The 57,671-nt window shown below is 41.7% G+C and carries 57 protein-coding genes and 3 tRNA genes (2 of these 60 running past the window's edge); 35 read left to right on the forward strand and 25 right to left on the reverse strand.

What is annotated here, in order from left to right; translation table 11 throughout:
- The 9 genes from ACFEL9_RS00525 to rpmB form a co-directional block, all read right to left on the reverse strand.
- On the reverse strand, positions 1-671 hold the 5' portion of the coding sequence (locus tag ACFEL9_RS00525) for a Gfo/Idh/MocA family protein (RefSeq protein ID WP_385885161.1). It extends 424 nt beyond the left edge of the window; 671 of the gene's 1,095 nt are visible here — the first part of the coding sequence; its start codon is at positions 669-671; its stop codon lies beyond the left edge, outside the window.
- 41 nt (positions 672-712) lie between these two features.
- A complete protein-coding gene (locus tag ACFEL9_RS00530) occupies positions 713-1,012 on the reverse strand; it encodes a chaperone modulator CbpM (RefSeq protein ID WP_385885162.1) in 300 nt (99 codons plus the stop codon).
- 4 nt (positions 1,013-1,016) lie between these two features.
- A complete protein-coding gene (locus ACFEL9_RS00535) occupies positions 1,017-1,913 on the reverse strand; it encodes a DnaJ C-terminal domain-containing protein (RefSeq protein WP_385885163.1) in 897 nt (298 codons plus the stop codon).
- A 127-nt stretch (positions 1,914-2,040) separates the two neighbouring features.
- Positions 2,041-2,634, reverse strand: a complete 594-nt coding sequence (locus tag ACFEL9_RS00540; protein WP_385885164.1) for a 3-keto-disaccharide hydrolase — start codon at positions 2,632-2,634, stop codon at positions 2,041-2,043.
- A gap of 281 nt (positions 2,635-2,915) precedes the next feature.
- A complete protein-coding gene (gene rimO / locus ACFEL9_RS00545) occupies positions 2,916-4,226 on the reverse strand; it encodes a 30S ribosomal protein S12 methylthiotransferase RimO (RefSeq protein WP_385885166.1) in 1,311 nt (436 codons plus the stop codon).
- Complete coding sequence (ftsY, locus tag ACFEL9_RS00550; protein WP_385885168.1) at positions 4,226-5,197, reverse strand: signal recognition particle-docking protein FtsY; 972 nt, start codon at positions 5,195-5,197, stop codon at positions 4,226-4,228. The genes rimO and ftsY overlap by 1 nt, the downstream gene beginning before the upstream one ends.
- A gap of 161 nt (positions 5,198-5,358) precedes the next feature.
- A complete protein-coding gene (locus ACFEL9_RS00555; protein ID WP_385885169.1) occupies positions 5,359-5,532 on the reverse strand; it encodes a DUF4295 family protein in 174 nt (57 codons plus the stop codon).
- 31 nt (positions 5,533-5,563) lie between these two features.
- The gene (gene rpmG, locus ACFEL9_RS00560) at positions 5,564-5,746 is read right to left on the reverse strand and encodes a 50S ribosomal protein L33 (RefSeq protein WP_276502678.1); all 183 of its coding nucleotides are present in this window, start codon (positions 5,744-5,746) and stop codon (positions 5,564-5,566) included.
- 47 nt (positions 5,747-5,793) lie between these two features.
- Entirely contained in the window at positions 5,794-6,030 is a 237-nt protein-coding gene (rpmB, locus tag ACFEL9_RS00565) for a 50S ribosomal protein L28 (RefSeq protein WP_276502679.1), read from the reverse strand.
- 299 nt (positions 6,031-6,329) lie between these two features.
- On the opposite strand from rpmB, the gene lpdA reads away from it, so the two are divergent.
- Positions 6,330-7,733: a dihydrolipoyl dehydrogenase gene (gene lpdA, locus ACFEL9_RS00570; RefSeq protein WP_385885171.1), complete on the forward strand. Its 1,404-nt coding sequence runs from the start codon at positions 6,330-6,332 to the stop codon at positions 7,731-7,733.
- Between the two features lie 238 nt (positions 7,734-7,971).
- Here the strand turns inward: lpdA and ACFEL9_RS00575 are convergent, their stop codons facing one another.
- The 3 genes from ACFEL9_RS00575 to ACFEL9_RS00585 all read right to left on the reverse strand — a co-directional run bounded on the left by ACFEL9_RS00575 (position 7,972) and on the right by ACFEL9_RS00585 (position 10,806).
- Positions 7,972-8,631, reverse strand: coding sequence for a protein-L-isoaspartate(D-aspartate) O-methyltransferase (locus ACFEL9_RS00575; RefSeq protein ID WP_385885173.1), 660 nt, complete (start codon positions 8,629-8,631; stop codon positions 7,972-7,974).
- 59 nt (positions 8,632-8,690) lie between these two features.
- A complete protein-coding gene (locus tag ACFEL9_RS00580; RefSeq protein ID WP_385885175.1) occupies positions 8,691-8,948 on the reverse strand; it encodes a DUF4884 domain-containing protein in 258 nt (85 codons plus the stop codon).
- A gap of 112 nt (positions 8,949-9,060) precedes the next feature.
- Entirely contained in the window at positions 9,061-10,806 is a 1,746-nt protein-coding gene (locus ACFEL9_RS00585; RefSeq protein WP_385885176.1) for a phospho-sugar mutase, read from the reverse strand.
- 111 nt (positions 10,807-10,917) lie between these two features.
- On the opposite strand from ACFEL9_RS00585, the gene ACFEL9_RS00590 reads away from it, so the two are divergent.
- Positions 10,918-11,958 carry a DUF2279 domain-containing protein gene (locus ACFEL9_RS00590; RefSeq protein WP_385885177.1) on the forward strand — a complete coding sequence of 347 codons (1,041 nt, stop codon included), beginning with the start codon at positions 10,918-10,920 and terminating at the stop codon, positions 11,956-11,958.
- Positions 11,959-11,989: 31 nt separating this feature from the next.
- Here the strand turns inward: ACFEL9_RS00590 and ACFEL9_RS00595 are convergent, their stop codons facing one another.
- Both ACFEL9_RS00595 and ACFEL9_RS00600 read right to left on the reverse strand, forming a co-directional pair.
- On the reverse strand, positions 11,990-12,742 hold the full coding sequence (locus ACFEL9_RS00595; protein WP_385885179.1) for a LytR/AlgR family response regulator transcription factor: 753 nt from the start codon (positions 12,740-12,742) through the stop codon (positions 11,990-11,992).
- 301 nt (positions 12,743-13,043) lie between these two features.
- On the reverse strand, positions 13,044-13,547 hold the full coding sequence (locus ACFEL9_RS00600; RefSeq protein ID WP_385885181.1) for a phosphoribosyltransferase family protein: 504 nt from the start codon (positions 13,545-13,547) through the stop codon (positions 13,044-13,046).
- 59 nt (positions 13,548-13,606) lie between these two features.
- Here ACFEL9_RS00600 and ACFEL9_RS00605 point away from each other — a divergent pair, with 59 nt between their 5' ends.
- Both ACFEL9_RS00605 and ACFEL9_RS00610 read left to right on the forward strand, forming a co-directional pair.
- Positions 13,607-14,929 carry a 4Fe-4S dicluster domain-containing protein gene (locus ACFEL9_RS00605; RefSeq protein ID WP_385885183.1) on the forward strand — a complete coding sequence of 441 codons (1,323 nt, stop codon included), beginning with the start codon at positions 13,607-13,609 and terminating at the stop codon, positions 14,927-14,929.
- A 69-nt stretch (positions 14,930-14,998) separates the two neighbouring features.
- Positions 14,999-15,328, forward strand: a complete 330-nt coding sequence (locus ACFEL9_RS00610; RefSeq protein WP_385885184.1) for a DHCW motif cupin fold protein — start codon at positions 14,999-15,001, stop codon at positions 15,326-15,328.
- 57 nt (positions 15,329-15,385) lie between these two features.
- On the opposite strand, the gene ACFEL9_RS00615 is transcribed toward ACFEL9_RS00610, so the two are convergent.
- The 3 genes from ACFEL9_RS00615 to ACFEL9_RS00625 all read right to left on the reverse strand — a co-directional run bounded on the left by ACFEL9_RS00615 (position 15,386) and on the right by ACFEL9_RS00625 (position 17,835).
- The gene (locus tag ACFEL9_RS00615; RefSeq protein WP_385885186.1) at positions 15,386-15,880 is read right to left on the reverse strand and encodes a DinB family protein; all 495 of its coding nucleotides are present in this window, start codon (positions 15,878-15,880) and stop codon (positions 15,386-15,388) included.
- A 24-nt stretch (positions 15,881-15,904) separates the two neighbouring features.
- Positions 15,905-16,639, reverse strand: a complete 735-nt coding sequence (locus ACFEL9_RS00620) for a LysE family translocator (RefSeq protein ID WP_385885188.1) — start codon at positions 16,637-16,639, stop codon at positions 15,905-15,907.
- A gap of 155 nt (positions 16,640-16,794) precedes the next feature.
- On the reverse strand, positions 16,795-17,835 hold the full coding sequence (locus tag ACFEL9_RS00625) for an ATP-grasp domain-containing protein (protein ID WP_385885190.1): 1,041 nt from the start codon (positions 17,833-17,835) through the stop codon (positions 16,795-16,797).
- Positions 17,836-18,002: 167 nt separating this feature from the next.
- Between ACFEL9_RS00625 and ACFEL9_RS00630 the strand changes: the two genes are divergently transcribed.
- Positions 18,003-18,782 carry a (Fe-S)-binding protein gene (locus ACFEL9_RS00630; protein WP_385885192.1) on the forward strand — a complete coding sequence of 260 codons (780 nt, stop codon included), beginning with the start codon at positions 18,003-18,005 and terminating at the stop codon, positions 18,780-18,782.
- A gap of 15 nt (positions 18,783-18,797) precedes the next feature.
- Here ACFEL9_RS00630 and ACFEL9_RS00635 read toward each other — a convergent pair whose 3' ends face one another.
- Positions 18,798-19,190: a hypothetical protein gene (locus tag ACFEL9_RS00635; protein WP_385885194.1), complete on the reverse strand. Its 393-nt coding sequence runs from the start codon at positions 19,188-19,190 to the stop codon at positions 18,798-18,800.
- Between the two features lie 30 nt (positions 19,191-19,220).
- Between ACFEL9_RS00635 and ACFEL9_RS00640 the strand changes: the two genes are divergently transcribed.
- The 11 genes from ACFEL9_RS00640 to ACFEL9_RS00690 all read left to right on the forward strand — a co-directional run bounded on the left by ACFEL9_RS00640 (position 19,221) and on the right by ACFEL9_RS00690 (position 27,762).
- A complete protein-coding gene (locus ACFEL9_RS00640; RefSeq protein ID WP_385885196.1) occupies positions 19,221-19,736 on the forward strand; it encodes a hypothetical protein in 516 nt (171 codons plus the stop codon).
- Positions 19,737-19,826: 90 nt separating this feature from the next.
- Positions 19,827-19,898, forward strand: a tRNA-Gly gene (locus tag ACFEL9_RS00645).
- A gap of 127 nt (positions 19,899-20,025) precedes the next feature.
- Complete coding sequence (miaB, locus tag ACFEL9_RS00650) at positions 20,026-21,495, forward strand: tRNA (N6-isopentenyl adenosine(37)-C2)-methylthiotransferase MiaB (protein WP_385885198.1); 1,470 nt, start codon at positions 20,026-20,028, stop codon at positions 21,493-21,495.
- A 36-nt stretch (positions 21,496-21,531) separates the two neighbouring features.
- Positions 21,532-22,770, forward strand: coding sequence for a sigma-54 interaction domain-containing protein (locus ACFEL9_RS00655; protein ID WP_385885199.1), 1,239 nt, complete (start codon positions 21,532-21,534; stop codon positions 22,768-22,770).
- Complete coding sequence (gene lptE, locus ACFEL9_RS00660; RefSeq protein WP_385885201.1) at positions 22,763-23,386, forward strand: LPS assembly lipoprotein LptE; 624 nt, start codon at positions 22,763-22,765, stop codon at positions 23,384-23,386. The genes ACFEL9_RS00655 and lptE overlap by 8 nt, the downstream gene beginning before the upstream one ends.
- 107 nt (positions 23,387-23,493) lie before the next feature.
- Positions 23,494-24,324, forward strand: a complete 831-nt coding sequence (locus ACFEL9_RS00665) for a DUF8458 domain-containing protein (protein ID WP_385885203.1) — start codon at positions 23,494-23,496, stop codon at positions 24,322-24,324.
- A 1-nt stretch (position 24,325) separates the two neighbouring features.
- The gene (secG, locus tag ACFEL9_RS00670) at positions 24,326-24,676 is read left to right on the forward strand and encodes a preprotein translocase subunit SecG (protein WP_385885205.1); all 351 of its coding nucleotides are present in this window, start codon (positions 24,326-24,328) and stop codon (positions 24,674-24,676) included.
- A gap of 138 nt (positions 24,677-24,814) precedes the next feature.
- Complete coding sequence (gene mltG / locus ACFEL9_RS00675; RefSeq protein WP_385885207.1) at positions 24,815-25,825, forward strand: endolytic transglycosylase MltG; 1,011 nt, start codon at positions 24,815-24,817, stop codon at positions 25,823-25,825.
- A gap of 9 nt (positions 25,826-25,834) precedes the next feature.
- Positions 25,835-26,800 (forward strand): YihY/virulence factor BrkB family protein, encoded by a 966-nt coding sequence (locus ACFEL9_RS00680; RefSeq protein WP_385885209.1) that lies wholly within the window; start codon positions 25,835-25,837, stop codon positions 26,798-26,800.
- A gap of 39 nt (positions 26,801-26,839) precedes the next feature.
- A complete protein-coding gene (locus ACFEL9_RS00685) occupies positions 26,840-27,445 on the forward strand; it encodes a thioredoxin family protein (RefSeq protein ID WP_385885211.1) in 606 nt (201 codons plus the stop codon).
- A 119-nt stretch (positions 27,446-27,564) separates the two neighbouring features.
- The gene (locus ACFEL9_RS00690; protein ID WP_385885213.1) at positions 27,565-27,762 is read left to right on the forward strand and encodes a hypothetical protein; all 198 of its coding nucleotides are present in this window, start codon (positions 27,565-27,567) and stop codon (positions 27,760-27,762) included.
- A gap of 1 nt (position 27,763) precedes the next feature.
- Here ACFEL9_RS00690 and ACFEL9_RS00695 read toward each other — a convergent pair whose 3' ends face one another.
- Together ACFEL9_RS00695 and ACFEL9_RS00700 are read right to left on the reverse strand one after the other, a co-directional pair.
- A complete protein-coding gene (locus ACFEL9_RS00695; RefSeq protein ID WP_385885214.1) occupies positions 27,764-28,237 on the reverse strand; it encodes a TlpA disulfide reductase family protein in 474 nt (157 codons plus the stop codon).
- Positions 28,238-28,273: 36 nt separating this feature from the next.
- Positions 28,274-28,864 (reverse strand): TrmH family RNA methyltransferase, encoded by a 591-nt coding sequence (locus tag ACFEL9_RS00700; protein ID WP_385885216.1) that lies wholly within the window; start codon positions 28,862-28,864, stop codon positions 28,274-28,276.
- A 195-nt stretch (positions 28,865-29,059) separates the two neighbouring features.
- On the opposite strand from ACFEL9_RS00700, the gene ACFEL9_RS00705 reads away from it, so the two are divergent.
- The 8 genes from ACFEL9_RS00705 to ACFEL9_RS00740 all read left to right on the forward strand — a co-directional run bounded on the left by ACFEL9_RS00705 (position 29,060) and on the right by ACFEL9_RS00740 (position 42,131).
- Positions 29,060-30,517 carry a CoA-acylating methylmalonate-semialdehyde dehydrogenase gene (locus ACFEL9_RS00705; protein WP_385885218.1) on the forward strand — a complete coding sequence of 486 codons (1,458 nt, stop codon included), beginning with the start codon at positions 29,060-29,062 and terminating at the stop codon, positions 30,515-30,517.
- Positions 30,518-30,713: 196 nt separating this feature from the next.
- Positions 30,714-32,054 (forward strand): aminotransferase class III-fold pyridoxal phosphate-dependent enzyme, encoded by a 1,341-nt coding sequence (locus tag ACFEL9_RS00710; protein WP_385885220.1) that lies wholly within the window; start codon positions 30,714-30,716, stop codon positions 32,052-32,054.
- A gap of 137 nt (positions 32,055-32,191) precedes the next feature.
- Positions 32,192-33,706 (forward strand): NCS1 family nucleobase:cation symporter-1, encoded by a 1,515-nt coding sequence (locus tag ACFEL9_RS00715; RefSeq protein ID WP_385885222.1) that lies wholly within the window; start codon positions 32,192-32,194, stop codon positions 33,704-33,706.
- A gap of 54 nt (positions 33,707-33,760) precedes the next feature.
- Positions 33,761-35,143: a dihydropyrimidinase gene (hydA, locus tag ACFEL9_RS00720; RefSeq protein ID WP_385885224.1), complete on the forward strand. Its 1,383-nt coding sequence runs from the start codon at positions 33,761-33,763 to the stop codon at positions 35,141-35,143.
- A gap of 79 nt (positions 35,144-35,222) precedes the next feature.
- Positions 35,223-36,089, forward strand: coding sequence for a nitrilase-related carbon-nitrogen hydrolase (locus tag ACFEL9_RS00725; RefSeq protein WP_385885226.1), 867 nt, complete (start codon positions 35,223-35,225; stop codon positions 36,087-36,089).
- A 110-nt stretch (positions 36,090-36,199) separates the two neighbouring features.
- Positions 36,200-37,543, forward strand: coding sequence for an NAD(P)-dependent oxidoreductase (locus ACFEL9_RS00730; RefSeq protein ID WP_385885228.1), 1,344 nt, complete (start codon positions 36,200-36,202; stop codon positions 37,541-37,543).
- A gap of 178 nt (positions 37,544-37,721) precedes the next feature.
- The gene (gene preA / locus ACFEL9_RS00735; protein ID WP_385885230.1) at positions 37,722-38,990 is read left to right on the forward strand and encodes an NAD-dependent dihydropyrimidine dehydrogenase subunit PreA; all 1,269 of its coding nucleotides are present in this window, start codon (positions 37,722-37,724) and stop codon (positions 38,988-38,990) included.
- 66 nt (positions 38,991-39,056) lie between these two features.
- Positions 39,057-42,131 carry an AsmA-like C-terminal region-containing protein gene (locus ACFEL9_RS00740; RefSeq protein WP_385885232.1) on the forward strand — a complete coding sequence of 1,025 codons (3,075 nt, stop codon included), beginning with the start codon at positions 39,057-39,059 and terminating at the stop codon, positions 42,129-42,131.
- A 221-nt stretch (positions 42,132-42,352) separates the two neighbouring features.
- Here the strand turns inward: ACFEL9_RS00740 and ACFEL9_RS00745 are convergent, their stop codons facing one another.
- From ACFEL9_RS00745 to ACFEL9_RS00760, 4 genes are all read right to left on the reverse strand, one after another.
- Positions 42,353-43,678 carry a multicopper oxidase family protein gene (locus ACFEL9_RS00745; RefSeq protein ID WP_385885234.1) on the reverse strand — a complete coding sequence of 442 codons (1,326 nt, stop codon included), beginning with the start codon at positions 43,676-43,678 and terminating at the stop codon, positions 42,353-42,355.
- Positions 43,679-43,936: 258 nt separating this feature from the next.
- Positions 43,937-44,455, reverse strand: a complete 519-nt coding sequence (locus ACFEL9_RS00750; protein WP_385885236.1) for a helix-turn-helix domain-containing protein — start codon at positions 44,453-44,455, stop codon at positions 43,937-43,939.
- A 424-nt stretch (positions 44,456-44,879) separates the two neighbouring features.
- Positions 44,880-44,953: transfer RNA gene (locus tag ACFEL9_RS00755), tRNA-Pro, on the reverse strand.
- Between the two features lie 63 nt (positions 44,954-45,016).
- Positions 45,017-45,090: transfer RNA gene (locus tag ACFEL9_RS00760), tRNA-Pro, on the reverse strand.
- Between the two features lie 96 nt (positions 45,091-45,186).
- Between ACFEL9_RS00760 and ACFEL9_RS00765 the strand changes: the two genes are divergently transcribed.
- The 9 genes from ACFEL9_RS00765 to ACFEL9_RS00805 all read left to right on the forward strand — a co-directional run bounded on the left by ACFEL9_RS00765 (position 45,187) and on the right by ACFEL9_RS00805 (position 54,025).
- Positions 45,187-46,449: a dihydroorotase gene (locus tag ACFEL9_RS00765; protein ID WP_385885238.1), complete on the forward strand. Its 1,263-nt coding sequence runs from the start codon at positions 45,187-45,189 to the stop codon at positions 46,447-46,449.
- A 14-nt stretch (positions 46,450-46,463) separates the two neighbouring features.
- Positions 46,464-46,946, forward strand: a complete 483-nt coding sequence (locus ACFEL9_RS00770; protein ID WP_385885240.1) for a DUF4199 domain-containing protein — start codon at positions 46,464-46,466, stop codon at positions 46,944-46,946.
- A gap of 3 nt (positions 46,947-46,949) precedes the next feature.
- The gene (locus ACFEL9_RS00775; RefSeq protein WP_385885242.1) at positions 46,950-47,894 is read left to right on the forward strand and encodes a glycosyltransferase family 2 protein; all 945 of its coding nucleotides are present in this window, start codon (positions 46,950-46,952) and stop codon (positions 47,892-47,894) included.
- Positions 47,894-49,027: a glycosyltransferase gene (locus ACFEL9_RS00780; RefSeq protein ID WP_385885243.1), complete on the forward strand. Its 1,134-nt coding sequence runs from the start codon at positions 47,894-47,896 to the stop codon at positions 49,025-49,027. Before ACFEL9_RS00775 ends, ACFEL9_RS00780 begins: the two co-directional genes overlap by 1 nt.
- Before the next feature lie 80 nt (positions 49,028-49,107).
- On the forward strand, positions 49,108-50,130 hold the full coding sequence (locus ACFEL9_RS00785; protein ID WP_385885245.1) for a GHMP family kinase ATP-binding protein: 1,023 nt from the start codon (positions 49,108-49,110) through the stop codon (positions 50,128-50,130).
- 112 nt (positions 50,131-50,242) lie between these two features.
- On the forward strand, positions 50,243-50,860 hold the full coding sequence (locus ACFEL9_RS00790) for a TylF/MycF/NovP-related O-methyltransferase (protein WP_385885247.1): 618 nt from the start codon (positions 50,243-50,245) through the stop codon (positions 50,858-50,860).
- A gap of 3 nt (positions 50,861-50,863) precedes the next feature.
- The gene (gmhA, locus tag ACFEL9_RS00795) at positions 50,864-51,451 is read left to right on the forward strand and encodes a D-sedoheptulose 7-phosphate isomerase (protein ID WP_385885249.1); all 588 of its coding nucleotides are present in this window, start codon (positions 50,864-50,866) and stop codon (positions 51,449-51,451) included.
- Positions 51,452-51,496: 45 nt separating this feature from the next.
- Entirely contained in the window at positions 51,497-52,771 is a 1,275-nt protein-coding gene (locus tag ACFEL9_RS00800) for an HAD-IIIA family hydrolase (protein WP_385885251.1), read from the forward strand.
- A gap of 255 nt (positions 52,772-53,026) precedes the next feature.
- Positions 53,027-54,025 (forward strand): hypothetical protein, encoded by a 999-nt coding sequence (locus ACFEL9_RS00805; protein ID WP_385885253.1) that lies wholly within the window; start codon positions 53,027-53,029, stop codon positions 54,023-54,025.
- Positions 54,026-54,122: 97 nt separating this feature from the next.
- On the opposite strand, the gene lepA is transcribed toward ACFEL9_RS00805, so the two are convergent.
- Positions 54,123-55,916, reverse strand: coding sequence for a translation elongation factor 4 (gene lepA, locus ACFEL9_RS00810; RefSeq protein ID WP_385885255.1), 1,794 nt, complete (start codon positions 55,914-55,916; stop codon positions 54,123-54,125).
- A gap of 601 nt (positions 55,917-56,517) precedes the next feature.
- Here lepA and ACFEL9_RS00815 point away from each other — a divergent pair.
- The gene (locus ACFEL9_RS00815; protein ID WP_385885257.1) at positions 56,518-57,291 is read left to right on the forward strand and encodes a helix-turn-helix domain-containing protein; all 774 of its coding nucleotides are present in this window, start codon (positions 56,518-56,520) and stop codon (positions 57,289-57,291) included.
- Between the two features lie 68 nt (positions 57,292-57,359).
- Positions 57,360-57,671: the beginning of an ester cyclase gene (locus ACFEL9_RS00820; RefSeq protein ID WP_385885259.1), read on the forward strand. The gene runs 543 nt beyond the window's last position; the window shows 312 of its 855 coding nt (coding positions 1-312); the start codon lies at positions 57,360-57,362; its stop codon lies beyond the right edge, outside the window.

Here is a 57,671-nt window from a genome sequence, read left to right on the forward strand (position 1 = left end):
CGTGCTGCATTCAACGGGTACACTCCCATGTCGTACATGGATCCCCCGCCCATTGCTTTTTTTTGCTTCCAGTGATCCGTGCGGGAATCAAAATATCCGGCGGCAACCGAAACATTGGTGATATCGCCATATACTTTGTCTTTTCTAAACTGGATAATTTTCTGCGTGTTTGCTTCATGCTGCATGCGATATCCTATGCTCAGTTTTACCTTATTCTTGCTGCAGGCATTGATCATCTGCCTGCACTCGGCTGCCGTAACTGCCATTGGTTTTTCGCACCATACATGCTTACCGGCATTGGCAGCTTTGACCACATATTCTGCATGCATTGACGGTGGCAATACAATATACACTACATCTATATCCGGATTATTGGCGATGGTTTCAAAGTTTTGGTAGTTATAAGTATTCTTAACCGGAATATTATATCGCTGCTGCCAACGCCTGGCCTTATCGGGTGTGCCGGTTACAATGCCTGTTAATGAACAATACTTTGTCTGCTGAAGCGCCGGCGCCAGCAAATCGGTGCTGTAGTAACCAAGACCGACCAATGCTACGCCCAGTTTCTCTTTTTTTGCGGGAAGAAAAACAGACGGGAATAAATTTTCAGACAAGCCGAGGGCAGCCACTGCTCCGAATGAATTTTTTATGAATATCCTGCGTGTGTTCATGATTGATTATTTAAAAGACAAACAATAATTTCTTGTTATGATCAATCTATCTTCTCATACAGGCCAAGCCGGCTCTTTAGGTTTTGCATTTCCTGCTGCATCTCTTTTATTTGATTCAATAAATGAGAAATGGTTTCCAATCCCTCGAGGTTAATATCCATATCATAATGCCACCGAACCAGCTTCTCCAAATCGGGCAGCTGGTCCTGGCTAATAAACACTGTATTTTCTATGGTAGTCACTTGCAGCAACCCCGAATTGTATAGTGAATGCAAAAAAGATACTTCTATATTGTGCGAGGCGCAAAAAAGATCGGCAGCTATCATTTCTTCGTTGTCCATACGATCAATTTTTTGAAGATAATTTTGCTAATTCAGCAAACAATTCTTTTTCCCTGTCAGTAAGATGAACAGGTATGGCGACGTGAAAGGTTACATACAGGTCGCCAAATTGCTCCGCTGATTTATACACCGGGAAGCCTTTTCCTTTCAGCCTTACTTTGAATCCATTTTGCGTGCCCGGCGCTACCTTTAATTTTACTTTACCATTCAATGTGTCGACTACAGTTTCACCCCCCAAAACGGCGGTGTACAGATTAATATTCGCAGTCGTGTAGATATCATTTCCTGCACGTTTGAACTTCGGATCCTCCGCAATGCTAAATGTAATATAGAGGTCACCAGCGGGCCCGCCATTCGCACCTGCGCCTCCATATCCTTTCAGTTTAATGACCTGGCCATCTTCAACGCCGGCGGGAATAGTGATGCGGATATTCTTACCGTTTACCGTTACTATTTTTTGATGCGTTGCAGATGCTTCCCTCAAATCAAGATGCAAAACTGCCTGGTGATCCTGCCCCCTGAATTTTGTTTGTCGCCCGGCGCCCCTCGCCGACCGTCCAAACAATGACTCAAAGAAATCAGAGAAACCTTCTTCATTAAAATCACCTGAAAACGACTCTCCACCGGTATTCCACGATCGTTGCTGAGACCGGCGTGCCTGTTCAAACTGTTCTGCATGTTGCCAGTCTTTTCCATACTGATCATATTTCTTTCTTTTCTCCGGATCACCCAATACTTCATTCGCCTCATTGATCTGCTGAAATTTTTTATGGGCTTCTTTGTCATTTGGATTCAGATCAGGATGCATTTTCCGGGCCAGTTTGCGGTAAGCTTTTTTTATTTCATCCTGTGTCGCATTCCTGGGAACGTCCAATATTTTATAATAATCTACAAACTCCATAATAAAGTTTTACCCCGGTTTGAGAAATCACTACCTGTTAAGTTAATTATTATTTTATTAGCAACCCCGTTGAAAAACAAAAATGGACAGGCGGTGCCTGTCCATTCATTTATACGATCCTGATTTATCAGGGTAATTCCTTAATTGCTATTTTTTTCCACCTGACTTTAATTCCGCCGCCGTCATGAATTTGCAATGCAATAAACCCTTCTCCTTTTCCAATCTTTTCGTCTTTTAAATAAATCATTTGATGACCATTGAGCCAGGTAGTGATCTCATCGTTCACCACCCGTATTTTTAAATCATTCCATTTATTCGTTTTTAAATATTGTTCATCCTCCGGTTTTGGTTGTATCAGCCAGCCTCTGCCGTATGATTCATAAATGCCGCCGGTATGATGATCTTTCGGTGCTACTTCTACCTGCCATCCATTAATCTTTACGCCTTCAATAGAAGAACGAATAAAAACACCGCTATTTCCATTGGCTTCCTGTTTGAAACGTAATGTCAGTTCAAAATTTTTATAAGAGCTGTTTGTAGATAAGTATCCATAAGCTTTATCTGGTCCGCTTTCGCAAACAAGATCACCTTTTTCAACATACCATTTTTCTGTGCCATGGATGGTCCAGCCGGTAAGGTCTTTTCCGTTAAATAATTTTTGTTGGGCGGAAACAATGCCTGTTACTAAAATAAAAATGAAGCAGAGGATAAAATTTCTCACGTTGAATATTTTGTGATTAAGTTAGTCAAAAATCAACTACCATTTAACTTTGAAAATGCTGAGATAAATTTTAATCAATAAAAGAGCCAATAGCATCAGTTGTCTATTGGTTCTTGAAAAAAATCGGGGCTTATTTGTATTGTCCTGGTAATGCGTTGAAATCCTTTTATATCCTATTCCGACCTCACCCCAACCCCTCTCCTTCGGAGAGGGGCCAGAGCCCTTAACCAGGAAGAGTTTTAAAGAGTTGATGGAATTTTAGTCGAACAACAATATTCTTATTATTCTACCACTTCGCCTTCGAGATCGTAATCGTAGGCTTTCGTAATTTTCACATTCACAAATTCGCCAATGGGCAATTTTTTATTGGAGTGAATCACCACTTCATTGTCTACTTCTACACTATCAAATTCGGTTCGCCCCAGGTAACGGCCGGCTTCTTTTTTATCAATAATTGTCTTAAAAATTTTACCGACTTTCTGCTGGTTCAGTTCATACGATATTTCCTGTTGCGTCTCCATAATATCCTGCGCTCTTCTTTCTTTTTCGTCCTGTGGCACATCATCAACAAGATCATGAGCAGAGGTACCCTCTTCATGCGAATAGGTGAAGATACCGACACGATCAAACCGTTGACGTTCCAAAAATCCTTTTAGTTCTTCTACATCATCCAGCGTTTCACCGGGAAAGCCTGTGATCAATGTTGTACGCAAACAAATACCCGGCACTTTCTCCCGAATGGCTGCTGTGAGCTCTTCCATTTCTTCCCTCGTTATCTGCCGCTTCATAGCTTTGAGCATATTGTTGGCCGCATGTTGCAAAGGCATATCCAGGTAGTTACAGATATTATCCCTTTCCTTCATAGCATCCAAAATCTCCATCGGAAATTTGGAAGGATAAGCATAATGCAACCTGATCCACTCCAGGCCTTTTACATCGGATAAACGACGCAGCAAATCAGGCAACATTCTCTTTTTATAAATATCAAGACCGTAATAGGTAAGTTCCTGGGCAATCAGCATTACTTCTTTCACACCCTTCTTTACCAATCCCTCTGCTTCTTTTACTAATTCATCAATAGGCTTGCTTATATGTTGCCCACGCATCAGGGGAATAGCACAGAAAGAACAAGTACGGTTACAGCCTTCTGAAATTTTCATGTAGGCATAATGCTGCGGCGTTGCCAGCAACCTTTCTCCCACCAGTTCTGTTTTATAATCTGCCTCAAATTGTTTTAGAATCAACGGCAATTCCATGGTTCCGAAATAGGCGTCTACTTCAGGTATCTCAGTTTCCAGGTTGTTTTTATAGCGTTCACTTAAGCAGCCGGTCACATAGACTTTGTCCAGCTTACCGCGACGTTTCAATTCCACCTGGTCAAGAATGGTATTAATGCTCTCTTCCTTCGCCTTATCAATAAAGCCACAGGTGTTTACGACAACAATATTGTGATCGAGTTTTTTATTCTCATGCACTACGTTGATATCATTGGCCTTCAACTGGCCACTCAGCACTTCGCTATCCACCATGTTCTTGCTGCAACCGAGGGTGATGATATTGACTTTGTCTTTTTTTAATGTCTTCGTCTTCATTACGCCTCTTTTCTTTCGAGATTAAATAAACTATCTACAAATTCATGTTTATCGAACACCAACAGATCTTCCATTTTCTCACCTACCCCAATGAACTTCACCGGTATTTTAAACTGATTGGCAATCGCCAGTACCACCCCGCCTTTTGCGGTACCATCGAGTTTGGTGATGGCCAATGCGGTAACATCCGTTGTTGCAGTAAAATGTTTTGCCTGCTCTACTGCATTTTGTCCGGTACTTCCGTCCAATACTAAAAGAACTTCGTGTGGAGCATCAGGTATCGTTTTTTGAATCACTCTTTTGATCTTGTTCAATTCATCCATTAAATGGGCTTTATTGTGCAGGCGACCAGCGGTATCAATTAATACCACATCACTTTTTTTTGCTAACGCACTTTGCACCGTATCAAAAGCCACGGCTGCCGGATCGCTGCCCATATCCTGTTTTACAATCGGCACTCCTGCTCTTTCACTCCAAATGGTCAATTGATCTACCGCTGCGGCACGAAAGGTATCAGCGGCACCCATCAACACAGCCTTGCCTGCTTTTTTAAAATTATAGGCCAGCTTTCCTATTGTTGTGGTCTTACCCACACCGTTCACACCGACCACCAGTATGATATAGGGTTTTGTCGGCAACTCCGAATCAAAGGCATAGCTATTTGAATGCGGTGCATCGACCAGCAGTGCCTCAATCTCCTCCTGCAGCATCTTGTTCAGTTCGCCGGAGCTCATATATTTATCTTTCGAAACCCGCTTCTCTATCCGGTCAATGATCTTTACTGTCGTATCAATACCTACATCGGCACCCACCAACGCCTCTTCCAGGTCATCCAGCACTTCTTCATCTACGGTGCTTTTACCGGCAATGGCCTTAGTTATTTTTGAAAAAAAGCCTTCCTTGGTTTTTTGCAAACCCTGGTCAAGACTTTCTTTTTCCTTTTTGCCAAATAGTTTATTAAAGAATCCCATAGTTATAAGTCATTAAGTCATGTGAGTCATAAAAGTCAATTGAAAATAAGACCGGGACCAAAATATATATTTAGTCTTACGACTATTTTGGTCATTTTGTTAAACAACAAAAGCCATTCGTCGGGGACGAATAGCTTTCAAGTATGTGTCAAAGGCACAAATTATTTCTGAGCTAAAAAGTCTTTTACTTTATCCTTGTGCACAATTTGCTCTTTGAAAGAGTATGCACCGGATTTAGGACTGCGAACAGCTTTGACAACTTTTGTCCAGTTTTTTGCCTCCGCAGATGCCTTAACGTCTTTTACTTTAGCGTTTTTTGAAGTTGCTTTTGCCATGTTATGCTAATTTAAACGTTTTCAATTTGATTTACTTAATCTCTTTGTGAACAGTCACTTTTTTCAGGATGGGGTTGTACTTTTTCAACTCCAGTCTCTCTGGATTGTTCTTTTTGTTTTTTACCGTGATATAACGGCTGGTACCAGGCTGACCACTGTTTTTGTGCTCAGTGCATTCCATAATAACCTGTACACGGTTTCCTTTCTTTGCCATTTTTATTCGCTTTTTTCCCTTTCGTCAAGCTGCTTCAGGGTGGTGTGTTAGATTTTTTCTCCTTTTGCTCTCATTTCCTTTACTACGCTGTAAAGACCATTCTTATTGATAGTACGGATAGCATCCGTAGACAATTTCAGGGTGATCCATTTGTCTTCCTCCACAAGGTAAAACCTTTTTTTCTGCAAATTGGGCAGAAAACGGCGTTTGCTTTTGATATTAGAGTGAGAAACTTTGTGTCCCCCGATTGGTGTTTTACCTGTAACCTGACATACTCTTGCCATGACTATCGAAATTTAGGACGGCAAAGGTAGGGATATCAGGCTAGAAATTAGAAGCTCATGAAAAGTTTTTTTCGAAATTCTTTACAAAAGCCGGAAACGTCCCATTTACCACTCTGATCCGCAAAATTAAGGTTTTGATTGTCCATCCCTTAGCCGAACAGTTGTTAATCTTATTTCGCCGCCTCACTGGCCATTTTTGCCTAATTGCCTGCTTTCAAGTAGTTTCGCCACTCATTTGTATTCAACAGCCCGGTGATTCTTTGCCGGGATAACTTATAAAAAAACAATCAAATTAAGCTATGGCATACGATGTAGTGGTGATCGGTAGCGGGCCCGGCGGTTATGTGGCTGCTATCCGTGCATCTCAATTAGGTCTGAAAACAGCGATCATTGAAAAAGAAAGCCTCGGAGGTATCTGTCTTAACTGGGGATGTATTCCCACTAAGGCGTTGTTGAAAAGTGCCCAGGTATATGAAGATATTAAGCATGCAAAAGACTTCGGAATCGAAGCCAGCGGAACGGTAAATTTTGAAGCCGTTATTAAGCGCAGCCGCGGTGTGGCTGATAAAATGAGCAAAGGTGTTCAGTTCCTGATGCGTAAGAATAAGATTGATGTGTTGATGGGTTTTGGCAAAGTGGTGGCAAAAGGAAAAGTGGAAGTGACCGCTGCCGACGGCAAAAAACAAACCGTCGAAGCCAGGCATATCATCATTGCAACAGGAGGCAGAAGCCGTGAGCTTCCTTCATTGAAACAGGATGGCAAAAAGATCATAGGCTATCGTGAAGCAATGAACCTGCCGACTCAACCCAAATCCATCATTGTCGTAGGAAGCGGCGCTATCGGTGTTGAGTTTGGCTATTTCTATAATAGCATGGGCACCAAAGTGACCATCGTTGAATTCCTGCCAAGAGTTGTTCCTGTAGAGGATGAAGATATTTCAAAAGAACTGGACAAGAACCTGAAAAAGCAAGGCATCGAGATCATGGTGAGCAGCGAAGTAACGTCTGTGGATACTTCCGGTGCCGGTGTGAAAGCTAAAGTAAAAACCGCCGATGGTGAAAAGATCCTCGAAGCAGATATTTTATTAAGCGCTGTAGGCATTGCCGCGAATATTGAGGGCATAGGTTTGGAAGAGATGGGTATCAAAACAGATAAAGGCCGCATACTGGTTGATAAATATTATCAAACAAATGTACCCGGTGTATATGCGATCGGCGATTGTGTTCCCGGCCAGGCTTTAGCTCACGTAGCCAGCAAAGAAGCGATCATTTGCGTAGAAGCCATTGGGTATGCGGAAAAGAAATTCAATCATCAGCCTGAAGCCCTGGATTATAACAATGTGCCAGGTTGCACGTATTGCTATCCCGAAGTTGCTTCTGTCGGTTATACAGAAAAACAAGCGAAGGACGCCGGCTATGAAGTGAAAGTGGGCAAGTTCCCGCTAAGTGCTTCAGGAAAAGCTTCTGCTGCCGGGCATGGTGAAGGTTTTGTAAAAGTGATCTTTGATGCCAAATACGGCGAGTGGCTCGGCACACATATGATCGGCTATAATGTGACAGAGATCATTATTGAAACCGTTGTAGGCCGCAAATTGGAAACTACGCACCACGAAATACTAAACAGCATTCACCCACACCCCACTATTAGTGAGAGTGTGAAAGATGCGATTGAAGTGGCGCTGGGTGAAGCGATACACCTTTAGAACCACGATTTGATAGGATTGAAAGGATTATGAAGGATTATGAGGAAACTTGTAATCCTTTTTTTGCGCCTCCTCCCGACCTCCCCCCAAAGAGGAGGCCATCTATACACAGCCCTTGCCTAAAAAAGAGCCTGCTATACTATCAGACAGTCTGCAATTGTTGGATAAACTTTCTAAATTGGTTAAAGAGGCACATTTGTTTTTCCCAAAAATCATTCAAAATCCTACAATCGTGGTTCTAGCTATTCCTTCCTCCGAGCATAGGCACAAAGGAAAAATTGTCAAAGACTTCTTCCTTTAATGCGCCACTATCCAGTTTGGTGATACGCATCATCCGCTGCACCTCGCCCATGCCCACAGGAATTACCATCATGCCACCAGGCTTTAGCTGGTCAATTAGTTTTTGCGGAATCTCGGGTGCAGCAGCAGTAATGAGCACCCGGTCAAACGGCCCATAAGTAGGCAATCCTTCATAGCCATCACCGTAAAAGAATTTGATCGAATGATATTTCCTCAGGAAATCAAACTTTTTGTTTTCATCAAATAGCTTTTTCTGTCGCTCGATGGTATACACCTGTGCACCCATTTCTGCCAACACCGTAGCCTGGTAAGCACTGCCGGTACCAATTTCTAATACTTTCAGAAAAGGTTTTAATTCCAGCAACTGCGTTTGGTAGGCTACCGTATAAGGTTGTGAAATGGTTTGACCTTCGCCGATAGGAAAAGCCCTGTCTTCGTAGGCCAGTTCATCAAAGGCGGAATCTAAAAAGAAATGACGGGGAATATTATTGATAGCATTGAGCACTTTTTCATCCGTGATACCTTTGTTACGGACAGTATCAACTAATTTCTTGCGCAACCCTTTATGACGGTATGTATCTTCTGTTGGCCTTCTCATAGCAGCCGCAAGATATTTAAAGAAGCGACACTAACTCATGAATCCCTTCGAAAAATCTGTTATTGACCTTTTACTTTTATCGTGTTTCTCACTTCCGTACTGTCCGTTTTTACGATTGTTTCTCCCCTGCAATTAGTAAAGTATACATAATTGCCCCGATCATAAAACCGGTACACTTTACAGCCCTCGTGCTCAAATAAATAATCCACGTTGTATGTCTTATTATTTTGCGATTTCCCTTCACGCAGGGGAATCCGTGTCTGTGTTACGCATCCCGAAGCAAGAAATAATAAAATAACGGGTAGAATTCTGTTCATACTTTTTTTCAGAAAGCTAAGCTGACCTTCATAAAAAAAGAGTGAACGAAACTATAAGATCGCCCACTCTTTTCTATTTTTAAGAATTCACTAAGACAAATTCATTGTAAGGTTACAGCTTCATGTCTGCGATAATTGCCTTTAGTTTATCATCCAGCTGTTTATTCACTTTGTCAAAGTCGGCTGCATTATCCAGTTTTTCCTGTATGCTGAAATAGAATTTGATCTTTGGTTCGGTGCCGCTTGGCCTTGCAGAAATAAGGCTGCCATCCGCTAATACAAACTGCAGCACATTTGATTTGGGCAGGTTGATGGTCCACTCCTCGCCTGTCTGTGGATTTTTGCCCTTGCTTATTTCATAGTCCAGCAACTTAACTACGGCTGATCCATTGATCGTTTTTGGCGGATTGCTCCGATAGCTTTCCATCATGGCAGCTATTTGTTGTTGCCCATCCATTCCCTTTTTAGTAATGGAAATAAGATCTTCTTTGAAAAAACCATATTCAACATACAGGTCAAGTAGTTTTTCAAACAGGCTTCTTCCTTTATTCTTTTCATAGGCTGCCATCTCGCAGAGCAGCGCCACGGCACTTACGGCATCTTTATCCCTGATCTTATCACCGATCATCAGGCCAAAACTTTCTTCACCGCCGATCACATAGTTTTCTTTTCCTTCTTTTTCGCGGATCATTTCAGCGATCCATTTAAATCCTGTCAGTACATTATAGCAGGCCACTTCATTTTTTTCTGCAATGCGGTTGATCATACCCGTAGTGACGATCGTCGTGATCACCATGTCATTTGGCTGAGCAATCCCTTTAGCTCTCCGGGCCTCGATCATATAATTAAAGGCTAACACCGCTGTCTGGTTACCATTCATCAGTACCCACTCGCCATGATTATTTTTAATACCGATACCCACTCTGTCTGCATCCGGATCCGTACCCAGCAAGATGTCTGCATCCATGGCTTTGGCTTTGGCCAGGCCGATACTCATGGTTTCTTTTTCTTCAGGATTAGGGTAACCTACAGTTGGAAAATTTCCATTTGGTTCCATTTGTTCCTCTACAATCGTCACATTGGTAAACCCAAAACGTTTCAGCACATCAGGTACCAGCATAATACCTGTACCATGAATAGGTGTGTACACAATTTTCAAATCATGTTGTTTGGCGATCACATCCGGGTAGACGCTTAAGCCTTTTACCATTTCCATATAGGCATTATCCACCTCTTTGCCAATAATGGTAATGTTGGCATCCCCGCCACCTGCCTGTCCGGTAGGCAGGCTCCACTTCACATCATCTACCGAAGCAATTTTTTCTACTTCCTTGATCACATTTTTATCATGCGGTGGTACCAGTTGCCCGCCATCATTCCAATAAGCTTTATATCCATTGTATTCCTTGGGATTGTGCGAAGCGGTACATACTACACCACCATGACATTTGAAGTAACGGATGGCAAATGATAGTTCCGGCGTTGGCCGCAGTGCTTCAAATAGAAAAACTTTAATACCATTGGCAGCAAAGACATGCGCCGTTGTCTCTGCAAAAAAACGGCTGTTGTTGCGACTGTCATGAGCTATGGCCACACGTACTTCGTCGCCAACTACCATTTGTTTCAGATAGTTAGCGTATCCCTGCGTAGCCATGCCAATAGTGTATTTATTCATACGGTTGGTACCCACACCCATAATGCCACGAAGCCCGCCGGTACCAAACTCCAGGTTGCGATAAAAAGAGTCGGCCAATTCATTCGGGTTCTCCTTTTGCAGCTTTAAAATTTCATCTTTTGTGGCCTGATCAAAATTTCCATTGAGCCAGGTATCCACCTTTTGTTGAATGGCAGCATCCATATAGTTAATTTATGATTTTGGTTTATAGTTTTATTGCGAATGTTATCGGGTTGAAGTTATCAATTTTTAGCATGCAAATCTACTTAAGCCGGGGAAACGTATTTTTGTTTTATGAAGCCAGCACCTGTGCTAAACTCATCGTCTGTTGCGACGCTCCTTTCATCTTCCTGGAAAAAGCTCAGCTTTTTTTTATTGCTCATTTTTCCGGTTATTTTTTTAGCTGCACAGGATACGACTGCTACGTTAACCGGGCCTGTATCAGCGTCACAATTAAACAGCCATGCTTCGGAAAAATTTAACCATAGTCCTAACAAAAAAAGGGTGTTACTGATCACAGGCATCAACGTCGCCGGTTACGGAAGTTCTTTGATCGCATTAAACAGCGCCTGGTATAAAGGTTATGCAAAAACAACTTTTCACACTTTCGATGACAGCAGGGAGTGGTTACAGGTGGACAAAGCCGGACATGCCTGGGGTGCCTATAATGCCAGCCGTGGCACTACAGCCATGTGGGATTGGGCGGGTTTGCCTCATAAAAAAGCAGTATGGATCGGCGGATTAAGCAGCATGGCTTATCTCACCACTATCGAATTCATGGATGCCTACTCCGCCAAATGGGGATGGAGTTGGAGCGATATTGGCGCCAATATCTTTGGTTCCGGCCTGTTTATGGGCCAGGAATTTTTATGGAATGAGCTACGCATCCAATATAAATTTTCTTTTCACCATAAAGACTATGGTGAACAACAACTGGAACAGAGGGCTGACAATCTTTTTGGCAAACCCTGGTATGAAAGAATGTTGAAAGACTATAATGCACAAACCTATTGGCTGAGCTTTAACCTGAAATCATTCTTGAAAGACAGCAATCTGCCGGCCTGGTTAAATGTATCGTTTGGCTATGGCGCCGATGGGATGCTGGGAGGTTTTGAGAATAAATGGACGGATGATGCAGACAACGAAATCAGCCGGACCGACATACCCCGAAAAAGACAGTTTTACCTCGCTCCTGATATTGACTTTACTAAAATTAAGACCAACAGCAGGTTTTTAAAAACAACTTTCGCCGTACTAAATTCCTTCAAGTTTCCCGCACCTGCTTTGATGTTGGACAATAAAGGGAAATTCAAAGCTTATGCTATCTACTTCTAAAAGTCTTTCGTCAGAAAATAAGTTCAACGAATCATAGTTCATTGATCCACTTTCGAAAATGCGGGGCCATTTCCTGGCTGACGATAATTTGATGAGGCAAGTCGGGGAAAACCAGATCAACCTGCAATTTCACTTTTTCATACGCCTTGTAACTTTTTATGAACCCAATATTGATGATATATTGACGGTTCGCCCTGAAGAAAATGGATTCATCCAATTCTTTTTCGAGATCGGCCAGGTGTTGATCAGCAATATATTTTTTCCCGTCTTTGTCGATCACATATACCACTTTATTTTCTGTATAGATAACCACGATATCTTCCATCTTTAGCGGGATATTTTCAATCCCCTTTCGTACTAATAACCTCGACCTGCTCTTTGGCTTGAATAATTGCAGAAACGACTGGTGGTGTTGAGCAAAATGATTTTCCAGTGTTTTATACTTCGCCAATGTTTTATTCAGGTCCCTTTCATCAACCGGTTTTAGCAGGTAGTCAATACCATTGTGCTCAAAAGCATTTAACACAAATTGATCATAGCCCGTTATAAAAACGACCGGACTTTTTATATTGACCTGGTTAAAAATTTCAAAAGATAAACCATCCGGCAATTGAACGTCAGAGAAGATCAGGTCGGGTGAAGGATGGGCAGATAAATAATCAACGCTTTCCTTTACCGTACCAATGGAAGCCACTACTTCGGTATCCGGAGCCGTGTCTAAAAGCAATTTTTTAAACTCTTCGGCTATGATCCGCTCGTCTTCTATGATAACAGCTCTCAACATCTTTTTTTAAATAAACTGCGAAAGGAATTTTTGGTATACCAGGAGTTAAGCTCTGAATAATATACGAGGTCGGAATCTGAAGGCTTATTCAGCGTTGTTTTGTTTTTCTCAGTGATGGTATGAAAAAACGACGTCATAAGCAAGACATGGTTCTTTCCGGACAGACAGGCAGGTTATGGCTGTTGATGCATCAATTCACTAAATAAGCAGGATTTGACAAAGAAGTGACTTGGGTTTACCGCTTATCATCGCGATTGACAATTAAGGCTTGTCCATTTTTTACCTACAGTCGTTTGTGTATTTATTCCAGGTAAGCGCCAACAATATTTTCGTCCTTCACTTCAACAAAAATATGTTCCTGCAGGGTTGTAGCGATCGACAGACCGACGTAGTCCGAATGAACCGGAAAAGAATTATGACTTCTTTCTACCAATACAAGGGCCTGTATCTTTTTGGGATGATAAGTAAGGAATGGCTTTAAAGCATACAATAACGTTTTACCGCTATTAGCCACATCATCTACCAGGATGATGACTTTATTATTAAAATCGGATGTTTCACTTAATTCGATTTCGTTCGGCATGCGTTTGTCAAGCGTAATAGTTAACAGTTTTGTTTTTACGTCCGATATTTCCCCAATCATTTTTTGAATCGTCCGGGCAACAACACTCCCGCTTTCACGAATACCAACTAATATTAGCTCTGGTTCGTCGTGATTATTCTCCATTATTTCCAATGCCATCCGGCGCATCTTTTGTTCAGCTCCTTTTTGATCCAGGATATATTTCTTTTCAACCGTAGTCATACAAACATTTTAAGTCATTTCAAATACAACCCGTAAATTAGCGATTGTATTTATACACCATGCAAATAGCGCAACAAATTTTATTCATTCTCATCAGCGGCCTTGCCATTTGGTTGTTTTCAAAAAAGATTAAAGAGATTAGCCGAAACATCAAACTGGGTCGTGATGAAGATTTGAGTGACCATTCATCACAACGCTGGCAAAACGTGTTGCTACTTGCCTTTGGTCAGAAAAAAATGTTTCGCAATCCTTTGGTGGCGGTACTGCATTTTTTTGTGTACGCCGGTTTTATTATTATTAATATAGAAGTGCTGGAGATTGTGCTCGATGGAATCTTTGGGACGCATCGCCTGTTCGCCGGCATGCTGGGTGGCTTTTATACTTTTTTGATCAATGCATTTGAAGTATTGGCGGTTTTGGTGATCGTGGCCTGTGCCATTTTCCTGGTCCGCAGAAATATCATCAAACTCAGGCGTTTTATCAGTAAAGACCTCGATGGCTGGCCACGCAGTGATGCCAATTATATCCTGATAACGGAGATCGTGTTGATGTCATTATTTCTCACCTTAAATGCGAGTGATACCTTACTGCAGGCAAGAGGTGTTGAACATTATGCCGAGCATCCGACCGGCAATTTTATTTTTTCTCAATTACTTCATCCAGCTTTAAATGGTATTGGCAACGATGGTTTGTTGATGATAGAAAGAGCTTGTTGGTGGTTGCACATTATTGGCATATTTGCATTTCTAAATTACCTGCCTTATTCCAAGCACCTGCATATTATTCTTGCATTTCCGAATGCTTATTATGCAAGACTGCAGCCGATGGGCAAAATGGAAAATATGCCCGCCATACAAAATGAAGTGTTGTATGCTATGCAACCGGAGTTGGCGCCAACAGACGCTTCTTCAGAGCCACCAAAAAAATTTGGTGCCAAAGACATAACCGACCTGAGTTGGAGAAACTTGCTGGATGCTTATAGCTGTACAGAATGCGGAAGATGCTCTGCCGCATGCCCTGCTAATATTACCGGTAAATTATTATCCCCCCGTAAGATTATGATGGATACCCGTGACCGGGCCGAAGAAATTGGTAAGAATATTAATAAAAATGGTGAATTCAGGGAAGATGGTAAGGCCTTGTTGCATGATTATATTTCCGTGGAAGAACTGCGTGCCTGTACCAGTTGCAATGCCTGCGTGCAGGAATGCCCCGTCAGCATCAACCCGCTTGATATTATTCTTCAACTTCGTCGCTACCTGGTGATGGAGGAAAGCAATTCACCCCAGGAATGGGCTGTAATGTTTAGTAATGTTGAAAATAATTTTGCGCCCTGGAAATTCAGTCCCGATGAAAGAGACAAATGGACAGAAGAGGTGTAACTACCGGAATGTTTACTTTTACCGCAACAGCCTGATCTACTCTGTGCATTCAACAATTGAATTTCGCCAATGAATATTGAATCATTTCCTTTTCAAACATTTGATTGGTCTTCTATTCCAAGGGAGGAGCATATAGGTGAAACAGGTGTTGCATACTGGCAGGTAAAAATGCTAAATAACATCCGCATCAGGCTCGTGGAATATTCGCCCGGTTACAAAGCCGATCACTGGTGTAAAAAGGGCCATGTGCTCTATTGCTTTGATGGCGAGATGCAGACAGAATTGGAAGATGGCCGGGTGATGAAACTTACAAAAGGGATGTGTTACCTGGTTGGAGATAAAAACGAGGCTCATCGTTCCTCTACCCTGAATGGCTGCAAACTTTTCATCGTAGATTAATACGTCAGCTAGCTAAGCCTTTCTATCTTCTGATTAACCGCGACAATACAACCAGAACTATCGCTCATCTGCGCTTGGACCATACATGCCCGGAACCGGCACATCCAGTAAGCGCAGGTAAACCGACAACTGTCCGCGGTGATGAATATGATGACTGAAAGCCCAGCCCCTGATAGCAACTTTTTTGGGCGCATTAAACATCACCTTATCGCCAGCACGAACTATCCATGGCTTGCCGAAATCTTCATCTGACATAGAGGAAAGATCAATAACAGCCGTATCAAGATTTGTTTGAAACATAGAGATTAACTCATCCTGTGAAGCTGCTACATGTGCTTTAAAGGGCCGGGTGGCGAAGTCAAAATCATCAATATTTTTTATATCAGATATCCATTTAAAATTTTCAGCTATATGCGTCGCCAGTCGTCCGAGCGACATTGATTTTTCATGTGGCTTCCAGTCAGCTTTCTCTAATGGAACTCTTTCCAGCATTTTTTTAGTCAGCGAAGCTTCGTGTTTTAATTCAGCGATAAAGGCATCTTTGATTGCCATATATAAGTATGTTAATTTAAAAGATCAGTGGTCTTTATGTGTCAGCTTATCCAGTTTCCCTTCAAATTTGCCAACCTGTGCTTCAATGTGATCGGTCACCTCTTCAGGATGTCCCAGTTTATGCAAGGCATCCTTCTTCTTCCACATTTTCCAAATTTGTATCAGCGCTGTAACCGTAAATATGCCACCTATCACCCAATTCAGTACGTGCTGGTTGGTATTGATTTTATCAGCGATCAGTTGACCGCCAAAAATGAAAAGCAGGTTTCCGATAAATGTACCTAAACCGATACCGGCGATGTAAATGTTATAATGATTATTGCGGGGCAATAATATTTTTTTTGTAAACAGCACTGTGCTCCAACCAAACCAGAATGGGATTTGTACGGGGTTCACAACACTCATCGTAAAACCCAACAAAATAGTAGGCATATTACTGCTAAGGATGATATTCTTCCCGACCTTAGGATGAAGCGCTGCATAAAAGCTGGTAACGGCTAACGCAAGTACAATAGCCAGGGTAACCCACTCCAGTATCCGGAATATTTTTTCCTGCTTTCGTATCCAATCCATCGCCACCAGGGAAAGACGTACATACATGATTTCGGCCAGTAATGATCCCGCGGAAAATAACATGGCAGCATAGATGCCATCCGACACCGATATCTGCATAGCGGCAACATTCAACGTTCCCAACGGCAATGAACCAAGGAAGCTAACAAGCATGCCGGTAAGAAAAATTTTGAACAGTGGATGCATAGAAACGAAAATACGAAGAAAGGGGTCAGAGGTAAAAAGTCAGAGGCCGGAATCGGAGGATAGAATTAATGGAAATAGTTATATCTGACATTAGTCCCTATTAGCAGATGTTACAAATCCTCAAACCTCCGACCCCGGACATCTGATATCCTTTCTTAATCATATTTCTCCAATAATTTAAAATGTTCTCTTGACTGTTTTAAAAAGTTCCATCCTCTTTTAAATGCCCAGTAGGGTGTGCCATTCTTATGATTATGCCGGCTGATTTCATATAAAGCTCTCCAGTGCGTCAACAAAACTTTATAGGCCTTTCCCAGGCTCATATTACAATCATAAATATGATTGGGTTCAGCACCGCAACCGTTGAATTCAATGATCTGGAAATTTTTACCTTCTTTAAGATCTTCAATTGAGGTTGCTTTTATATCGTACCTGCCATAATAAAAAGAAGTGTAATGACTAAGTTCATCAAACACTTCATGCATTCTTTCATTGATCTCGTTGTGAAGATTGGTGAAATGTGCGCCGCGGTTATGATTGCCGGCATAGGACAGGTAGAATATTTCGCCGGCCGGCATCACCCTGTCAAAACGGTGACCATGACGATGCTGCATTTCCGCCATCCTGAATTTTGCACGGGGATGTTGCGCCGTCAATTCTTTTAAAGTTGATAATCCGTCTCCTTTTACATGTAACAGTTCTTTGTCAATAAAACCACTAACGGTTCCTTTTTTTTGATTGGGATGGCGGTAATAAAAAACACTCACTTCTACCGGCAGCCCGATCAAATCCTGCACGATGTATTCAACAGGTATTCTTTCATGATATTTTATTAGCTGTTCCTCATTTTCTATTTTCCGGAACAAAATACCTTTCATGCCCACATCGGGTTTGACAATAAACGGAAATTTAAATCCAGCCTCTGCAACTCTCTTTTTTACTTCAGCAATGGGCCAGTCGTGCATAATATAAATGGTACGAGGTACCAAATGCGGGGGCAACTGATCATACATCTCTTTTTTACCTTCACCTTCAAATCCGCCAAAAGTAATGGTCGGATTAGACGAACTGAAAAACCAAAATGACCAACTTCTTAAACAATACCAAAACCATACAGGGCTGATAGGAGCATACAGTACGTAGAAATTCCATAACTCCCAATTCATCAATCGTTGAAAAAATTTGTAGTTCTTCATGCAGAACCGCAAAAATAAGCATGGGCGAATAGGAATTGAAAAAGATTTCACTGATCAAATCAACCGTGAAATGCTTCGCACCGGGTTACTCCACTATAAAAAAATTATCCTTGCTATCCATTACAATCCGATAATCCGTAATAGATTTGGCTCAAATTTTCAATTGCATGAACGTTCCAACAGTTGCTGAATTGTTTGCAAATGGACAATCGCCGGAGGTGTTGTTTTGGGTAGGCTGTGCAGGTAGCTTTGACCAACGGGCACAAAAGATCACCAAAGCGTTTGTTACCATATTGGACAAGGTCGGAATCAACTATGCTATCCTGGGAAAAGAAGAAATGTGCACAGGAGATCCGGTTCGCAGAGCAGGCAACGAGTTCATGTTTCAAATGATGGCTTACCAGAATATCCAGGTTCTGAACAATTACGGCATCAAAAAGATTGTGACTGCCTGCCCGCACTGTTTTAATATTATAAAAAATGAATATTCCGAACTTGGCGGAAATTATGAAGTGATTCACCATACTGTTTTTTTACAACAATTAATAGATGACGGCAAAATAAAACTCAAAGAAGGCGGCAGTTTCAAAGGCAAAAAGATCACCTATCATGACAGCTGTTATTTAGGTCGTGCCAATGATATTTATGAAGCACCGAGAAAAGTGTTGGAAGCACTGGATGCAGAGCTGGTGGAAATGAAACGATGCCGGAGCAAAGGCTTATGTTGTGGCGCCGGTGGTGCACAAATGTTTAAAGAGGAAGAAAAAGGCACTACCCGTGTCAATATTGAACGAAGCAATGAAGCTATCGCAACCGGTGCTGCTATTGTTGCCTCCGCATGCCCTTTTTGTAATACGATGATGACGGATGGCGTGAAGCTGGCAGAGAAGGAAGAAAACGTAAAGGTATTGGATATAGCCGAGTTGGTAGCAGCCAGTATGCAATAAATTCATTGATCAACGCTAAGAAAAGGCTTTTAATTTTTCAGTAAGATGAATAGCCTCCCTCAACTTTCTCAGTGGCACAGGAATTTTTATTTCACGATGACTTCTTTGGCCGTTATTTAAAATCACATAACTAATGGTCAGGACATTCATATCTCCTGCATCGGTTACCAGGACCTTTTTTAATTGCCTGTCAACATCATTAAATGTTTCTACTTCATCTCCGATCCAAACTTTTTGGCTGGTAATGGTAATATCGGGTACTTCTATCTTTTTTTTGCCGAATAAATAATGCCCAGCCAGGTGAAACCAGCTTTGACAGTTTTTTTCCCATTTAATAAAATTTCTCCATTCACCTTCATTATAAGTCCAGTGTGCGAGAACGATCGGTTGATTTTGTATGAGTTCCATCAGCAAAGATTTCTTGCGTAAATTAGCGGGATGAAACTTGACTATAAATACCTTCTGGACGGTAGTTTTCATCCCGGATCAAAGGTTTGGATTTACCAGGCCAACAGAGTTTTTTCAATGCAGGAAGCGCTTAGAATTGAGGATATACTGAACGATTTTACTGCTGCATGGAAAAGTCATGGTACCCCGGTGAAGGGCGCCGGCTACCTGTTTTTCGGTCAATTCATTATCCTGATGGCTGATGAAACCGCCACAGGTGTCAGTGGTTGCAGCACCGATAGCTCTGTCAGGTTAATAAAAGAAATTGAGCAACAATTTTCCGCAAGCATGTTCGACCGGACCACTCTTGCCTTTGTAGTTAAAGACAAAATACAACTGCTCCCTCTCTCCCAACTACAATATGCCGCTGATAACGGGTTTATTGATGGTGACACCCTTTATTTCAACAATTTGGTACAGACTAAAGAAGAATTGGAAAACAATTGGATCATACCACTCAAAGAAAGCTGGTTGAAAAATCGCCTGAGGCTAAAAATTGAAAGCTAAAAATTGCTAGATTTATAAGGTCTGCGGCAGTAGCTCAGTGGTAGTCCGCCGCGGCGGATCCCTAACTGAAGGAATGTGGATTCTCAAAAAGCGGCAGTAGCTCAGTGGTAGAGCTTCAGTTTCCCAAACTGAAGGTCGTGGGTTCGATTCCCATTTGCCGCTCAGTTGATGATCATTTAATAAAAGCAATAAGTATTCTATTTAACAAACCAATCTGCCATCCTGTCATTTACTTCCCCGCTTTCTTGTATATTTGCTCCCCGGAATTTTATCGGATAAATATTTCAAGATGCCTGAGTTGCTGACACAGAAGACACATGATGAATCAAGGCAAGGCGAAGCTTATGCTCCCTTTACCAATGATCCTGCCGTTTATCGGAAACGATTCTACATAGAAAGCTATGGTTGTGCCATGAACTTTGCTGATAGCGAGGTGGTTGCTTCTATTTTAAATAAAGAAGGCTTTGGAGCTACCCGTGATGTAGAAGAGGCAGATCTGATTTTTTTAAATACCTGTTCTATCCGTGAAAAAGCAGAACAAACAGTTCGCAAGCGGCTCACCGAATTTCGCAAGCTAAAGAAAAGAAAACCAGGTACCCTGGTCGGTGTGCTGGGATGCATGGCAGAAAGATTAAAAGCAAAGTTTTTAGAAGAAGAAAAACTGGTGGACATCGTCGTAGGCCCTGATGCTTATCGTTCGCTGCCCGGACTGGTAGAAGAAGCTGAAACGGGTCAGAAGGCCATTAATGTATTGCTGAGCCGGGATGAAACCTATGCTGATATCTCACCAATTCGCTTAAACAGTAACGGCATTTCTGCTTTCGTCAGCATCATGCGGGGTTGTAATAATATGTGTTCGTTCTGCGTGGTTCCATTTACCCGGGGCAGGGAAAGAAGCCGCGATGCGGAAAGTATCGTAAATGAATGCAGGGAACTTTTTGAAAATGGTTACCGGGAAGTAACTCTGTTGGGGCAAAATGTGGACTCTTACTATTATACTCCCAGCGGGCAACAGGCAACAGGCAACGGGCAACAAACAAATGATAACGCTATCACCTTTGCAAAACTATTAGAACAGGTTGCCCTCATCTCACCGCTTTTGCGGATTCGTTTTTCCACTTCGCATCCAAAAGATATCACCGATGAGGTGCTGTTTACCATGGCGAAGTATGAAAACATTTGCAATTACATACACCTGCCGGTGCAAAGCGGCTCAACACGGGTATTACAATTGATGAATCGCACCTATACCCGTGAATGGTACAAGGCCAAAGTCGATCGCATCCGGGAAATTTTGCCGGGATGTGGTATCAGCAGTGATATCATTGCCGGCTTTTGTACAGAAACGGAAGAAGACCACCAGGACACGTTGAGCATTATGGAATATTCGAAATACGATTACTCCTATATGTTCTTTTACAGTGAAAGACCCGGCACCCTGGCGCAAAGAAGATATGCTGATGATATTCCGCTGGAGACCAAAAAACGAAGGCTGGCAGAAATAGTGGAACTGCAAAACCGTCTCTCGTTGGAAAGCAACCTGAGAGATATCGGAAAAATTTTCAAAGTATTAATAGAAAGCACCAGCAAAAAAAGAGATACCGAATGGATGGGCAGAACTTCTGAAAATAAAGTGATGGTATTTCCGAAGGAAAACTATCCCGTTAAAGAAGGAGACTATGTACTCGTGCAGGCTGAGGATTGCACGCAGGGAACATTAATGGGACATATAGCCGACATCCCACAATCTAAGTTTTAAATCATAATTGCCGCAGTGAACACGGCAACAAACATTATGGACATTCAATCAATAAAAAACCGGTTTGGCATTATAGGTAACTCACCTGCCTTAAATTATGCGTTGCAGGTAGCCGCCCAGGTAGCCAATACGGATCTTACAGTTTTAATAAATGGAGAAAGTGGTGTAGGTAAAGAAGCATTCTCCATGATCATTCACTCTTTATCCAACAGGAAACACAATCCTTTTATAGCCGTTAACTGTGGCGCTATCCCCGAGGGCACGATCGATTCAGAATTGTTTGGTCATGAAAAAGGATCGTTTACCGGTGCTGTTGATTCGCGGAAAGGTTATTTCGAGACTGTGAATGGCGGTACTATTTTTTTAGATGAGATTGGTGAAATGCCTTTGGGTACACAGGCCAGGTTATTACGGGTGCTGGAAGCAGGTGAATACATTCGTGTAGGTTCAAGCAAAGTGCAGAAAACGGATGTAAGAGTAATTGCCGCTACCAACAAGGAACTTTTGCAATTAGTGCAACAGGGAAAATTCAGGGAAGATCTTTATTATCGTTTAAGCACTGTTCCCATCCGGGTGCCGGCATTGCATGACAGGAAAGAAGATATTCACCTGTTGTTTAGAAAATTCGCCGCTGATTTTGCTGATAAATATAAAACCGCTCCTATTCAGTTGGATGATGAAGCAAAAAACCTGTTAATTAATTATCCATGGCCCGGCAATGTGCGGGAATTAAAGAATATTGCAGAGCAGATGTCAGTTCTTTCACAGGAAAAACTGATCACGGCCAAAGACCTCAATAAATTTTTGCAGCCTTACTCCAATAATCGTTTACCTGCATTAACGTCTCATCATGGCGCTACACAGGATTTTGGCAACGAAAGAGAAATTCTTTATAAACTTTTCTTCGACATGAAGAAAGACGTAACAGAATTAAAGCGGATGTTCCTGGAGATGTTGCAAAACCCCGGCATGGTGGCCAAGGATCATGAATTTATTAACGGTCTGAAAGAATTGAAATCGGCGGATGGTCTGCAACCCTATTTAGTACCGCAGGTACAGCAGCCTCAACAAGCTATGCAGCCCGTTTTGATGAACAATGACATTGATGATCACGAGGAAGTAGAAGAAAGTCTCAACATCATGGACAAGGAAAAAGAGTTGATCATAAAAGCGCTAAAAAAACATCGGAGCAAAAGAAAGGATGCGGCAATGGACCTGGGTATCAGCGAACGGACATTATACAGGAAACTGAAGGAATATGATATTGATGAATAAATCAGAAGTTAGAAGTCAAAAGCCTGCCTGCCGGACAGGCGGGTCAGAAGGCAGCATTACGAACAGCAAAAAGCTTTCCGCTAATAAAGCGCTTCGTATTTTATACCCGGCGATTGTAGCCGTTGCATTTCTTTTTGCAGCAGCAGGCAACAGTGGTTGCAACGTTTACAAATTCCGCGATGTTTCTATTCCTGACAGTATACGATCGGTTAAAGTAAACTTCATCGAGAACAGGGCTTCCTATGTCAACCCGCAACTAAGCCCGAGACTTACGGATAAACTCAGGCAAAAGATCGTCAGCCAAACCAGGCTTTCACAAACCAATAATGACAATGCTGACTGGGATATTAAAGGGCATATTTCCAATTATTCATTCAGCACTTCAGGTCTTACCACCCAGGGAGGCAATCGCCAACAAACAACAAACCGGCTAACAGTGACAGTGCATATCATCCTAAACGATCAGAAAGCCAATAAAACCCAGGAGTATGATGTAAGCCGGAATTTTGAATTTTCCGCCAGCCAATCTATACAACAGGCAGAAGCCAGTCTTGGGGACGAGATCATTCGTGGCCTCACAGATGATATTTTCAACCGCATTTTTTCCAACTGGTAAAACGATAAAGAAACAAGGTACAAGAAACAAAAAGTAAGGACCACTATATTGCCTGTGGTCAACCGTCAACTCTCAACTACTTCCCTCCAATTTCTTACCTTGCGCCCATGAACGTTCCTGTCAATGAAATAACCAAATCCCTTACCGGGAAATTATCACTTCGTGATTGCTCCATAGATGAATTGCAGCAACTGGTAAACAAATATCCTTTTTTTGGTCCGGCGCAGCTACTCTTTGCAAAAAAACTAAAAGATCAAAACACTTCTTCGGACAATAAACATATTCAGAGAGCTTCCCTGTTTTTTCAAAACCCTGTATGGTTCGATCACCTGATCAATGATAAAACAGACTATGCGATTGTTGAAAAAAAAGACGAACCATTTGCCTTTAATGTAAACACCAAAATGGAAATCCCGGCTACGGTGGAAGAAGTAGTTGACCAGACCTATTCGCACAAAACACAAAAGGAAAATGACGAACCCATTGATGAAGAAGTTCCGCTGGAAAATCAACCTGCATTAGAAATACCGAAACTGAAAATAGAACCGATTGATCCATCCAAAGCAGAACTGTCATTCGAGCCGTATCACACCATCGATTATTTTGCCTCACAGGGAATAAAGCCTAAGGAAGAAGAAAAGCCCAGGGATTCGTTTAGCAAACAGCTTAAAAGTTTTACTGAGTGGCTGAAGGTGATGAAACGACTACCTGTCTCTGAAATTGCCGCCGACATCAGCCCTGCTGATGAGAAAAAGGTAGAGAAGATGGCAGAAGTATCTATCAACGACCGCGAAGTTGTTACTGAAACCATGGCGGAAGTGTGGGAAAAGCAGGGAAATGCTCAAAAAGCCACCGAAGTCTACCGGAAATTAAGTTTGCTCAATCCCGCCAAAAGCTCTTATTTTGCAGCCAAAATTGAACAATTAAAGAATTTGTGATATGACTATTTTATTTGTGATTTTGATCATTCTGGCTTCAGTGGTGTTAGGACTCATCGTGTTGATCCAAAACCCTAAAGGAGGTGGCCTGACTGGCAGCATTGCCGGTTTCAGCAACCAATTCATGGGCGTAAAACAAACTACAGATGTGCTGGAAAAAGGTACCTGGATTTTTGCTGCTGTTGTAGGCCTTCTGTGCCTGCTTTCTGCTTTTTTCATTACTGGCAACACTTCTTCTGGTTCAGTAAATAGTAAAGCCAGCGGTGCATCGGTTCCGGCTGCTACGCAACCCGCTACACCGCCTGCACAATTACCATCGAACACCGTGCCTCTTGATTCTCCTGCCAAATAATCAAAACGTTATAATATTCAGAAACCCTGTCGCAAAGACAGGGTTTTTTGTTTAATTTGTTTTTTTATACCATAGCTACAAGATTAAATTAATATTTAAATGGTATAATCTATCCATATCTCAGAAAACTAAAAAGGGATGAAAAGAAAAATCATACTCGGCCTTCTGCTAGCCGTCGTTTTAATAGTTGCTTTTATTGCCTGGAAATTTTTGGGCCCTACTTTACATGCTCCTGAAAAAAAATATTTCTATATACCCACCGGTCAGAATTTTGAAGGTGTAAAAACGGACCTGAAGCAACAAAAAATAATGTCTGGCTCAATTTGGTTTGGCTGGGCGTCAAAAATAATTAGGTATGAAAAAGTAAAACCCGGGCGTTACGAAATAAAAAAAGGAATGAGCCTGGTAAGCCTGGTTCGTATGCTGAAAAATGGCCAGCAATCCCCGGTAAATTTTGTGATCACGAAATTAAGAACAAAGGAATCGCTGGCCTCCCGCATTGGTAATTCATTTGAATGTGATTCAACCCAAATGATGCGATTTCTTAATAATGCTGATTCATTGAAAGAATACGATTTTGATACAAGTACCGTCATGGCAATAGCGATGCCTTTTACCTACACGATTAAATGGAACACAACGCCACAGGCCATCTTTCAACATTTTAATACCGCTTATAAAAACTTTTGGACAGATGAACGGAAACAAAAAGCCACAAACCTTGGCTTAACTCCTGTGCAGGTATCAACGCTGGCATCTATCATTGAAGAAGAAACCAACTCAAAAACAGACAAGCCAAATGTAGCCAGTGTGTACCTCAACCGGATGGCAAAAGGAATGCCCTTGCAGGCGGACCCTACAGTGAAATTTGCATTACGTGATTTTGGAATTAAAAGAGTATTAAGAGGCCATCTTGATACTCCATCGCCATACAATACTTATATCAATAAGGGTTTGCCGCCCGGTCCCATCTGTACACCGGCAGTTGAAACCATTGATGCCGTATTAAACTCTCCCAAGACAGACTATATCTATTTTGTTGCAAACAGTGCTTTTGATGGCACCCATATTTTTACTACTAACTATACAGAACATATGAAGTATGCAAAACTGTACCAGCAGGAGTTGAATAAAAGGAATATCAAATAAATAATTTGCATGCATTGGCTAACCCGTCTACGGAGAAGATTCCTGGTATCAACACCGGTAAAATTCCTGATCAGGAAAAGCAAAAAGATTTTGCTGCCGGGTTTCCAGGGCATCCCGCTTTTCGATGTGATCCGGTTTTTCTTTTTACAAGCCAATAAAACAGGATTCACCGAAAGAGCCTCGGCCATTTCTTTCAACTTCACCATGACCATTCCGCCGGCCGTGATATTCCTGTTTACCCTTATCCCTTACCTGCCTATCTCACAGGAATTCGTCGACCAGATGTTTTCATTGATAAGAGATGTGATGCCCGGTGAAAAGAATAACGGAAGGTTGATAAAATTTTTATCGGATATTTTAAATAACCAACGCACTGGTTTGTTATCAACCGGCTTTTTGCTGGCCATGTTTTTCTCATCCAATGCAGTCATGGGCATCATGCGATCCTTTGATCGAAACTATATTGGTTTTACAAAGCGCAACGATTTTCATGAACGGCTGGTGGCCCTGCGACTAACATTTATCCTGTTTATTTTACTTTTTGTTTCGATCCTGACGCTTATCATGCAGGGATCTGTACTGCGATGGTTGGGCATCACCAATTCCACCCTGATCACCGTGATTCATAACCTGCGCTGGGTAGTTATTGTTTTACTTTTTTTCTTCTGCATTTCGTTTATATACCGTTATGCGCCTTCCGTGCACAAGCGATGGAAACTAATCAATCCCGGATCCATACTGGCCACCTTCCTGATGATCCTCTTTACAGCGGGCTTCTCTTATTGGGTCAGCAACTTTTCCAATTATAATGAACTATATGGCTCTATCAGTACGGTGCTGATCCTGATGTTATTAATTTATTTTAACTCCCTGGTATTGCTGATTGGATTCGAACTAAATGTGAGTATCAATTCCTTAAAGCATGAAGTGGATGAAAGGAATAAAAACCTTGCCAGCGGAAATCATGTAGCCTGATTTTTGTTGAAATTTGTAAAGACCCCTAAACCTAACGCTATGCAAAAATCATTCTTCCCGCTGGCGCCTGCCCTGGCAATCGGTTTGCTTCTGGCTCATTTAATGAATGAGCCGTTACCAATCGGTTCCGCACTGCCTAACCCAGACACAAAAATGAAAGACATTTCAGGCAAAGAAGTTTCTTTTAAGGATGTAAATAAGAAAAATGGATTGCTGGTCATGTTTAGTTGCAATACCTGTCCTGTCGTTGGTAAATACCAATCAAGAACATTGGAAATAGGAAAGTTTGCCAGTGATAATGACATCGGGGTAGTGTTACTGAACTCCAACGAAGCGACAAGAGATGATGGCGAATCGTATGAAGACATGAAGAACTATGCCAGGGAACAAGGGTACAAATTCAGTTACCTGGTTGACAAAAATTCAGTAATGGCCGATGCCTTTGGCGCCACCCGCACTCCGGAACTATTCCTCTTTGACAAATCAGGTAGGCTGGTCTACCACGGTGCTATCGATGACAATGCAAACGGTCCCGCTAAAGTAACAAGACAGCATGCTAAAATTGCTATCGAAGAAATGGTAGCTGGTAAACAGGTGTCTACTGCCACTACCCGTTCCGTTGGCTGCACTATAAAAAGATTATAAACCGGAAACATGACAGCTTGCAAAAAAATTGCAGGCTTTTTTATGTACCCATATGGAAATAAATCAGCCTTGCATCCTAATGTTGGATCGTTCACTTTATCACCAAAAAAACCACGCTTATGTTATCCCCCGCACTGATCAACAAAGCTATTATCCTTGGCTTTATGGTAATGGTTGGCTATTCTATCGCAAAAAGTATACAAGCTGGCAGTCCGCTTGGATTGGTATTGGCTATTGTAAGTCTTTGTGCAGGCATCTATTTTCTATACCTGCTGGTGCAGGCAAAAGAGCAGGCTGAACAGGAAGATACCGTTTAGCTTACCGTTTCAACATAACTTCTATTTCTTTTTTCAGTTTCTCCTTAGAAAAGGAATCTTCGGCAAACTTTTTATACTTGTCGTTATTGTTGACGAAAAGAGTGGCCGGTAACGCACCTGACCAGGATGCATCAATTTTGGGGCAGAAATAATCTGCATTGGTTTCATCCAGCCAGGCTGACCAACTGGTTATTTTTCTTTTTTGCAGAAATGCATCGACCTTCGACGGGTAATCATCTTCCATGTCGAGGCTGACAAGCAATAGCTGCAGGTTGTCTTTCTTATATTCTTTTTCAAGGTCCAGGAAATAGGGCATTTCTTCGATACATGGTTTGCAATAGGTGGCCCAAAAATTGATCACCAGCGGCGTTTTGCTTTCCACAATTATTTTTTCAAGATCCGTGATCTTTATTTTTTTTGCCTGTTGTCCCAATACAGGGATAACAAAAAGTAACGCAATTGTTATAGTGATCATTCTCATTGCCAACTGAATAATGAACATTTAAAAATTCTATTCCGTTCTTTTAAAACTCCACTCGTTTAATAGCTCATTGTATCTCGCGTCATCCAGTTTACGCTGGTCATAGTGACCAGCCAGGGATTTTTGCCGGTATGCTTCGTATAAACTAACAGCACAAGCAACGCTAATATTCAATGATTGAATAATTCCAGCCTGCGGTATCACGAAATTGCCATCTGCCATCGCTCGTATCTCATCACTTACGCCGTTATGTTCGTTGCCAAACACCAGCGCTATGCTTTTGGTAAAGTCCAACTGGTATAAACTTACTGCATCGTCACTTAAATGAGTCGTTAAAATGGATGAATATCTTTTGCGCAATGATGAAAAACATTCCTCTGCATTTTCATACTGATGAACAGTCAGCCATTTTTTTGCACTGGATGAACTTTTGAAGCCCCATTTTTTATGCCGGGGAATTCTCGTATTCAAAATAAAAAGCTCCTGTATTCCCACCGCATCGCAGGTTCTCATCACTGCGGAAATATTATGCGGATCAAACACATTTTCCAGAACGATGGTGATATCGTCCTGTCGTTTGTTTAATACAGCGGTCAATTTTTCCATTCGTTGTGGTGTCATAAATCAACAGGCTTTAGCTTGCATTCCCGTCTAAACCGACATGAAATTTTTCAGGTCGAAATTACACAACATCGGTTTGAAAAATTTCATCAAAGGTTCACCCTGCTCTATTAACTACTAACAATTTACAGGGGAAAATTAAGTATATTTATAAGGAATGATTTTCGCCCTTTTGTGACAAAGAAAAAACATTTTATGAAGTACTCACCTGTTCAAAATTATATTAACGGAAAGTTTGTCAATGCCTCATCCGAACGGTCGCTTGAAGTCATTTCACCCATTGATGGCGAATTACTTTCCAAAGTGCCAATGTCAACGGCTGCGGATCTCGATAGTGCTGTCAAAGCGGCTAAAGCTGCTTTTCCTGCCTGGAGCAAAACACCGATCAAAGAAAGAGTGCAGGTTTTCTTTCGTTATAAATACTTATTGGAAAAACATATCCGTGAACTATCGGAACTAGTGCAGGAAGAAAATGGCAAAACCTACGGCGAAGCATTGGCCGAAATTGAAAAAAGTATCGAACTCACTGAGTTTGCTACTTCGCTGCCGCAACTAATCACCGGCGAAGTACTGGAGGTAAGTAAAGGAGTTGAGTGCCGGACAGAGCATGTGCCGCTGGGAGTTGTTGCTTCTATCGTACCTTTTAACTTTCCATCCATGGTTCCCAACTGGACCATACCCAATGCAATTGCTTTAGGCAACTGCATGATCATAAAACCATCAGAAAAAGTTCCTTTGAGCTGTGGCAGATTGGCTGAACTTTTAAAAGAGGCCGGTCTGCCTGATGGTGTCTTTAACGTCGTGCATGGTGATAGCGAAATCGTGGAAGCTATTTGCGATCATCCGGGTATAGAAGCTGTTTCATTTGTGGGCTCAACCAAAGTTGCAAAGATCGTTTATCAACGTTCCACTTCTCATTTTAAAAGATGCCTTGCTCTCGGCGGTGCTAAAAATCACCTGATGGTATTGCCGGATGCTATTCCTGCCATGACGGCGCAAAATGTTGCCGCCAGTATGAGTGGTTGTGCCGGACAGCGTTGTATGGCGGCCTCGGCTATGGTGGGTGTAGGAAATATCGATCACATCATTGATAAAATATGTGAGGAGGCAAAAAAAATTATTCCGGGAGAAAACCTCGGCGCTGTTATTAATAAAGCTTCACAGGAACGAATTGAAAAATATATAACAGAAGCAGAGCAACAGGGAGCAAAGGTGTTGGTGGATGGTCGGCATGTAACCGTAAAGGGCAAAGAAAAAGGAACGTATGTCGGCCCCACAGTGATCGACTATGTAAAACCTGAGATGTCTGTTGCAACAGAGGAAATTTTCGGGCCGGTTATCTCTATCATGCGAACCGATACCGTTGATGAAGCACTGGCTATCGAAAATGCCAATCCTTACGGCAATGCGGCTTCGGTGTTTACACAAAATGGTGGTATGGCCCGCTATATCATTGACAGGGCCAGTGCAGGAATGATCGGTGTAAATATCGGCGTACCCGTGCCGAGAGAACCTTTCTCCTTCGGCGGTTGGAATGAAAGTAAGTTTGGTGTAGGTGATATAACAGGCAAAAGCTCCATTGAGTTTTGGACAAAGCTGAAGAAAAGTACAACTAAATGGAATCCTGAAGCGGGGATTAATTGGATGTCTTGAACCATGATTTATGGGATTATAGGGATTAGGAGGAAAATTGTAAACTCAAAAAATCTATAAAATCTTTTAATCTACCCAAATCACGGTTCAGACAAATGGATTAAGAACACGACAATGATTATGATTTTAATAATATACGCAGATTAAAATCCATAATCAATCTTTAACAATCATAATAATCTGCGTTCCCCACTATATGAGCACAAAAACAATTTCAGAATCCCAGGACATCATTCAAAACAACCAGGATTACACGTTGTTTTCCTGGAGCAAACAAAAAGGTACTAATCCTATAGCTGTAAAATACGGTGAAGGCATTTATCTCTATGACTATGATGGCAAAAAATATATTGACTTTTCGTCGGGATTGATGAATGTGAATATCGGACACGGCAATCAGCGCATCACTGATGCCGTGGTTAAACAAATGCAGGAGGTTGCTTATGTTACTCCCAGTTGTGTGACAAAAGTGCGGGGTGAATTGGGGAAAAAACTAGCGGCAATTTGTCCCGGCGACCTGAATAAAGCTTTTTTTACTTTATGCGGCGCTACTTCCATTGAAAACGGAATTAAACTTGCAAGATTATATACAGGCCGTCATAAAATATTAAGCCGCTATCAGTCTTACCATGGCGCCTCCATAGGCGCTATCTCTGCCAGCGGTGACCCGAGAAGAATCCCGGTAGACGCACAGCAGGCTCCCAACTTTGTGCATATCGATATTCCTTACCTATATCGCTGGGAGTACGGCGAAGAAAGTTTGCTGAAAGAATCGGTGGCACAACTGGAAAGAATGATTGCTTATGAGAACCCTGGAAATATCGCTGCTATTTTATTGGAAGGTGAATCTGGTTCATCAGGTTGTTTGCAATACCCGGTTGGTTATCTGAAAGCTGTAAAAGAGATCTGTAACAAGCATGGTATTTTATTAATTATGGATGAAGTGATGAGCGGCTTTGGCCGCACGGGAAAATGGTTTGGTTTTGAAAACCACGGCATCATACCTGATATGATATGTATGGCCAAAGGATTAACCTGTGGCTATCTTCCTTTTGGTTGCCTGATGGTATCGGATAAGATCGCTGCAAAATATGATGATGCGATGTTGCCATTGGGCCTTACTTATTCGGCTCATCCCGTCAGCTGCGCCGCTGCACTCGAAACAATAAAGATCTATGAAGATGAGGACCTGATCGCTAATGCTGCAGCTATGGGTAAATACCTGGATGCGCAAATCGAAAAGTTAAAACAAAAACATCCAAGCATTGGTGATTGGCGAAACACTGGCTTACTGGGTTGCCTGGAATTGGTGAAAAACCGGCAAACAAAAGAACCGATGGCCCCATTCAATGCAAAGCCTGAGGAAATGACGGTGATGAACAAAGTAGCGGCAAAGATCAAAGAACTCGGGATGTACACGTTTGTACGCTGGAGTTATATTTTTATCGCACCGCCATTGATTGTTACAAAAGAACAGATTGACGAAGGACTGGCGATCATCAGCGAAGCGTTAAAGATTGCAGATGAAAACGTCTGAACCAGGATTAATGGGATGTATGAGATTAATGAGAAAACCATCAACGTTCTGAATTTATTTTGAGAAATAGAATATTATGATGTAACCTATTAATAATCCTCCCAATCCCAATAATCTTATAAATCCCGGTTCAGACAATGAATGAAAATAAAAATATACAACCGTCATCTCTCATCAACGAAGACCTCGCCCCTATTCCAACCGAAAAAAGAAAATGGGGAACATGGAATTATGCAGCGCTATGGATAAGCATGAGCCTTTGTATCCCTACCTACATGTTGGCAAGTTCACTGATCGGTGGCGGCATGAATTGGTGGCAGGCTATTTTGACCATATTTCTCGGTAACACGATTGTTTTAATACCCATGATCTTAAACGGTCACGCCGGTGCAAAATATGGAATACCCTTTCCCGTTTTTGCAAGGGCTAGCTTTGGAACAAAAGGCGCCAATGTTCCCGCCATACTAAGAGCTATTGTAGCCTGTGGCTGGTTTGGTATCCAAACATGGATCGGTGCTGCCGCTATTTATAATATACTAAGGGCATGGAACCCATCATTACCGGAAATTGACAACCAGTCTTTGTTTCCACAGACCATACCAATGATCTGCTTTCTTGTTTTTTGGTTGTTGAACATGTTTATTGTTTACCTCGGTGTAGAAAGCATAAAAAAATTATTAGTATTCAAAGCCATTTTTCTTCCGGTGGCTGCATTGGCTTTATTGTTCTGGGCTATTAGTGCTGCCAATGGATTGGGGCCTATATTAGAACAGCCATCAAAATTATCGGGTGCATCATTCTGGAATTATTTCTTTCCGGCACTAACAGGCATGGTCGGTTTTTGGGCAACCTTATCTTTAAACATTCCTGATTTTACCCGCTATGCCAAATCACAAAAAGCACAGATAAGAGGGCAGGCAATTGGCTTGCCTCCCTCGATGACCCTGTTTGCATTTATTGGTGTGGTGGTAACTTCAGCAACAGCTATTGTGTATGGTAATACTATTTGGGATCCTGTAGCACTGGCCGGAAAATTTGAAAACAAAATGATGGTGACCTTTGCCATGATTGCCGTTGCTATTTCAACTTTAGCTACCAATATCGCCGCCAACATTGTAAGTCCGGCCAATGATTTTTCCAACCTTGCTCCTAATAAAATCAATTTTAGAATGGGCGGTTATATCACCGGTGTGATTGGCGTCTTGATTTTCCCGTGGAAATTGATCGCTGATCCTACCGGGTATATTTTTACCTGGCTGATAGCTTATTCAAGTTTGCTTGGACCGGTTGGCGGCATCATGATTGCAGACTATTACTTTATTCGCCGACAGCAATTAGCCGTAAATGAATTATATAAACATAACGGTATTTACAGTTTTAAGAATGGCTTTAATACCAATGCAATCCTTGCATTGCTGATAGGGATATTGCCAAATGTCCCCGGGTTTCTTGTCACAATAAAAGTATTACCAATGGATGCAGTGGCTGCCTGGATTGCCCAGTTATATAATTATGCCTGGTTCGTTGGATTTTTTGTCAGTGGTATTCTTTATATCTTACTAATGAAGAGAACCATGATTCAGAAGATGAAAATGGATTATGAGGATATTGTTAGAAGTGTGCCAAATACAGATATGCTACAACCGAAATAGTTGTCATCTTCTATGCAGAACTAATGAAATGAATTGTACAGTTAAAACTTTTGTATGTCAATCCTGATAAAAAATGGAAGAGTAATTACTGCTACGGATGATTATGTTGCTGACATTTTCATTGAGGACGAAACCATACAGGTTATCGGAAAAAATCTCCCGCTAAAAGCTGCGAAGGAAATTGATGCCAGCGGTAAGCTTGTTTTTCCTGGTGGGATCGATCCGCATGTTCACCTGGATATGCCCTTTATGGGAACCTTTAGCAGCGATAATTACGAAACCGGAACAAGAGCTGCTCTGTATGGCGGCACGACGATGGTAATCGATTTTATTTTACAAAAGCAAGGCAATTCATTACGCTCCGCATTGGAAGAATGGAAGGACCGGAGCGATAATAACTGTGTCGGTGATTACAGTTTCCACATGGCTGTCACTGACTTCAACGATACTACGAAGAAAGAAGTTCAGGAGATGATCGAAAAAGAAGGTATCACTTCTTTCAAAACTTTTATGGCCTATAAAGGTGCGCTGATGATTGATGACCGGCAAATGGTTGGCTTAATGGATGAAGTAAAAAAACATGGCGGCCTGATCAATGTACATGCTACCAATGGTGATATGATCGACTACTTGGTCGCTAAGCACCGAAATGAAGGAAAACTTTCACCACTTTATCACTATTTGTCACAGCCGGAAGTAACGGAAGCTGAAGCCAGCGAACGCTTTGTCGATATGGCCAATTATACCGGCTGTCCTGGTTATATCGTTCACCTGACCTGCGAAGGCGCACTAAATGCCGTTCGAAATGCCACCCGGCGAAATCAAAAGCTATTTGTGGAGACCTGCATACAATATTTGCTGCTTGATGCTACGTTATATCAAAAAGATTTTGAAGGCGCCAAATGGGTGATGAGCCCACCGCTCCGGCAGAAAAAAGACCAGGAAACACTGTGGGCCGGCATCAACCAGGGATTGGTGCAAGTAGTAGCAACGGATCATTGTCCATTCAAATGGGAACAAAAACTGATGGGTAAAGATGATTTTTCTAAAATACCCAATGGACACCCGGCTATTGAAAACAGGATGGAACTTTTATATAGTGAAGGCGTGCATAAAGGAAAGATAACATTAAACAAGTATGTAGAAGTAGCCTGCACCAACCCGGCAAAAATATTCGGCATGTTTCCGCGAAAAGGAACAATTGCTGTGGGTAGTGATGCCGACATTGTAATTTTTGATCCAAATGAAAAACATGTGTTGTCCGCCAAAACGCATCACATGAATGTTGACTACAGCGGTTACGAGGGTTGGGAAGTAATAGGAAAAGTGAAAACAGTGTTATTAAGAGGACAGGTTGCAATTGATGAGAACAAATGCTTAGTGGAGAAAGGCTATGGAAAATTTATTAAACGAAAGAAAGTCAGATCCATGATTTAAGCGATTAAAAGGATTATGAAGGAAATAGAAAATTAATTTTCGCAACTGGAAAACTTAAAACTTTAAAACTTATTATCTCATGCCAAGAATGATTAAATCAGGACTTATTCAAATGTCGTTGCCAAAAACAGAAGGTGAAGGAACCATAGAAGAGATCAAGGAAGCCATGGTGCAAAAACATATCCCTTTAATTGAAGAAGCCGGGAAAAAAGGTGTCCAGATACTTTGCCTGCAGGAGATTTTTAACACGCCGTATTTCTGCCCCGGGCAGGATAAGGCATGGTATGAATCAGCAGAAGCAGTTCCTGGTCCTACTGTTGCACGAATGCAGGAGTATGCAAAGAAATATAATATGGTCATGATCGTTCCGATCTATGAAAAAGAACAGGCGGGTGTTTTATATAACACAGCAGCAGTGATTGATGCAGATGGAACATTTTTAGGTAAGTACCGGAAAAATCATATCCCGCATACCTCTGGTTTTTGGGAAAAATTTTTCTTCAAGCCTGGTAATCTTGGTTACCCGGTCTTTCAAACAAAATATGCGAAAGTGGGTGTTTATATCTGCTATGATCGTCATTTTCCGGATGGAGCAAGGTGCCTTGGTTTAAATGGAGCGGAGATCGTTTATAATCCTTCGGCGACAGTAGCAGGCCTTTCACAATATTTATGGAAACTGGAACAACCAGCTCATGCTGCTGCCAACGGATATTTCATGGGATGCATCAATAGAGTAGGTACAGAAAAACCCTGGAACCTTGGCAAGTTTTATGGCAACAGTTATTTTGTTGATCCAAGAGGACAAATATTTGCCCAGGCCAGTGAGGATAAAGATGAATTATTGATCGCTGATTTTGATTTGGATATGATTGAAGAAGTGAGAGCTACCTGGCAATTTTTCAGGGACAGAAGACCGGAGACCTATGGAAAGTTGGTAGAGCTTTAAATAATGCGAAATGTGCTGATGTGAAAAAATGTGGAAATGATTTTTACTATTGACCGTTTTTAATTTTCACTTTTCCATATTCGACACACTCCACATTCAATACATAAAAAATGGCTATAGTCAACAACAGATTAAACAAAGAGCAATACGAACAAAACTTCGCTGACATTCATCCGCCGTTTGAAAACAAAACAGCAGCTGAAGTGGATGCCAATCGTTGCCTGTTTTGCTATGACGCTCCCTGCACAAAAAGTTGTCCAACACATATTGATATTCCTAAGTTCATTAAACAGATCACGACGGAAAATATAAAAGGATCTGCTCATACTATTTTTTCTTCCAATATCATGGGTGCCGGTTGTTCAAGAGTTTGCCCCGTTGAAAAATTATGCGAAGGCGCCTGTGTGTACAACTTGTTGGAAGAAGAACCAATTCCGATTGCAAGATTGCAGCGCTACTCTACGGAAATAGCATTGGAAAACAACTGGCAATTGTTTGAACGAAAAAAATCAACGGGGAAAAAATGTGCTGTTGTAGGCGCCGGCCCCGCTGGTTTAAGCTGCGCTCATACCTTATCAAGAGAAGGCGTTGATGTAACGATCTATGAAAAAGAATCAAAAGGGGGCGGCCTGATGACTTATGGAATCGCTGCTTATAAAGTAACACCACAATTTTGCGAAGATGAAGTGAATTACATCACGGCTATTGGCGGTATTGATATAAAATACAACCAGGAACTGGGGCCGGATATAATCCTGGCTGAACTCCAAAAAAATTATGATGCCGTTTATCTCGGCATTGGCGTAGGAGTGGCAAGACAATTGGATATACCCGGCGAAGAATTGGAAGGTGTGGTAGATGCTATCAGTTTCATTTATGATATACGCAGCAGAGAATATTCATCTGTTCCGGTTGGAGATAAGGTTGCTGTGATTGGAATGGGAATGACAGCGATCGATGCGGCTACGCAAGCAAAACGACTGGGAGCAAAAGAAGTAACATTAGTTTACAGGAGAACAGAAGAGGAAAAACCCTGTACGGATGTTGAGCTGGACATCGCTAAGTTAGATGGCTGTGAAATCATCTGGCTGGCAGCTCCGAAAGAAGTGAAAGGTGAAAAGGGAAAAGTAAAAGAATTGCTTTGCAGTGTGATGAAACTAGGCGATCCGGATACAACTGGAAGAAGAACTCCGGTTGATACCGGCGAAACATTTACGCTGACTGTTGATATGGTTATCAAAGCAGCAGGGCAAGTGCCTTTTGAAGAGTTGGTAAAAAATAATCAACTGGAAAACAAAAACGGAAAATTGGTTATTGATAAAAATTGTTCTACTAATATCAAAGGTGTTTTTGCGGGTGGTGATTGTGTCAACGGAGGAAAGGAAGTGGTAGATGCAGTGCAGGCGGGAAAACTTGGGGCAAAAGCGATACTCGCCTATTTGTCTGAACCATGATTGGGGAGGATTAAATTAAAAGGAAACTAATCTCAAAATCCTGTAAATCCAATAAATCCCAGTTCAGACAATTGCATAGCGAACAGAACGATGAAGTGTGCGACCTGCCTTTGTCGGCAGACAGGCGCAACAGACGACGATTAGAATTACTGAAGTTGGTAACATAAAAGAAAAACTTATGGCAAACATCAGTTCAAATTTTCTCGGCATCAAATCTCCCAACCCATTCTGGCTGGCGAGTGCCCCGCCCACGGATAAAAAGTATAATGTACTTCGTGCCTTCGAAGCAGGTTGGGGTGGTGTGGTCTGGAAGACATTGGGATCACAAGTGAAAAATGTGTCATCAAGATATTCAGCTGTTGATTTCGGACGGCAACGGGTGATGGGTTTTAATAATATCGAGCTCATCAGTGATCGCCCGATGGACATCAACCTGAAAGAAATTACGGAGTGCATCAAATTATTTCCTGATCGTGCCATGGTTGTTTCATTGATGGCTGACAATGACAAAAAGAGCTGGCATGAACTGATAAAAAAAGTAGAAGATACCGGCGCACACGGACTGGAATTAAACTTTGGTTGCCCGCACGGCATGACAGAAAGAGGAATGGGTGCTACTGTAGGACAAGATCCCGAGATCGCCTGCATGGTAGTGGAGTGGGTAATGGAAGCGGCAACGATTCCCGTTATTACCAAACTTACTCCCAATGTTCACTCCGTGGTACCAACAGGAAGATCGGTGGTAAAAGCAGGCACCAATGGATTATCATTAATCAACACGATACAATCAGTGACGGGTGTTGACCTCGATACGCTGGTTCCCAATCCTTATGTAGCGGGCAAATCAGTGTTTGGCGGTTACTGCGGACCTGCTGTGAAACCTATCGCTTTAAAAATGCTGACGACTATTGCGCAGGATGAGTTGACCAGGCAGGTTCCCATTTCAGGAATTGGTGGTATCAGTACCTGGAAAGATGCCGTTGAATTTATGTTGCTCGGCGCTTCGAATGTGCAGGTATGTACAGCAGCAATGAAGCATGGCTTCAGAATTATTGATGATATGATTGAGGGGCTTACCAACTGGATGGATGAGAAAGGTTTTAATACCCTTGATGATTTTATCGGCAAATCTGTAAGCACCATCACACATTGGGAGGATTTGGATATCAATTATCATCATATCGCCAAAATAAACCAGGATAAATGTATCCATTGCGGCCTGTGCTATATCGCTTGTGAAGACACATCCCATCAGTCTATTAAACTGAACTATGGTAATCCTTATAATACATATACCGTGATTGAAGAAGAATGCGTGGGTTGCAATCTTTGCGAGCTGATATGCCCTGTTGATCAATGTATCACTATGGAAGTGCACCGAAAAGGGGAAGAATACCTGAACTGGAAAGAATTTGTACGCAGGGGGCTACCCCTGAATGATCATTAATACTTCCGCCTTCAATACTTTTTTTACCTTTGGGCTTTATCTATTTTCTTAAATAAGCCGATAACTATGAATAAGGGTATAAAAAAAGCATTGAAAATAACAGGTATCATTGTAGTGGTTTTAGTTGCTCTCGCATTTATTATTCCCATTGCTTTTAAAAAACAGATCACTGACCTGGTAAAAAAAGAGATTAACAAAAGTCTCACTGCAAAGGTGGACTTCGCTGACGTCAGCTTGTCTCTTTTTCGGCATTTTCCAAAAGTGTCAATCAGCCTCGATGATCTCAGTGTTGTAGGCACCGATGAATTTGTTAACGACACGCTGATTGCAACAAAGAACCTGGATGCGTCTGTTAATTTGATAAGTGTTATCAAAGGAAAAGACATCAAAGTATCCGGTGTATACTTAGAGTCTCCCCGTATCCATGCCCTGGTAAATAAAGACGGGAAAGCCAACTGGGATATAACGAAAGCGGACAGTGCTGCATCCGTGTCTTCCGATACGGCTACTTCAGCTTTTAAAATGACGCTGCAGAAATATGCTATTAAAGATGGATATATCTATTATAAAGATGAAAGCAGTGACATGAGTGCGGAGATATCTGGTCTTGATCATGAAGGCAGTGGTGATTTTACCCAGGATGAATTTATTCTTTCAACTGTCACTAAAACAAATGCCGCCAGTTTTACCTATGCAGCTATTCCCTACCTCTCCAATACAAAAACAAGTATTGGCGCTGATATAAAAATTGATAACAAAACAAATACATATACATTCAGGACGGACGATATTGCGTTGAATAATTTGAAAGTATCGGCAGACGGATCTTTTCAATTGGTGAACGATAGCACGTATAATATGGATATAAAATTTAAATCTCCATCCAATGAGTTTAAAGATATCCTGTCACTGATCCCGGCTGTTTACAAAAATGATTTCGCAACCATAAAAACAAGCGGCAGCGCTTTATTCAACGGCTGGGTAAAAGGTATTTATAGTCCGACACAAATGCCGGCTTATGATGTGAACCTCGAAGTAAAAGATGGATTCTTCCAGTATCCTGATTTACCAAAACCAGTAAAAAACATCCAGGTTGCTATGCACCTGAGTAATCCCGACGGAAAAATGGATAATACTGTGGTGGACATTTCAAAAGGTCATTTAGAAATGGACAATGAACCATTTGACTTTAAACTACTCTTTAAAAATCCGGAAACCTCACAGTACGTAGATGCTGTAGCAAAAGGCAAGCTTGACCTGGCCAATCTTTCAAAATTCGTCAAACTCGAAGGCAACACAAAACTGGCAGGCCTCGTTTTGGCCGATATTTTTGCAAAAGGAAATTTGTCAGCTATACAAACGCAACAAGGACCTTTTACAGCTGGTGGATTTTTAGACATAAAAAATCTTTTTTATTCTTCCAGCGATTTTCCACAGCCCATTCAAAATGGCAATATGAAAGTGCAATTGCAAAATAGTGGCGGTATTGCGGACAACACCACCGTTGACATTTCAGCCGGTCATATTGAAGTAGGAAAAGATCCTTTTGATTTTTCTTTGCAATTACGCAACCCTGTTTCTTCTGTTGACTTTTCCGGCGCAGCCAAAGGACGTTTCACTTTAGACAATGTTAAACAATTTACTACCCTGGAGCCGGGCACCGCTGTAAGCGGGATATTAAACGCTGATTTAGGATTCAGCGGTAATAAAACAGCTATCGATAAAAGTGAATATGATAAAATAAACATCAACGGTACGGCTGGCCTTTCCAATTTAAAATATGCATCAAAGGATTATCCAACAGGTGTGACAATCAATAATACACAGCTCACCTTCAACCAGAAGAATATTACGCTGAACAATCTTCGCGGGAATTATTTGAATACCAATTTCACTGCCAGTGGTGTATTAAACAATTTGATCGGCTATGCCATGAAGGATCAAACCCTATCCGGCAACCTTGATGTGACTGCCGATAAACTGAACCTGAATGATTGGATGGGTACAGAACCTGCTCCCGCTACAGAGACTCCAGCAACCTCAACAACTGCTGAACCATTCCTGGTACCGGCCGGCATCAATTTTACGATCAATGCAAAAGCAGGCGAAGTAAAATACGATAAGGTAAACTACAATAACATCAATGGCACAGTGGTTTTAAATGATCAAACCGTAAAGTTGCAAAATGTAAAAACCGATGCGCTGGATGGCTCAGTTGCTTTCAATGGCTCCTACTCTACCAAAACAAATAAAAAACAACCAGATATCGCCATCTCCTATGATGTAAAAGATGTGGATGTACAAAAAGCCTTTTTCGCTTACAATACTTTTCAAAAGTTGATGCCTATTGGTCAGTTCCTGTCCGGAAAATTAAGTTCACAACTCAGTATGACAGGTAATCTTAATGGTGATATGATGCCTGACCTCAGCAGTCTTACAGGGCAAGGAAACCTTTTATTACTGGAAGGTGTGTTAAAGAAATTCGCACCGCTGGAAAAATTAGCGAACACCTTGCAAATAGACGACCTGAAATCCATTGCCATAAAAGATATCAAAAATTATATTGAATTTGCAAACGGCAAAGTGCTGGTGAAACCATTTACCGTAAAAGTAAAAGATATTGATCTGCAAATTGGCGGCATGCATGGTTTTGATCAATCAATCGACTACGTGGTAGCGATGAAGGTCCCTAGAAAATATTTAGGTACCCAGGGTAACAACCTGGTCAATGGCCTGGCGACACAGGCAAGCAGCAAGGGAATTCCTGTTACGCTGGGTGATGTTGTAAACCTGAATATCAAAATGGGCGGAAGTCTTACTAATCCTTCTATCAAAACTGATCTGAAAGAAGTAGCCGGCGATGCCGTAGCAGATCTCAAACAGCAGGCGGCTGATTTTGCACAGGCAAAAGCCGATAGTGCGAAGCAAAGAGTAAGAGATTCGGTGAATGTCGTGAAGAACCAGGTGGTGAATGACGTCAAAGAAGATTTAAAAAATAAAATTTTGGGCAATAAAGATTCGGTTCAAACGAACAATACAGACAGCACCAAAAAGAAAGCTGAACAAACGATAAAGAATACCATCAACGATCTGTTTAAGAAAAAGAAAAAGGTGGCTGCAGATACAACCGCTAAACAATAAAAAAGGAAGCCGCCGACCAGGCGGCTTTGCACAGTAAAATTTCCGTTGATGAAAATGATTGCAGCAGGTTCAGTTTTATAAATTTAGGGTGTGCCAGTTTAAGAGCTTCTATGAATAATTTTCCGGTGAACCGGCTTAGATATGAATGCCGGGCCATTGACACCATTTGGCGGATGAAAGTCAAACATCCGCCATGGCATAAGAAATGACTACATTAGTTTTTACACAGAGTGATGATGCATATGATGTTGATGATGTATATGCTTTGATGGCCCTTTTTCCGGATCAACCACTTCAAAATGTCCCATCATACCAGCCTCGTGATGTTCAAGAATATGGCAATGGTACATCCACATACCGGGACGGTTATCGGGCATCCACGCAATCTTGATTTTACTTTTTGGTTTAAGGTTATAACTGTCCTTCCATGCCTTGAAAGCAGGCGTCTTCCCATTTTCTTCTATTACCTGGAAAAAGTATCCATGCAAATGAAAGGGATGATCCATCAGGCTTGTGTTAGATACTTCCCATACCTGCAGTTCTCCCACACTTACCGGCTTATCACTATAATGCGTACCACCGTTTACAAAAAAATCAACACCATGCTTCAGGTTGATATCAACGGCAAATTCTATTTTCCTGTTGATGGTTGCATGCTGCGGAGCTAATGTTTCTATCTCTCTCAAGTTGTAAGGCAGATATGCAACGGAAGGTTTGGCTTCGCCAACTATTACACTTGCAAGCCGCCCATTTTTAGTCTTTACAAAAGTGGTCCGGTTGTACGGCAATGACTCAATTGAAAAGTTTTCGCCTTCCGCAAAAGGTCCTGCTGCTATATCCATTCTTTCTCCTGGTATCATCAATACTTCAGTTACTTCCTGCGGACGTTCCAGGAGGCCTCCGTCGGTGCCGATAATTTTGAAAGTTCTGCCTCCAAAATACAACCGTATATACCGGGCACTTGATGCATTGATAAACCGCCATCTTTCTGTCTGTCCTGCATTGATATTAATGAGCGGGTTTTCTTTTCCGTTAATCAATATTGTATTTCCCTGCCGGCCATCATGTCTTTCTATCCAGCGCTGAATGCGGTTACCTCTTTTAAACTGGTTGCCGCCATCCAGCTTCACATCATCTATCATCAAAACTTTTTCTGCATCGAAAACAGGGTCTGTACTGTCTTCCACAATCAATGCGCCATACATACCTCTTTCCATTTGTACTGTTTCATTTTGATGTGAGTGATACCAGAATGTTCCTGCATCGGGAACTGTAAACCGGTATTCAAATTCCTCTCCCGGCCCTATAGGTTTTTGCACACTGTCTGTTCCATCCATTGAAGCCGGCAACCTGATACCGTGCCAGTGAACTATGGCGGGTTCATTCAAGTTGTTTTTTACTTTAATAACCATCGTATCGCCTTTGTGAGCTTTCAGTACCGGGCCGGGGAAGCTGTTATTAAAGCCCCATGCTTTAATTGTTTTCTGATTGGAGATTTTCCAGTCGAATTCAGATGCTGTCAGTTGATAAAATCTTGTTGTTTGCATTGGTTTTTGTTTTAATAATTTGAAAATGGGAGGCGGCTGCACCTCCCTGTTGATTATTTCGCAGATGAAACTCCGCATGTACAAACGGGACTGCAGGTACAAACTGCGCAGTCGCAACCTGGTTTGTCTTTGCTTGACCGAATTGTCGTTTTCATGATTTTAATTTTTATTGTTATCAATTATTAACGACACAAAACTACAGCCGCCCTGTTCGGGTGGCTGTATGCTATTCAGGGAAAGATTTACAGAATTTTTGGATCAGATGCGGTCCAGTGATTTACGTTTTGCAGCGCCGATTTTTTTAAAATAAGAAGGTGTAAGACCAGTAACTTTTTTAAACTGTGACGACAAATGATGAACACTGCTAAAACCGGTCTGATAAGATATTTCAGTCAGTGAAAGCTGGTCATATACAAGCAACTCTTTTACTTTTTCTATTCTCTGCAGAATGAAGAATTGTTCAATGGTTTTTCCTTCAACCGAGGAAAAGAGATCGCTTAGGTAGCTATAATCATAAGCAATCTTTTTTGTTATAAATGCAGACAGCTTCAGGTTTTGGGAATCCATGCCCAACTCCAGGTATTCCATCACCGCCTTTTTAATATCCTCAATGATTTTATTGACTCTTGTTGCTATCAATTCAAATCCTGCCTTATGCAGCTCTTTTTCCACTTTATTCAATTGCTCTTTTGTAAGGCCGGCCGGAATATCCGCTTCACCCAACGACACTTTGCTGAATGGAATATTGAGGCTTTGCAAAGTATTTTCTACGGTCATAATGCACCGCTGGCAAACCATGTTTTTAATCAGAAGCTTATGATTTTTTTCGGCCATTCCTCGTCGGTCGGGTGAATATGCAAAATACGAATGAATGGAAATATTCTTGCACTTTCTGAAGTTCGCCGAAAGAAGAATGCCGTGGTTGTCACCCGGAGCAAAGCGAAGGGTATCCAACCATGGCATAGAAAATATTCAATGAAAATTATCGGCGATAGTTCAGTTTTATAAATTTCGTATACATCAGGTCTATACCCTTTCCTGCCGGGTGCCTGCGTCTTTGCAAGCAATGTTTCGGGCAGAAGTAATTGCAATGAGTGGCCGGCGTGGGACAAAAGCACCCGCCGGGGCGTAGCAAGCCGCTGCGGATACAAACCCTCGAACAAAAAAAGAAGCCACCTAAACAAATGACTTCTTTTTTCAGTCGGGATGACTGGATTCGAACCAGCGACCCCGTCGTCCCGAACGACGTACGCTACCGGACTGCGCTACATCCCGAAAATCTAATAGTGTAAAAATAAAAAAAGACCCTTGAAAAAATCAAGAGTCTTTTTTTAACTGTCGGGACGACTAGATTCGAACTAGCGACCCCTTGCACCCCATGCAAGTGCGCTACCGGGCTGCGCTACGTCCCGAACTTTAATACGATTGACGTATTGGAAAGGGGATTGCAAAAGTAGGGTTTTTTAGCATTTTTCCGAACCAAAAACAACCATTATCTTCGCCGCTTAATGAAACTACTCATTAAGAACGCAAAAATCGTTGATCCAAATTCTCCTTTCAACGGGCAAATCACTGATATTTTTATTGAAAATGGAATAATCAGCCAATTGGGCGCTGATCTCGCACAAAAAGCAGATAAGGAAATAAACATTCCGGGCCTCCATGTCTCGCCGGGATGGGTGGATGTTTTTGCCAATTTTGCTGATCCGGGTCATGAATTTAAAGAAACCCTCGAGACGGGTGCGGCCGCAGCGGCAGCAGGCGGGTATACTGATGTCATGGTCATCCCCAATACCAATCCTTGTATACACAATAAGTCTACTATTGAATATATTGTTCAGAAAGGCAAAACGTTGCCGGTATTCATTCATCCAATAGGCGCCATTACAAAAAACACTGAAGGCAAAGAACTGGCCGAGATGTATGACATGAAGAACAGCGGCGCTATCGCATTCAGTGATGGGATCAACAGTGTTCAATCTGCGGGTTTGTTATTGAAAGCATTGCAATATGTAAGAACTTTTGACGGCACATTGATTCAAATCCCCGATGATAAAAGTATTAACGCCCATGGTTTGATGAACGAAGGCATTGTGTCAACACAATTAGGCTTGCCCGGTAAACCGGCCATGGCGGAAGAATTGATTGTGGCAAGGGATATCAAGTTAACAAGATATGCGGAGTCACGACTGCATTTTACAGGCGTGAGTTCAAAAAAATCGCTGGAATATATCAAAAGGGGAAAAGAAAGTGGCATAAAAATCAGTTGTTCCGTAACACCTTATCATCTTTTCTTTTGCGATGAAGACATGAAAGATTATGATACAAATCTGAAAGTCAATCCTCCCCTTCGCACCAAAGAAGACTGGGCCGCTTTGCATCAAGCCATTACCGAAGGCACGATTGACTGCATCGCCACACATCATTTGCCTCACGAATTTGACAGCAAAGTAGTAGAATTTGAATATGCGAAATACGGTATGATTGGTCTTGAGACTGCTTATGCCGTGTTGCGCACCGCTCTTCCGGCAGTGGCCGCCGAAAAATGGGTAGCGCTGTTATCATTAAATCCACGCCGCTTATTTGGACTTGATACCGCCAGCATCATAGAAGGAAATAATGCATTGCTGACACTATTCGATCCGGAAAAAAAATGGACAGTGGCAGAAAAAAACATTTTCTCAAAATCGAAAAACACTCCTTTCATTGGTCAGGTACTGACCGGCAAAGTGATAGGCATCGTTAATAAAAACACCGCCGTTATCAACTGATTCTTTTAGTATTCATGAATAAACTCACTCCTCTTGTTAAAGGTATTATTACCGGCGCTGCCATGGTAAGTGCCTTTTTAGTAGCATTCTATACGGTCCCCGAAAATTCGCCGGTTCATTATTTTATCTATGCACTATTTGCAGCAGGGATAATCTGGACATTAATATCCTATAAAATGTCAACTTCCTTTACTGGAAAATTTGCAGATTTATTTGGACAGGGATTTCGCTGCTTTATTATAGCTATACTTATCATTGTGGCCTTTATAACTATATTCCATAAATTTCATCCTGAATTTGCTGAAAAAGACGCTGTTTATTACCGGGAAGCACTTGTTAAAAAGAAAGGAAAAACGCCCGCTGAAATTGATGAGCTGGTAGCCGACAACAAAAAACGGTATACGACAAAAGTTGTTTACCTCACAATTTTCGGATATTTGATACTCGGCACTATCGTTACAGCGGCCGGGTCAGCATTATTAATGAGAAGAAAATAACGCATGGATATTTCCCTGGTCATACCATTATTGAACGAAGAAGAATCTTTACCCGAGTTATCCGCCTGGATAGAAAAGGTAATGTTCGAAAATAATTATACATACGAGATCATTTTCGTTGACGATGGCAGTACAGATAATTCATGGCAAGTAATTGAGCAGTTAAGAACTAAAAATCCAAACATAAAGGGCATCAAGTTTCAGCGCAACTATGGTAAATCAGCCGGGTTGAATGAAGGATTTCGTGCAGCGGAAGGCGATGTGATCATTACCATGGATGCCGACTTGCAGGATAGCCCCGATGAAATTCCAGAGCTCAGAAAGATGATCCTTGAGGATGGTTATGATTTGGTAAGCGGATGGAAAAAAAAGCGATATGATAATAAGCTGACGAAGAATTTACCCAGCAAATTATTTAATGCAGCTGCCAGGCAGATGAGCAAAATAAAATTGCACGATTTTAACTGCGGCTTAAAATCATATAGCAAAAAAGTGGTGAAGAGTGTAGAAGTATACGGAGAGATGCATCGCTACGTTCCGGTATTGGCTAAATGGGCCGGCTTTAAAAAGATTGGTGAAAAAGTAGTGGAACACAGACCCCGCAAGTATGGTGTCAGCAAGTTTGGCTGGACAAGATTTATCAATGGATTTCTTGATCTGCTCACCATTTTCTTCATGGGCAAATTTGGTAAACGGCCGATGCATTTTTTCGGTGCATGGGGAACGATATTTTTCCTCGCTGGTCTGTTGATCTCTTTATCCCTGATCATTTCAAAAATTATTGACCCCCATAATTTTGCCTTAACCAACCGTCCCGGATTTTATATTGCTTTAACATCTATCCTAATTGGCATGCAATTATTCCTGGCGGGTTTTATAGGTGAATTGATTTCAAGAAATTCACAGGGCCGTAATACTTATCTCATCGAAAAGAAAGAAGGTTTGTAATGGCAAACGTTGTGATCATTGGACCGGCACATCCCTTAAGAGGAGGATTAGCTACGTTTAACCAACGCCTTGCAAAAGAGTTTATTCAAAGCGGACATAGTTGTTCCATTTATTCTTTTTCGCTTCAATACCCATCGTTTCTTTTTCCGGGTAAAACTCAATATTCTGATGAACCGGCGCCGGAGGGAATCACCATTCACACAGCGATTAATTCGGTAAACCCTCTTAACTGGCTACAGGTGGGCAGCCGTTTAAAGAAACAAAATCCGGACATTATCGTGGTTCGTTACTGGCTCCCGTTCATGGGACCGGCACTGGGAACTATATTAAGAAAAGTAAAAAAAAACAAACACACCAAAATTGTTTGCATTGCTGATAATGTGATTCCACACGAAAAAAGACCCGGCGATAAAGCGTTTACCAGTTACTTTATCAAAAGTTGTGACGCCTTCATTACTATGAGTGAAAAGGTGCTGAATGATCTACGGTTATTTGATGTTGAGAAACCAGCGCAATTGGTACAACACCCTTTGTACGATAATTTTGGCCCTATCATTTCGAAAACTGAAGCACGAAAACACTTAGGCCTGCCTACCGATGAAAAGATTATTTTATTCTTTGGATTCATCCGCAAATACAAAGGACTTGATCTGTTGCTGGAGGCAATGGCCAACCAGCAAATAAAAGATGCCGGGATTAAATTACTCATTGCGGGTGAATTTTATGAAGATGAAAAGCAATACCAGGATCAGATCAACCAGCTTGGAATCAAAGACCAATTAATTTTAAAAACTGATTTTATTTCGGATAGCGAAGTTCAATACTATTTATGTGCAGCTGATGCTATCATTCAACCTTACCGCAATGCCACGCAAAGCGGTGTCACACCACTCGCCTACCACTTTGAAAAACCAATGGTTGTTACGAATGTAGGCGGCTTACCTGCTCTTGTTCCCGACCAGAAAGCAGGTCTCGTGGTGGAGCCAAATCCTGCAGCCATTGCAAAAGGCATTGTAAAATTCTATCAATTAGGAGAGGATTATTTTATTCCGCATCTTCGCAGCGAAAAACAAAAATATAACTGGCAAAATATTGTAAAAGCAGTTATCAATCTTTCGGGGAATAATCGTTGAGGCGTTTGCTGAAGCGTTCACATCAACAGTGAGTCCCCGGGACCAGTTAGTAAAACCATATTCTATTAAACAATCGACGCATGATCTATCGAAGCAAAGCTCCTTTAAGAATTGGATTAGCCGGTGGTGGCACCGATGTTAGCCCTTACAGTGATCAATATGGCGGAGCCATCCTGAATGCCACCATTTCCTTATCCGCTCATGCCAGTATCGAACCAATTGAAGGTAATGAGATCATCATTGAATCATTGGATCAAAAACAAACGCAACAGTTTGATTGGGCAAAAGAATTACCCATTGACGGCACTTTAGATCTGTTAAAAGGTGTTTACAACCGCATACAAAAAGATTATACAATACCTGCGACCGGCTTCAGGCTGTCTACTTTTGTAGATGCACCTGCCGGCTCCGGGCTGGGCACTTCGTCTACGCTGGTCGTGGCAATCATTGGGGCATTTACAGAAATGCTGAAACTTCCTTTGGGTGATTATGACATTGCTCATTATGCCTACGAGATTGAACGAACAGATTTGAAACTGGCAGGCGGTAAACAAGACCAGTATGCTGCCACTTTTGGCGGTGTCAACTTCATGGAATTTTATGAGGATGATAAAGTAATCGTAAACCCGCTTCGGATAAGACCTGAATACCTGCACGAATTGCAAAACAATCTCGTTCTTTATTTCACATCAACGAGCCGGGAATCAGCCACCATCATCAAAGAGCAACAGAAAAATGTGAATGAGAGAAACGAAAAATCGATTGAAGCCATGCACCAATTAAAAGAGCAGGCAAAGCGAATGAAGGAAGCATTATTGAGAGGCAGGCTGCATGAAATTGGTGAGATCCTTGATTTTGGTTTTCAGCAAAAAAGATTAATGGCCCATAATATCTCTAACAAAGGCATTGAGGAGATTTATAATGCCGCAATACAGGCTGGTGCCACAGGTGGCAAAATATCCGGAGCCGGTGGTGGAGGCTTTATGACATTTTACTGTCCCAAAAACACCAGGTACAAGGTTATTGAAACCTTAGAATCATTCGGCGGTTATTGTAAAAATTATCAGTTTACCAAACACGGTTTAACGACCTGGACAGTATAACACTATGAAGACCTTTTTTTTCTTTGCAAGGAATCTGAAAAAAACCTTTTTGTGGCTGCGCCTGCACGTATTGATAGGTCCGTTTGAAAAAATGTTTTTAAACCTGGCCAATATGTCAAGGCTTTCCCGCTGGGCGCATGAACAAAAAAACAAAAGCTCTTTCAATGATTTTTTTGCATACAAGTCGGATTATAATAAACGTTTTTCACTATACCAACATATTACATCGGCAGAAACGAAAAATGAGCCGATTGAGTATTTGGAATTTGGAGTAGCCGGAGGCAGTTCGTTCAAGTGGTGGGTTGAACATAATACCAATCCGCAATCACGTTTTCATGGATTCGATACATTTGAAGGATTACCGGAAGCATGGGGACCTTTTAAAGCCGGTGATATGTCAACTGGTTCAAAACAACCGGATATTAAAGATGCAAGGGTTAAATTTTATAAAGGACTGTTCCAGCAAACGTTACCCGGTTTTATTCAGCAATATAACAGCACAAACCGCAAGCTGATTCATATGGATGCGGACTTATACACATCAACGTTATTTACTTTAACAAGTTTGGCACCCTTGCTAAAAAAGGGGGACATTATTCTGTTTGACGAATACCTTGTCCCTTCCCATGAGTTCCTGGCTTTTGATAATTTTATAAAATCATACTATATCAATACTGAGTTTATTGGAGCTGCCAATAATTATCTTTTTACGGCCTTTAAAATTGTTTGACACATGAAAGACAGAATAACAGAAATAATAAAGGCTTCGATCGATACAAAACAAAGAGTTTTGGAAGATGAGTTGCTTTTGCAAACAATCAACAATTGCGTTCATAAGATTGTAATGGCTTTTAAGAACGGTAACAAGGTCTTGTTTTGCGGTAATGGCGGCAGCGCCGCTGATGCGCAGCACCTCGCGGCTGAATTTTCCGGCCGCTTTTATACCGATCGCAAAGCTTTACCTGCAGAGGCGTTGCATTGCAACACTTCCTATCTTACGGCTGTAGGAAACGATTATAGTTTTGATGTCATCTATTCCCGCCTGATTGATGGCATCGGCCAGCATGGTGATGTATTGATCGGCTTATCCACTTCCGGCAATTCAAAAAATATTATCAAAGCCTTTGAAACCGCCAAAGAAAAAGGCATGATCACCATCGGCTTCACGGGGATGACGGGCGGCCAATTGAAATCTGTTAGTGACTATTTGATCAATATCCCATCTGCAGATACCCCCAGAATACAGGAAAGTCATATTATGGCGGGGCACATTATTTGCCAGTTGGTTGAGGAAAAATTATTTAACACCCCAAACCTCTAAAGGGGCTTTTAGAGATTCAGTATGAATGAAAACATTTCAAAGCAAATGACTTTCCCCAGCTCTCCCTTTAGGGAGCGGGGAGGGCAAGCAATTATACTCGCAGGCGGATTGGGAACAAGATTAAGATCGGTTGTTTCCGACGTACCAAAGTGCATGGCACCTGTTGCAGGAAGACCTTTCCTGTTTTATGTGATCAACTATCTCAGGTTGCAGGGTATTGAAAAATTTATTTTTTCTCTTGGCTACAAACATGAGATCATTATCGATTATTTAAATGATCAATTTTCAACACTCAATTTTCAATGTTCCGTTGAGGAAGAGCCGCTGGGAACAGGTGGTGCTATACATCTGGCTTGTCAACATGCAACAGAAAAAAATGTGATCATCGTAAATGGTGACACTCTCTTTAAAATAAATATTGAAGAAATCAGTTCTTTTCATCAACAACAAAAAGCTGATTGTACGCTGGCCTTAAAATCGATGCGCCATTTTGACCGCTATGGTGTGGTAGAAATAAACCAGGCAGGAACGATTACTGATTTCAAGGAAAAACAGTTTTATGACAATGGTCTTATCAATGGCGGTGTTTACGTTTTAAATGTCGAAAATTTCCTGGCTAAAAATTTTCCGACCAAGTTTTCGTTTGAAAAAGATTACCTGGAAAAATATTACCTGCAGGGAAATATCAACGCCATTGTACAGGACAGCTACTTTATTGATATCGGTATCCCCGAAGATTACAGCCGGGTGCAGGAGGAATTGAAACAGGCGCCACTGAATTTGAGGGATGTTGATCAAGGCTGGACATTATTCCTCGACCGGGATGGCGTCTTAAATCACGACAAAGTCGGCAGCTATATTTTTAATCCCGGCGAGTTTGTTTTTTATGATGGTGTGCCACCTGTTTTTAAATTGTTCAAAGAAAGATTTGGCCGCATTGTCATTGCAACCAATCAGCGTGGTGTTGGCAGGAATTTAATGAGCGTCGCTGACCTCGATGCTATTCACCAAAAAATGTTGACAATTATAGAGGCAGAAGGTGGTAAGATAGACGCTATTTTTTACGCCACTTCCCTCGACAACAATGACATTATCCGCAAACCAAACCCCGGCATGGCCTTACAAGCCAGGGCCCGGTTTCCCGAAATTGACTTCTCCAAATCGATCATGGTTGGCAACAATATCAGCGACATGGAGTTTGGCCGTAACACCGGCATGTATTGCATCTTTTTAAAGACAACTATTCCGCATATAGAGCTTCCCCACCCGGCTATCGATATGAGTTTTAACTCATTGACAGATTTTGCCAAAGCTTTATGATCTATCACAAAATTTTATAATTTTTTTGTCGTTATTGGCAGCGGGATACCCATTTCACCTTTTAATTAAGGCTTATTTTTGCGATCACCAAATTTAATACCGGCGGGACATTGAAACAATACTATTGGACGCATCGAATGTCTGTCGGCTCAGACGCTTTAGTCTGAGTCCGGCATTTATCGTCGGACATTATATCCGAAACCTATGACATTACATTAACGTATAAATGATATAAATTCTGTGAAAACGTTGACGATGAAAACAGGGCTTGCATTTTTATTGGCTTTGATCTTTTTCCAAACAGGCTATTCACAATTGATTTCAGCAGCTGACCGAAAAAAATTAAGAGCAAAGGAAGATACCCTGCAGTGGTATGCCCGGTACCTCGTCACCGATTCATTAGCGGAAGATCGCATGATCTCCGACAGCATCTTTACCCGCACACTGGTGAGAGCTTTGCAAGTAAAAAACTCTTTTTATTACTCTTTTGATTCGGTAAAAGGCATTTCAAAACTCTATGCACCGGACAGTACTTTCCGCATTTTTAGCTGGGGATTGGAGTTTGATGATTTCTATTCCCGCCAACGCGGCGCCATTCAGTTAAAAACAAAGGACGGCTCATTAAAACTGATTCCTCTGCGTGATGTGTCTGAATTTACGGACAAAGCCACGGATTCAGTTCGCACCCGCAACAACTGGATCGGTGCAATCTATTATAATATTATCCAAACACAGGACAAGGGAAAAAATTATTATACATTGTTTGGTATTGACTACAACAATGTAAGAAGCTCCAAGAAATGGATCGAAGTGCTTACGTTCAACGATAAGAATGAGGCCATCTTTGGCGGACCTTTTTTCTCGTTTGCAAAAGACAGTGTACCCAAACCAGTTCAATATCGTTTTAGCATCGAGTATAAAAAAGATGCCCGGGTGCTGGTGAATTATATTGATGAATTGCAAATGATATTAGTGGACCACCTGGTATCTGAAACGAATGAACCCGAAAATAGCTGGACACTTGTTCCCGACGGCGATAATGAAGCCTTTAAATGGGAAAATGGCAAATGGGTGCATGTCGATAAAGCATTTGATTATAAGATCGACATGCGGGGAGTTGATCCGTATCTCGGTAAACCGCCTGTTGGCGAGCCCATTCTGGATAATAAAGGAAACCGGGATGAAAAAAAACTACAGGAGAAATCAGATAAGAATAAAGGAAAAGAGAAACCCGTGGTTGAAGAAAATAATTAATCGCAATTTAACGCAAAGCCACAAAGAAAAAAAGGCGCAAAGAGTTTAAACCCTTTGCGCCTTTGTATTGTATCTCTGCGTTCTTCTTTGCGTGAAATTAATCATCCAGCTTTAACACGGCTAAGAAAGCCTCCTGTGGAACCTCTACATTACCGATCTGTCTCATCCGCTTCTTACCTTCTTTTTGTTTTTCCAACAGCTTTCGTTTACGGCTGATATCGCCACCGTAACATTTAGCGGTAACATCTTTCCGCATCGCTGAAATATTTTCTCTTGCTACTACTTTGGCGCCGATTGCTGCCTGTATCGCTATCTGGAATTGTTGGCGGGGCAGCAATTCTTTTAGTTTTTCACAAAGCTTTCTCCCAAAATCCTGCGCACGGCCACGATGAATTAATGCCGATAAAGCATCCACTTTATCGCCGTTCAGCAGGATATCCATCTTCACGATATCACTATCGCGATAGCCTATCGGATGATAGTCAAATGAGGCATATCCCCTGGTTTGCGATTTCAGCTTATCATAAAAATCAAACACGATCTCTGTTAAGGGCATTTCGAAGATTAACTCTACCCTTGTTGTGGTCAGGTAACTCTGGTTTACCAATATTCCACGTTTGCCCAAACACAGGGTCATAATGTTGCCGATATATTCGGGCTTTGTAATGATCTGTGCTTTGATAAACGGCTCCTCGATCCTTTCGGTCTTAACCGGGTCAGGGAATTCGGTAGGATTATTTACAATGATCTTCTCTCCTTTCGTCGTGTAAGCGATAAAACTAACGTTGGGCACGGTTGTGATCACTGTTTGGTCAAATTCCCTTTCCAGCCTTTCCTGGATGATCTCCATATGCAGCATTCCTAAAAATCCGCAACGAAAACCAAATCCCAATGCCTGTGACGTTTCCAGTTCGTAGGTTAGGGATGCGTCGTTCAGTTGCAACTTGTCCATACAATCCCGCAGTTCTTCAAACTCATCTGTATTGACCGGGAAGATGCCCGCAAATACCATCGGTTTCACTTCTTCAAAACCTTTTATCATCTCCGGATTAGGATTGCTTGCCAGGGTGATGGTATCCCCCACTTTTACTTCTTTCGCATTTTTAATACCGGTGATGATATAACCCACGTCCCCTGTTTTCACCTCACTCCTTTCTGTCATCTTCAGTTTCAATATTCCCACCTCATCGGCCTCATATTCCTGGCCTGTGCTGACAAATTTTACTTTGTCACCTTTTTTGATCGAGCCATTCAGGATACGATAATAAACGATAATACCGCGGAAGGAATTGAACACACTGTCGAAGATCAGGGCCTGTAACGGAGCTTCCGTATTGCCTGCCGGTGCCGGAATCCGGTTGACGATTGCATCCAGCACTTTGTCAACACCCAAACCGGTACGACCACTGGCATGCAGAATGTCTTCTTTTTTACAGCCGATCAGCTCAATAATCTGGTCCTCCACTTCTTCGATCATGGCGCCATCCATATCGATCTTATTGATCACCGGGATGATCTCAAGATCATTGTCAATCGCCAGGTAAAGATTTGAAATGGTTTGTGCCTGTATGCCCTGCGTAGCATCTACCAGCAACAGGCAACCCTCGCAGGCCGCCAGGGCCCGGCTCACTTCGTAGCTGAAGTCTACGTGACCGGGAGTATCGATCAGGTTCAGGGTGTATTGCTGTCCGTCAGTATGCTTGTAATTGATCTGGATGGCGTGGCTTTTTATGGTAATGCCCTTTTCCCTTTCCAGGTCCATATCATCCAGCACCTGGTCCATCATGTCGCGGTCGCTGATGGTGCCGGTACTTTGTAAAAGCCTGTCAGCCAGGGTAGATTTGCCATGGTCAATATGAGCGATAATGCAAAAATTCCGGATATTCTTCATGTACGATTTGCCCCTTTTTCGGGACGGGCAAAGGTAAGCGTTTTAAGGCGAGGAAGGAAGGATTGTTTGGCCAGCTTTTGCACCTTGATTGGGCTTCTCTTGCAAGCTCACGCTGAGCCTGACGAAGGTCATTCTTAAGGGTTTTGTCCCGATGCCGCAGGCCAATCGGATGCCGACATTCTCGTCGACATCGCTATTCAGCAGGCAGAAAATTAACGATCAAAATGGATAAGCTACTCGGATGACCCGTTGCTTTCGTTCCGATGTTTTTGATCAGCCTCTGGCTGAACCGCTTTAATTATTGCGGCAATCTGCGCACCAGTTTTTTTTATATACTTGAGGCACCAAGTGGACCGCCAAACTGTTCGTCAATCGCTAATGCTGATGTTAAGTTTATCGTTCCAATAACATAAGCTGAGACGAAAAGCGTCGCTCATATCTGTAACGCTGCTCAGCTTTTTGTCCCCGCCTGACATTTACTAATAAGCAACAGAATAAATTTTTATCTTTAGTATTATCGTCGGCTGCTGTCAGGAATAAATGAAGCACGCAACAACACAAATGCCTGAACGCCGTAAGGAGAATTTGAGACAAACAGACAATGAAAATTGAGGAACACATACCAACAGATATATTAAGGCCATACATCAAGGCTTACAGAATTATTGAAAGCCGGGACGAATTAGTTAATAGAGTGGTACCAAACACTTCGTTTGCCATTGCGTTTCGTTTTAAAGGGCAAATTTCTTATCTCAACGATGCAGACAAAAGCGTTTTGCCCATCGCAACATTTTCGGGCCTACGCAAATCCGTTCGGCTTATCAACTATGCACCTCAAACATCGGCTCTAATTGTATTGTTCACAGAAACGGGAGCAGCTGCATTTTTCAGACAACCCCTTCATGAACTGTTTGAAGAAAGCGTTTCATTGGATAATTTTTTTCCAAATCCAGAAATTTCGATCATAGAAGAACGTTTAGCCGAAACTAATAACAACAAAACAAAAATCGCTGTTATTGAACAGTTCTTATACTCAAAACTCCTACACAATAAGCCCGACAAACTTGTGTCAGAGGCTATTGCTAAAATTTATGCAAACAACGGATTGACGAGAATAAGAGCGTTAGCTGATAGTTTATTTATCAGCCAGGATGCTTTCGAAAAGCGGTTTAGGAAAATGACGGGAACCACACCCAAACAGTTTTCTTCCATAGTCAAAATGAAAGCCATTATACGCCAAAACCCTGCATCATCATCTTTTCTTGACACGGCGCTTGAAAACGGTTATTACGACCAGGCTCATTTCAACAAAGACTTTAAACTTTTTACAGGACAAACACCAACGGACTTTTTCAAATCGGCTTCCTATTGGTAAAATCAATGATTTTTTACAATGATTTGGTTTCAGTAGCTGCCAACTTTGCGACACAAAACCTGGCAACAATGAAATCAGTAATTAAACCCTGCCTTCTCCTCTCCGCTTTGCTAACAGGGCAGTTTGGTTTTACGCAGACAAAATCAAATCATTCAATAAAAAACAATAAAATGGAAGTTACTGCAAGTATTAACAAAGGTGTTATTCGTAACCTTTACGAAAATATTTTAAACAACAGAAAATTTGAGTTGGTTGACAGTATTATTTCAGAAGACTATACGAATGCCCAGGGTGAAAAAGGTATTGAAGTGTTTAAAAAAGGAATAATAGCAATCACAAAAGCTTTTCCTGATGCGAGGTGGACGTTGACAGAGATCGTT

Origin of the sequence: Terrimonas alba (assembly GCF_042434975.1) — a bacterium.
In the GTDB taxonomy this organism is placed as follows: Bacteria; Bacteroidota; Bacteroidia; order Chitinophagales; family Chitinophagaceae; genus Terrimonas_B; species Terrimonas_B alba.

Coding starts and splice junctions, on each gene's coding strand:
- ACFEL9_RS00530 (WP_385885162.1), bottom strand. CDS start 1,012: ATGGACAACGAAGAAATGATAGCTGCCGATCTTTTTTGCGCCTCGCAC.
- ACFEL9_RS00535 (WP_385885163.1), bottom strand. CDS start 1,913: ATGGAGTTTGTAGATTATTATAAAATATTGGACGTTCCCAGGAATGCG.
- rimO (WP_385885166.1), bottom strand. CDS start 4,226: ATGAAGACGAAGACATTAAAAAAAGACAAAGTCAATATCATCACCCTC.
- ftsY (WP_385885168.1), bottom strand. CDS start 5,197: ATGGGATTCTTTAATAAACTATTTGGCAAAAAGGAAAAAGAAAGTCTT.
- ACFEL9_RS00555 (WP_385885169.1), bottom strand. CDS start 5,532: ATGGCAAAAGCAACTTCAAAAAACGCTAAAGTAAAAGACGTTAAGGCA.
- rpmG (WP_276502678.1), bottom strand. CDS start 5,746: ATGGCAAAGAAAGGAAACCGTGTACAGGTTATTATGGAATGCACTGAG.
- rpmB (WP_276502679.1), bottom strand. CDS start 6,030: ATGGCAAGAGTATGTCAGGTTACAGGTAAAACACCAATCGGGGGACAC.
- lpdA (WP_385885171.1), top strand. CDS start 6,330: ATGGCATACGATGTAGTGGTGATCGGTAGCGGGCCCGGCGGTTATGTG.
- ACFEL9_RS00575 (WP_385885173.1), bottom strand. CDS start 8,631: ATGAGAAGGCCAACAGAAGATACATACCGTCATAAAGGGTTGCGCAAG.
- ACFEL9_RS00580 (WP_385885175.1), bottom strand. CDS start 8,948: ATGAACAGAATTCTACCCGTTATTTTATTATTTCTTGCTTCGGGATGC.
- ACFEL9_RS00585 (WP_385885176.1), bottom strand. CDS start 10,806: ATGGATGCTGCCATTCAACAAAAGGTGGATACCTGGCTCAATGGAAAT.
- ACFEL9_RS00590 (WP_385885177.1), top strand. CDS start 10,918: ATGAAGCCAGCACCTGTGCTAAACTCATCGTCTGTTGCGACGCTCCTT.
- ACFEL9_RS00595 (WP_385885179.1), bottom strand. CDS start 12,742: ATGTTGAGAGCTGTTATCATAGAAGACGAGCGGATCATAGCCGAAGAG.
- ACFEL9_RS00600 (WP_385885181.1), bottom strand. CDS start 13,547: ATGACTACGGTTGAAAAGAAATATATCCTGGATCAAAAAGGAGCTGAA.
- ACFEL9_RS00605 (WP_385885183.1), top strand. CDS start 13,607: ATGCAAATAGCGCAACAAATTTTATTCATTCTCATCAGCGGCCTTGCC.
- ACFEL9_RS00610 (WP_385885184.1), top strand. CDS start 14,999: ATGAATATTGAATCATTTCCTTTTCAAACATTTGATTGGTCTTCTATT.
- ACFEL9_RS00615 (WP_385885186.1), bottom strand. CDS start 15,880: ATGGCAATCAAAGATGCCTTTATCGCTGAATTAAAACACGAAGCTTCG.
- ACFEL9_RS00620 (WP_385885188.1), bottom strand. CDS start 16,639: ATGCATCCACTGTTCAAAATTTTTCTTACCGGCATGCTTGTTAGCTTC.
- ACFEL9_RS00625 (WP_385885190.1), bottom strand. CDS start 17,835: ATGAAGAACTACAAATTTTTTCAACGATTGATGAATTGGGAGTTATGG.
- ACFEL9_RS00630 (WP_385885192.1), top strand. CDS start 18,003: ATGAACGTTCCAACAGTTGCTGAATTGTTTGCAAATGGACAATCGCCG.
- ACFEL9_RS00635 (WP_385885194.1), bottom strand. CDS start 19,190: ATGGAACTCATACAAAATCAACCGATCGTTCTCGCACACTGGACTTAT.
- ACFEL9_RS00640 (WP_385885196.1), top strand. CDS start 19,221: ATGAAACTTGACTATAAATACCTTCTGGACGGTAGTTTTCATCCCGGA.
- miaB (WP_385885198.1), top strand. CDS start 20,026: ATGCCTGAGTTGCTGACACAGAAGACACATGATGAATCAAGGCAAGGC.
- ACFEL9_RS00655 (WP_385885199.1), top strand. CDS start 21,532: ATGGACATTCAATCAATAAAAAACCGGTTTGGCATTATAGGTAACTCA.
- lptE (WP_385885201.1), top strand. CDS start 22,763: ATGAATAAATCAGAAGTTAGAAGTCAAAAGCCTGCCTGCCGGACAGGC.
- ACFEL9_RS00665 (WP_385885203.1), top strand. CDS start 23,494: ATGAACGTTCCTGTCAATGAAATAACCAAATCCCTTACCGGGAAATTA.
- secG (WP_385885205.1), top strand. CDS start 24,326: ATGACTATTTTATTTGTGATTTTGATCATTCTGGCTTCAGTGGTGTTA.
- mltG (WP_385885207.1), top strand. CDS start 24,815: ATGAAAAGAAAAATCATACTCGGCCTTCTGCTAGCCGTCGTTTTAATA.
- ACFEL9_RS00680 (WP_385885209.1), top strand. CDS start 25,835: ATGCATTGGCTAACCCGTCTACGGAGAAGATTCCTGGTATCAACACCG.
- ACFEL9_RS00685 (WP_385885211.1), top strand. CDS start 26,840: ATGCAAAAATCATTCTTCCCGCTGGCGCCTGCCCTGGCAATCGGTTTG.
- ACFEL9_RS00690 (WP_385885213.1), top strand. CDS start 27,565: ATGTTATCCCCCGCACTGATCAACAAAGCTATTATCCTTGGCTTTATG.
- ACFEL9_RS00695 (WP_385885214.1), bottom strand. CDS start 28,237: ATGATCACTATAACAATTGCGTTACTTTTTGTTATCCCTGTATTGGGA.
- ACFEL9_RS00700 (WP_385885216.1), bottom strand. CDS start 28,864: ATGACACCACAACGAATGGAAAAATTGACCGCTGTATTAAACAAACGA.
- ACFEL9_RS00705 (WP_385885218.1), top strand. CDS start 29,060: ATGAAGTACTCACCTGTTCAAAATTATATTAACGGAAAGTTTGTCAAT.
- ACFEL9_RS00710 (WP_385885220.1), top strand. CDS start 30,714: ATGAGCACAAAAACAATTTCAGAATCCCAGGACATCATTCAAAACAAC.
- ACFEL9_RS00715 (WP_385885222.1), top strand. CDS start 32,192: ATGAATGAAAATAAAAATATACAACCGTCATCTCTCATCAACGAAGAC.
- hydA (WP_385885224.1), top strand. CDS start 33,761: ATGTCAATCCTGATAAAAAATGGAAGAGTAATTACTGCTACGGATGAT.
- ACFEL9_RS00725 (WP_385885226.1), top strand. CDS start 35,223: ATGCCAAGAATGATTAAATCAGGACTTATTCAAATGTCGTTGCCAAAA.
- ACFEL9_RS00730 (WP_385885228.1), top strand. CDS start 36,200: ATGGCTATAGTCAACAACAGATTAAACAAAGAGCAATACGAACAAAAC.
- preA (WP_385885230.1), top strand. CDS start 37,722: ATGGCAAACATCAGTTCAAATTTTCTCGGCATCAAATCTCCCAACCCA.
- ACFEL9_RS00740 (WP_385885232.1), top strand. CDS start 39,057: ATGAATAAGGGTATAAAAAAAGCATTGAAAATAACAGGTATCATTGTA.
- ACFEL9_RS00745 (WP_385885234.1), bottom strand. CDS start 43,678: ATGCAAACAACAAGATTTTATCAACTGACAGCATCTGAATTCGACTGG.
- ACFEL9_RS00750 (WP_385885236.1), bottom strand. CDS start 44,455: ATGACCGTAGAAAATACTTTGCAAAGCCTCAATATTCCATTCAGCAAA.
- ACFEL9_RS00765 (WP_385885238.1), top strand. CDS start 45,187: ATGAAACTACTCATTAAGAACGCAAAAATCGTTGATCCAAATTCTCCT.
- ACFEL9_RS00770 (WP_385885240.1), top strand. CDS start 46,464: ATGAATAAACTCACTCCTCTTGTTAAAGGTATTATTACCGGCGCTGCC.
- ACFEL9_RS00775 (WP_385885242.1), top strand. CDS start 46,950: ATGGATATTTCCCTGGTCATACCATTATTGAACGAAGAAGAATCTTTA.
- ACFEL9_RS00780 (WP_385885243.1), top strand. CDS start 47,894: ATGGCAAACGTTGTGATCATTGGACCGGCACATCCCTTAAGAGGAGGA.
- ACFEL9_RS00785 (WP_385885245.1), top strand. CDS start 49,108: ATGATCTATCGAAGCAAAGCTCCTTTAAGAATTGGATTAGCCGGTGGT.
- ACFEL9_RS00790 (WP_385885247.1), top strand. CDS start 50,243: ATGTCAAGGCTTTCCCGCTGGGCGCATGAACAAAAAAACAAAAGCTCT.
- gmhA (WP_385885249.1), top strand. CDS start 50,864: ATGAAAGACAGAATAACAGAAATAATAAAGGCTTCGATCGATACAAAA.
- ACFEL9_RS00800 (WP_385885251.1), top strand. CDS start 51,497: ATGACTTTCCCCAGCTCTCCCTTTAGGGAGCGGGGAGGGCAAGCAATT.
- ACFEL9_RS00805 (WP_385885253.1), top strand. CDS start 53,027: ATGAAAACAGGGCTTGCATTTTTATTGGCTTTGATCTTTTTCCAAACA.
- lepA (WP_385885255.1), bottom strand. CDS start 55,916: ATGAAGAATATCCGGAATTTTTGCATTATCGCTCATATTGACCATGGC.
- ACFEL9_RS00815 (WP_385885257.1), top strand. CDS start 56,518: ATGAAAATTGAGGAACACATACCAACAGATATATTAAGGCCATACATC.